Annotated in this window: 55 protein-coding genes and 1 tRNA gene (2 of these 56 running past the window's edge); 50 read left to right on the plus strand and 6 right to left on the minus strand. The window is 58.2% G+C overall.

What is annotated here, in order from left to right:
- From DSCA_RS06565 to DSCA_RS06575, 3 genes are all read left to right on the plus strand, one after another.
- A protein-coding gene (locus DSCA_RS06565; protein WP_155315665.1) for a bifunctional aminoglycoside phosphotransferase/ATP-binding protein crosses the window boundary here: on the plus strand, positions 1-78 show its 3' portion. Its footprint begins 1,512 nt before the window's first position; 78 of the gene's 1,590 nt are visible here — the last part of the coding sequence; the start codon falls outside the window, past its left edge; the stop codon is at positions 76-78.
- Positions 71-1,087, plus strand: a complete 1,017-nt coding sequence (locus tag DSCA_RS06570) for a universal stress protein (protein WP_155315666.1) — start codon at positions 71-73, stop codon at positions 1,085-1,087. Before DSCA_RS06565 ends, DSCA_RS06570 begins: the two co-directional genes overlap by 8 nt.
- 62 nt (positions 1,088-1,149) lie before the next feature.
- The gene (locus tag DSCA_RS06575; protein WP_155315667.1) at positions 1,150-1,317 is read left to right on the plus strand and encodes a desulfoferrodoxin FeS4 iron-binding domain-containing protein; all 168 of its coding nucleotides are present in this window, start codon (positions 1,150-1,152) and stop codon (positions 1,315-1,317) included.
- Positions 1,318-1,421: 104 nt separating this feature from the next.
- On the opposite strand, the gene DSCA_RS06580 is transcribed toward DSCA_RS06575, so the two are convergent.
- The gene (locus tag DSCA_RS06580; protein ID WP_155315668.1) at positions 1,422-2,057 is read right to left on the minus strand and encodes an N-acetyltransferase; all 636 of its coding nucleotides are present in this window, start codon (positions 2,055-2,057) and stop codon (positions 1,422-1,424) included.
- An 83-nt stretch (positions 2,058-2,140) separates the two neighbouring features.
- Positions 2,141-2,695 (minus strand): GNAT family N-acetyltransferase, encoded by a 555-nt coding sequence (locus DSCA_RS06585; RefSeq protein WP_155315669.1) that lies wholly within the window; start codon positions 2,693-2,695, stop codon positions 2,141-2,143.
- Positions 2,696-3,108: 413 nt separating this feature from the next.
- Here DSCA_RS06585 and oah point away from each other — a divergent pair, with 413 nt between their 5' ends.
- The 15 genes from oah to DSCA_RS06660 all read left to right on the plus strand — a co-directional run bounded on the left by oah (position 3,109) and on the right by DSCA_RS06660 (position 22,237).
- Positions 3,109-4,242, plus strand: a complete 1,134-nt coding sequence (gene oah / locus DSCA_RS06590; protein WP_155315670.1) for a 6-oxocyclohex-1-ene-1-carbonyl-CoA hydratase — start codon at positions 3,109-3,111, stop codon at positions 4,240-4,242.
- A gap of 216 nt (positions 4,243-4,458) precedes the next feature.
- Positions 4,459-5,208: an SDR family NAD(P)-dependent oxidoreductase gene (locus DSCA_RS06595; protein WP_155315671.1), complete on the plus strand. Its 750-nt coding sequence runs from the start codon at positions 4,459-4,461 to the stop codon at positions 5,206-5,208.
- Between the two features lie 153 nt (positions 5,209-5,361).
- A complete protein-coding gene (locus tag DSCA_RS06600) occupies positions 5,362-6,531 on the plus strand; it encodes a thiolase C-terminal domain-containing protein (RefSeq protein WP_155315672.1) in 1,170 nt (389 codons plus the stop codon).
- Positions 6,532-6,698: 167 nt separating this feature from the next.
- Positions 6,699-7,130 (plus strand): Zn-ribbon domain-containing OB-fold protein, encoded by a 432-nt coding sequence (locus tag DSCA_RS06605; RefSeq protein ID WP_155315673.1) that lies wholly within the window; start codon positions 6,699-6,701, stop codon positions 7,128-7,130.
- Between the two features lie 65 nt (positions 7,131-7,195).
- The gene (locus DSCA_RS06610; RefSeq protein WP_155315674.1) at positions 7,196-7,966 is read left to right on the plus strand and encodes an enoyl-CoA hydratase/isomerase family protein; all 771 of its coding nucleotides are present in this window, start codon (positions 7,196-7,198) and stop codon (positions 7,964-7,966) included.
- Between the two features lie 164 nt (positions 7,967-8,130).
- Positions 8,131-9,204, plus strand: coding sequence for a 6-hydroxycyclohex-1-ene-1-carbonyl-CoA dehydrogenase (gene had, locus DSCA_RS06615; protein ID WP_155315675.1), 1,074 nt, complete (start codon positions 8,131-8,133; stop codon positions 9,202-9,204).
- 80 nt (positions 9,205-9,284) lie between these two features.
- The gene (gene iorA, locus DSCA_RS06620; protein ID WP_155315676.1) at positions 9,285-11,147 is read left to right on the plus strand and encodes an indolepyruvate ferredoxin oxidoreductase subunit alpha; all 1,863 of its coding nucleotides are present in this window, start codon (positions 9,285-9,287) and stop codon (positions 11,145-11,147) included.
- Positions 11,148-11,254: 107 nt separating this feature from the next.
- Positions 11,255-11,848 carry an indolepyruvate oxidoreductase subunit beta gene (locus DSCA_RS06625; protein WP_155315677.1) on the plus strand — a complete coding sequence of 198 codons (594 nt, stop codon included), beginning with the start codon at positions 11,255-11,257 and terminating at the stop codon, positions 11,846-11,848.
- A 377-nt stretch (positions 11,849-12,225) separates the two neighbouring features.
- Complete coding sequence (locus tag DSCA_RS06630; protein ID WP_155315678.1) at positions 12,226-13,533, plus strand: phenylacetate--CoA ligase family protein; 1,308 nt, start codon at positions 12,226-12,228, stop codon at positions 13,531-13,533.
- Positions 13,534-13,759: 226 nt separating this feature from the next.
- Complete coding sequence (locus DSCA_RS06635) at positions 13,760-14,707, plus strand: ketopantoate reductase family protein (protein ID WP_155315679.1); 948 nt, start codon at positions 13,760-13,762, stop codon at positions 14,705-14,707.
- Positions 14,708-14,737: 30 nt separating this feature from the next.
- The gene (locus DSCA_RS06640) at positions 14,738-15,544 is read left to right on the plus strand and encodes an acyl-CoA dehydratase activase (protein ID WP_155315680.1); all 807 of its coding nucleotides are present in this window, start codon (positions 14,738-14,740) and stop codon (positions 15,542-15,544) included.
- A 97-nt stretch (positions 15,545-15,641) separates the two neighbouring features.
- A complete protein-coding gene (locus DSCA_RS06645) occupies positions 15,642-16,889 on the plus strand; it encodes a 2-hydroxyacyl-CoA dehydratase subunit D (protein ID WP_155315681.1) in 1,248 nt (415 codons plus the stop codon).
- A gap of 126 nt (positions 16,890-17,015) precedes the next feature.
- Complete coding sequence (locus DSCA_RS06650) at positions 17,016-19,088, plus strand: acetate--CoA ligase family protein (protein ID WP_155315682.1); 2,073 nt, start codon at positions 17,016-17,018, stop codon at positions 19,086-19,088.
- Positions 19,089-19,233: 145 nt separating this feature from the next.
- On the plus strand, positions 19,234-20,829 hold the full coding sequence (locus DSCA_RS06655) for a class I adenylate-forming enzyme family protein (protein ID WP_155315683.1): 1,596 nt from the start codon (positions 19,234-19,236) through the stop codon (positions 20,827-20,829).
- A 217-nt stretch (positions 20,830-21,046) separates the two neighbouring features.
- On the plus strand, positions 21,047-22,237 hold the full coding sequence (locus DSCA_RS06660) for a thiolase family protein (protein ID WP_155315684.1): 1,191 nt from the start codon (positions 21,047-21,049) through the stop codon (positions 22,235-22,237).
- 469 nt (positions 22,238-22,706) lie between these two features.
- On the opposite strand, the gene DSCA_RS06665 is transcribed toward DSCA_RS06660, so the two are convergent.
- Positions 22,707-22,991: an EF-hand domain-containing protein gene (locus DSCA_RS06665; protein ID WP_155320337.1), complete on the minus strand. Its 285-nt coding sequence runs from the start codon at positions 22,989-22,991 to the stop codon at positions 22,707-22,709.
- A 639-nt stretch (positions 22,992-23,630) separates the two neighbouring features.
- Between DSCA_RS06665 and DSCA_RS06670 the strand changes: the two genes are divergently transcribed.
- Together DSCA_RS06670 and DSCA_RS06675 are read left to right on the plus strand one after the other, a co-directional pair.
- Entirely contained in the window at positions 23,631-23,861 is a 231-nt protein-coding gene (locus DSCA_RS06670; protein ID WP_155315685.1) for a KH domain-containing protein, read from the plus strand.
- A 55-nt stretch (positions 23,862-23,916) separates the two neighbouring features.
- Positions 23,917-25,356 carry a 1-acyl-sn-glycerol-3-phosphate acyltransferase gene (locus DSCA_RS06675; protein WP_167527639.1) on the plus strand — a complete coding sequence of 480 codons (1,440 nt, stop codon included), beginning with the start codon at positions 23,917-23,919 and terminating at the stop codon, positions 25,354-25,356.
- Positions 25,357-25,552: 196 nt separating this feature from the next.
- Here the strand turns inward: DSCA_RS06675 and DSCA_RS06680 are convergent, their stop codons facing one another.
- The gene (locus DSCA_RS06680) at positions 25,553-28,906 is read right to left on the minus strand and encodes a PAS domain S-box protein (RefSeq protein ID WP_155315687.1); all 3,354 of its coding nucleotides are present in this window, start codon (positions 28,904-28,906) and stop codon (positions 25,553-25,555) included.
- A 429-nt stretch (positions 28,907-29,335) separates the two neighbouring features.
- Between DSCA_RS06680 and DSCA_RS06685 the strand changes: the two genes are divergently transcribed.
- From DSCA_RS06685 to DSCA_RS06705, 5 genes are all read left to right on the plus strand, one after another.
- Entirely contained in the window at positions 29,336-30,259 is a 924-nt protein-coding gene (locus DSCA_RS06685; protein ID WP_155315688.1) for a hypothetical protein, read from the plus strand.
- A gap of 2 nt (positions 30,260-30,261) precedes the next feature.
- The gene (locus DSCA_RS06690) at positions 30,262-30,633 is read left to right on the plus strand and encodes a hypothetical protein (RefSeq protein ID WP_155315689.1); all 372 of its coding nucleotides are present in this window, start codon (positions 30,262-30,264) and stop codon (positions 30,631-30,633) included.
- A gap of 93 nt (positions 30,634-30,726) precedes the next feature.
- On the plus strand, positions 30,727-32,070 hold the full coding sequence (locus DSCA_RS06695; protein WP_155315690.1) for a DEAD/DEAH box helicase: 1,344 nt from the start codon (positions 30,727-30,729) through the stop codon (positions 32,068-32,070).
- A 3-nt stretch (positions 32,071-32,073) separates the two neighbouring features.
- The gene (locus DSCA_RS06700) at positions 32,074-32,781 is read left to right on the plus strand and encodes an alpha/beta hydrolase family protein (protein ID WP_155315691.1); all 708 of its coding nucleotides are present in this window, start codon (positions 32,074-32,076) and stop codon (positions 32,779-32,781) included.
- Positions 32,782-32,949: 168 nt separating this feature from the next.
- Positions 32,950-33,357 carry a threonyl-tRNA synthetase editing domain-containing protein gene (locus DSCA_RS06705; protein ID WP_155315692.1) on the plus strand — a complete coding sequence of 136 codons (408 nt, stop codon included), beginning with the start codon at positions 32,950-32,952 and terminating at the stop codon, positions 33,355-33,357.
- Between the two features lie 19 nt (positions 33,358-33,376).
- Here the strand turns inward: DSCA_RS06705 and DSCA_RS06710 are convergent, their stop codons facing one another.
- On the minus strand, positions 33,377-34,120 hold the full coding sequence (locus DSCA_RS06710) for a CPBP family intramembrane glutamic endopeptidase (protein WP_155315693.1): 744 nt from the start codon (positions 34,118-34,120) through the stop codon (positions 33,377-33,379).
- A gap of 1,037 nt (positions 34,121-35,157) precedes the next feature.
- Between DSCA_RS06710 and DSCA_RS06715 the strand changes: the two genes are divergently transcribed.
- Genes DSCA_RS06715 through DSCA_RS06725 form a run of 3 tightly spaced genes read left to right on the plus strand, consistent with a single transcriptional unit; the run spans position 35,158 to position 35,996 of the window.
- Positions 35,158-35,301, plus strand: coding sequence for a hypothetical protein (locus DSCA_RS06715; protein ID WP_155315694.1), 144 nt, complete (start codon positions 35,158-35,160; stop codon positions 35,299-35,301).
- Between the two features lie 14 nt (positions 35,302-35,315).
- A complete protein-coding gene (locus tag DSCA_RS06720) occupies positions 35,316-35,570 on the plus strand; it encodes a hypothetical protein (protein WP_155315695.1) in 255 nt (84 codons plus the stop codon).
- A gap of 15 nt (positions 35,571-35,585) precedes the next feature.
- Positions 35,586-35,996 (plus strand): hypothetical protein, encoded by a 411-nt coding sequence (locus DSCA_RS06725; RefSeq protein ID WP_155315696.1) that lies wholly within the window; start codon positions 35,586-35,588, stop codon positions 35,994-35,996.
- A 253-nt stretch (positions 35,997-36,249) separates the two neighbouring features.
- Here DSCA_RS06725 and DSCA_RS06730 read toward each other — a convergent pair.
- Positions 36,250-36,336 (minus strand) — tRNA-Leu (locus DSCA_RS06730).
- Between the two features lie 106 nt (positions 36,337-36,442).
- Between DSCA_RS06730 and DSCA_RS06735 the strand changes: the two genes are divergently transcribed.
- From DSCA_RS06735 to DSCA_RS06840, 22 genes are all read left to right on the plus strand, one after another.
- Positions 36,443-37,390, plus strand: a complete 948-nt coding sequence (locus DSCA_RS06735) for a bifunctional riboflavin kinase/FAD synthetase (protein ID WP_155315697.1) — start codon at positions 36,443-36,445, stop codon at positions 37,388-37,390.
- A gap of 391 nt (positions 37,391-37,781) precedes the next feature.
- Positions 37,782-38,318 carry a peptide deformylase gene (def, locus tag DSCA_RS06740; protein ID WP_231716402.1) on the plus strand — a complete coding sequence of 179 codons (537 nt, stop codon included), beginning with the start codon at positions 37,782-37,784 and terminating at the stop codon, positions 38,316-38,318.
- Positions 38,315-39,256 (plus strand): methionyl-tRNA formyltransferase, encoded by a 942-nt coding sequence (gene fmt / locus DSCA_RS06745; RefSeq protein ID WP_231716403.1) that lies wholly within the window; start codon positions 38,315-38,317, stop codon positions 39,254-39,256. Before def ends, fmt begins: the two co-directional genes overlap by 4 nt.
- 45 nt (positions 39,257-39,301) lie before the next feature.
- On the plus strand, positions 39,302-40,678 hold the full coding sequence (rsmB, locus tag DSCA_RS06750) for a 16S rRNA (cytosine(967)-C(5))-methyltransferase RsmB (RefSeq protein WP_155315698.1): 1,377 nt from the start codon (positions 39,302-39,304) through the stop codon (positions 40,676-40,678).
- Between the two features lie 14 nt (positions 40,679-40,692).
- A complete protein-coding gene (gspF, locus tag DSCA_RS06755) occupies positions 40,693-41,919 on the plus strand; it encodes a type II secretion system inner membrane protein GspF (RefSeq protein WP_155315699.1) in 1,227 nt (408 codons plus the stop codon).
- 241 nt (positions 41,920-42,160) lie between these two features.
- The gene (gspG, locus tag DSCA_RS06760; RefSeq protein ID WP_155315700.1) at positions 42,161-42,616 is read left to right on the plus strand and encodes a type II secretion system major pseudopilin GspG; all 456 of its coding nucleotides are present in this window, start codon (positions 42,161-42,163) and stop codon (positions 42,614-42,616) included.
- A gap of 248 nt (positions 42,617-42,864) precedes the next feature.
- Positions 42,865-43,446: a pilus assembly FimT family protein gene (locus DSCA_RS06765; protein WP_167527640.1), complete on the plus strand. Its 582-nt coding sequence runs from the start codon at positions 42,865-42,867 to the stop codon at positions 43,444-43,446.
- 2 nt (positions 43,447-43,448) lie between these two features.
- Positions 43,449-43,877, plus strand: a complete 429-nt coding sequence (locus tag DSCA_RS06770; RefSeq protein WP_155315702.1) for a prepilin-type N-terminal cleavage/methylation domain-containing protein — start codon at positions 43,449-43,451, stop codon at positions 43,875-43,877.
- A complete protein-coding gene (locus tag DSCA_RS06775; RefSeq protein ID WP_155315703.1) occupies positions 43,870-44,574 on the plus strand; it encodes a PulJ/GspJ family protein in 705 nt (234 codons plus the stop codon). Before DSCA_RS06770 ends, DSCA_RS06775 begins: the two co-directional genes overlap by 8 nt.
- Positions 44,549-45,652 (plus strand): type II secretion system minor pseudopilin, encoded by a 1,104-nt coding sequence (locus DSCA_RS06780; protein ID WP_155315704.1) that lies wholly within the window; start codon positions 44,549-44,551, stop codon positions 45,650-45,652. Before DSCA_RS06775 ends, DSCA_RS06780 begins: the two co-directional genes overlap by 26 nt.
- 15 nt (positions 45,653-45,667) lie before the next feature.
- A complete protein-coding gene (gspL, locus tag DSCA_RS06785) occupies positions 45,668-47,110 on the plus strand; it encodes a type II secretion system protein GspL (protein WP_155315705.1) in 1,443 nt (480 codons plus the stop codon).
- 6 nt (positions 47,111-47,116) lie between these two features.
- Entirely contained in the window at positions 47,117-47,644 is a 528-nt protein-coding gene (locus tag DSCA_RS06790; protein WP_155315706.1) for a type II secretion system protein M, read from the plus strand.
- Between the two features lie 8 nt (positions 47,645-47,652).
- A complete protein-coding gene (gene gspN / locus DSCA_RS06795; protein ID WP_155315707.1) occupies positions 47,653-48,522 on the plus strand; it encodes a type II secretion system protein GspN in 870 nt (289 codons plus the stop codon).
- 3 nt (positions 48,523-48,525) lie between these two features.
- Complete coding sequence (gene gspC / locus DSCA_RS06800) at positions 48,526-49,395, plus strand: type II secretion system protein GspC (protein ID WP_155315708.1); 870 nt, start codon at positions 48,526-48,528, stop codon at positions 49,393-49,395.
- Positions 49,396-49,433: 38 nt separating this feature from the next.
- Complete coding sequence (gspD, locus tag DSCA_RS06805; RefSeq protein WP_167527641.1) at positions 49,434-51,794, plus strand: type II secretion system secretin GspD; 2,361 nt, start codon at positions 49,434-49,436, stop codon at positions 51,792-51,794.
- Complete coding sequence (gene gspE, locus DSCA_RS06810; protein WP_155315709.1) at positions 51,791-53,515, plus strand: type II secretion system ATPase GspE; 1,725 nt, start codon at positions 51,791-51,793, stop codon at positions 53,513-53,515. Before gspD ends, gspE begins: the two co-directional genes overlap by 4 nt.
- A 142-nt stretch (positions 53,516-53,657) precedes the next feature.
- On the plus strand, positions 53,658-53,984 hold the full coding sequence (gene yidD / locus DSCA_RS06815) for a membrane protein insertion efficiency factor YidD (protein ID WP_231716404.1): 327 nt from the start codon (positions 53,658-53,660) through the stop codon (positions 53,982-53,984).
- An 18-nt stretch (positions 53,985-54,002) separates the two neighbouring features.
- Positions 54,003-54,935 carry a tetratricopeptide repeat protein gene (locus DSCA_RS06820; RefSeq protein WP_167527642.1) on the plus strand — a complete coding sequence of 311 codons (933 nt, stop codon included), beginning with the start codon at positions 54,003-54,005 and terminating at the stop codon, positions 54,933-54,935.
- A gap of 79 nt (positions 54,936-55,014) precedes the next feature.
- Positions 55,015-55,941, plus strand: coding sequence for a PASTA domain-containing protein (locus DSCA_RS06825; RefSeq protein ID WP_167527643.1), 927 nt, complete (start codon positions 55,015-55,017; stop codon positions 55,939-55,941).
- A 68-nt stretch (positions 55,942-56,009) separates the two neighbouring features.
- The gene (gene rpe / locus DSCA_RS06830; protein ID WP_155315712.1) at positions 56,010-56,660 is read left to right on the plus strand and encodes a ribulose-phosphate 3-epimerase; all 651 of its coding nucleotides are present in this window, start codon (positions 56,010-56,012) and stop codon (positions 56,658-56,660) included.
- Positions 56,661-56,671: 11 nt separating this feature from the next.
- Positions 56,672-57,124, plus strand: a complete 453-nt coding sequence (gene aroQ, locus DSCA_RS06835; RefSeq protein WP_331457150.1) for a type II 3-dehydroquinate dehydratase — start codon at positions 56,672-56,674, stop codon at positions 57,122-57,124.
- Between the two features lie 5 nt (positions 57,125-57,129).
- Positions 57,130-57,671, plus strand: the 5' portion of a protein-coding gene (locus DSCA_RS06840) for a DUF2786 domain-containing protein (RefSeq protein WP_155315714.1). 637 nt of this gene lie beyond the right edge of the window; 542 of the gene's 1,179 nt are visible here — the first part of the coding sequence; the start codon lies at positions 57,130-57,132; the stop codon falls past the right edge of the window.

Raw genomic sequence — 57,671 nt, forward strand, 5'->3', positions numbered from 1 at the left:
GCGGTTTGTCTTGGCCATATACTGATGACCGATTCCCTGATGGACGGTTTCACCCGCAAAGGAGGCGAGCATGTTTAATCGCATTGTAGCCGCAACGGACATTGTCACCACCGGTGATGCGCCGGTGATATCGGCCTCCCGGTTGGCCCGGCTGCAGGGTACCCGCCTGTATCTGCTTCACGTGATGGAGTCCGCCTCGACGAATGATCGCCGGCTGGTCCGTCATTTCAGAACCGGAACGGAAATGCTTGCCGACCCGGACTATGAACGGACCATCGCCCAGACGCTGGAAAAAACCTATATGGCCGACCTGTCGGATATTCCCCATGAAGTCAGGGTCACCGCCGGCTACCCGTGGGAAGAGATCCTTCGGTGGTCGGGGGAGGTCGATACCGATCTCATCGTGCTGGGGCCCCACTCGACCCGCGCGGAAGAAAGGGGGGTGGTAAGAATCGCCGGTCGGGTCGGGTCGACGGTTGAAAACGTCATCACCCGTGAAACCGCTCCGGTAATGGTGGTCAACAGACCCGCGACCAGGGATCAATTGGTGTTCCAGCGGGTCCTGGTTGCAGTCGATTTCTCCCGGTCCTGCGAATGCGCGGTTGTTTTTGCTGCCAGGCTGGCCTCGCATTTCCACAGCCAGTTGGAAGTGTTTCATATGATCCCGGTGCCCCCCGCCCCGAAATACAGTAGAAGCGACTACGCGGCCGATGCGGCGTATGCGAAAAATCGGCTCGGGTCCTTTTATGAAACCTACCTGGAGGGAACCGATCACCGGTACCTGATCCGGGCCGGGGCCATGCCCCACCTGGAAATACTCGACGGCGCAAGAGAAAAAAAGGCCGATTTGATCATCATGGGATCCCACACGAAGGAAAAGTCCGGCAAATGGTATCCGGGCAGCGCGGTGGAACGGGTTGGTTACCGGGCCGCCTGTCCCGTGGTGGTGGTCACCGATTCCGGTGCATTGACCCATTGGGACCAAACCATGGTCGACGACGAGCCGGATGGCAAGGACCGTTCAATCCACGTATTTACCGGAGCCGGGTCCGAAAAACGATCTGGGGGCCGGAACGACGACCCCTGATGCGGATGGCCGCATTGAAATAGGCAGAATAAAGGTCTCATCGATACAAAAGGAGGAACGAAATGACAACCACATCCGAGGTATTCAAATGCAGGGAATGCGGGGCTATCGTCGCAGTCCTCACCGGAGGTAAGGGGGAATTGGTGTGTTGCGATCAAAAAATGGTTGAGGTGACGCCCGACAAGGCTAAAAAACTGATCCACGACATGGCCCGCCCCGGTACACCCTGAAAGGGGCCTGCAGGGGTATTGGATATCGGCTCGCGAAACATGACCGCCCAATAAAATGAGTACGGATATCGAGTGCATGGATTTCGCTCGTTTTCGCAGCACCTTTAAGGAGTGACACCGAACCGAAGCCACTTGAAATCCTTGCGGACCTGATCGGAAACCTCGCGGCCAACGCGGCCCATAAAAAGGTTTTCCGGTTTCAGGCAGATATTGGGTTCGTTGGTCTGCAGCTCGACAAATCCATGGGGGCTGAACAACCGGATGAGCAGGTTGCGATACTGCTGGGCGTTGAGGCCGGACCCATCCAGATCCCAGGTCCACGAGTAACCGACCATGTAGGCAATCATCTGCTCGATCCGCGGATGATCCAACATCAGGCGCACCAGATCACCGGCCAGTTTGAAAGCGCGCAACCTGCGGCTCACTTCCACCGCCCTGATCTCCATCATCATGCCCGGGCCCAGTTCGGTCCACCGCTCATCGGCCGCCGGATGGCTGAACACACCGAAACCAACGATCTGATCACGGGCCCTCAATGCGACCACCACATTGGCGTCCGCTTTTCCGGCATGCTTTTCGAGGGTGTCCCGTCTGGTGTAAATGGATTTATACTGGGCGTGGGTGCCAAACTGACTGTCAAAGCGGTAGGACCGGATCTCTTCGGGGGTGCAGAAGGACCGGAGGGTAATGGTTCCGGCGGGGGTCGACCGGACAATCTCCTTTTGAATGGGATCGCTCAAAGCCGTCTGTCTTCTCCAGGGTGATTGGCCGAAAAGGGCGTCTGGAACTCCGGAAGGCTTGTAAAACCATGCCCTGACGCCCGTTAATAATCACTCCACTCCTTGTGCAGCCGCTTGACCATAATCACCAGATCATGGCGATTGCCGTTGATATCCCTCACATAATCCTTGAGTTGGCCATACTTGAAAAAATCGAATTTCTGGACAGCGTCGATGGCGTTGTCCTCGAGGCCGGCCACCAGATCCGCCCGGAGCATTTCCAGCCCCCGGTCCATGGCCAGTTGGATCAAGTCCAGCAGCAGCCAGGTCCCCAGCCGTTTCTGCCTGAATTCCGGCAGTACCACGATGCGGAATCTGCCGACGTGACTGGTGGCGCCAAAACCGCGCAGGTATAGACTCCCCTGACCGACCACCTGTGCTTCGCAAAGGGCCAGAATGGAGCAGACGCTGCCTTTTTTTACGGCATCGAACCATTTGTCCATGATGGCACAGTCCATGACATCATAGTTCATGAACCATCGATCCGACTCGGGGATTCGCTGGTAGAAGGCGTCCAGCAATGGCCGGTCACCTGTCTCCAGCGGACGGATCACCGCTTCAACACATTCCTTCAGGACACATTCTTTCGGATATCTCACGGTTTCGACCTCCTTCGCCGTTGGCGTCAGCCGGCTCTGGACAGGTATTTATTTACCGGTCCGGAACGGCAGTGTCAAGATTGCCATGCAGATCTCAAGTTGCCCGGGCGGCCCGCCGGCCATTCGTAAAAACGGCTGCGCCAAACAGCGCCCAGAGCCCCTGCGATCAGAGGCATCACTGGTGATGAAAGGGATATCGGCAGGCTTCTTTTTTTTTCTTGACTAACCCCATTAGTAGCTAATATATAGCTAATATGTAACCTTTTAGCAAATGAATTTCATCCATTATTTGATTTTTATTCCTTTTCACATCGGTAACCGTCAAAATCGCGAAAATGAGTCCATGAAAACCGGACCCGATAGACGTCCTGAACCTGCGACCCCGCTTCGGGGCGCCCCGAAGGGAGGAAAACATGAGTGACCTGAGTTGGCTGCCGCGAGAATCCGGAATCAAGAACCACCACCTGTGGGAAGAAGAACATTTTTCCAGCGACGCCCCCGGAATCGTTTTTGAAAAACGCCCCATACTGGACCCGTCGGGGGCACCCGTCGACGGGTTGTTCTCGGCCTGGATCATCCTGAACAACCCCGGGCAGTACAACTCTTACACCACGGAGATGGTCAAGGGGGTGATTGCCGGGTTTCATCGGGCGTCGGCCGACAGTTCGGTGGTGGCCGCGGTTTTTACGGCCATGGGCGACAAGGCATTCTGCACGGGCGGCAACACCAAGGAATACGCCGAGTACTACGCCGGTCGCCCCAACGAATACGGCCTCTACATGGACCTGTTCAACGCCATGGTCGATGCCATCCTGGGATGTAAGAAACCCACGATCTGCCGGGTCAACGGCATGCGCGTCGCCGGCGGCCAGGAGATCGGCATGGCCTGTGACATCACCCTGTCCAGTGACCTGGCCATCTTCGGCCAGGCCGGCCCCAAGCACGGCAGCGCACCGGACGGGGGCAGCACCGATTTCCTGCCCTGGATGCTGCCCCTGGAACTGGCCATGTGGAACTGCGTATCCTGCGAGATGTGGAGTGCCTACAAGATGAAACGACTCGGCCTGATTTCCAAATGCGTGCCGGTAATCAAGGACCCTGACGGCTGGGTCCGCAACCCGGCCATCGAGACGGACCGCTATGTGGCCGATGGCGAAATCGTCTACGGTGAATACAAAACCGGTGATGCGGCCAAAAAAGCCAGGGGGTATGTCAAATCGGCCGCCACCGATTTTGAACTGCTGGACAAGGAGGTCGACAAGATTCTGTGGACCTACACCAACCTCTTTCCCGGCTGCCTGATCAAAAGCGTTGAAGGCGTGCGCATGAAGAAAAAATTCTTCTGGGATCAGGCCAAGGTCGTCAACCGCCACTGGCTGGCGGCCAACATGAACAGCGAAGCCTACCTGGGATTTAACGCCTTCAATACCAAAAAAATCACCGGCCGGGACACCATCGATTTCATCGAGTACCGCCGCCGCCAGGCCGCCGGCGATGCGTTTGACCTGGAATTCATGGCCGCCGTGCTGGGCAGGCCCAGTGCTTAGCTGTTGTAACCTGTCGGTGGTCTACAAACAGCGTCAATAGGCATCTTTATTGCCGACAAGGGTTCAAGGGGCCCGGGGTTCAAGGGTTCGAGTGAAAGGAAGTCAAGCATCAGTTTCAGGATCAAGGAATCTTGGCAACCGATACAACACTCACCCCCTTGAATCCTCGAATCCTGTCATACAAAACCAGACGTTTCAATCGAAGGAGGCACTCACATGCTGCTCGAGGGTAAAAATGCCATCGTCACCGGCGGATCACAGGGTATCGGCACCGCCGCCAGCCTGGAACTGGCCAAAGAGGGCGCCAACGTCTGCCTCACCTACCGCCGCCATGCGGACGAGGCCCAAGACGTGGTCCAACAGATCGAACGCATGGGCCGCAAGGCCATCTGCATGGCCTGCGACATCGCCGTCTTCACCGAAGTTGAATCCGTGGTCCAGGCGACCCTGGAGGCCTTCGGCCGCGTGGACATCCTGGTGAACAACGCCGGCATGAATTGGGACGGCGTATGCTGGAAGATGTCCGAGGAGCAGTGGGACCGGGTGATGGATGTCAACCTGAAAGGCTACTTCAACTTCACCCGGCACACAGCCCCCCTGTTCAAGGGCCAGAAGTACGGAAAAATTGTCAATGTCACGTCCATCAACGGCATGCGGGGCAAGTTCGGGCAGACCAACTACTCTGCTTCCAAGGCAGGCATCATCGGTTACACCAAGGCCGTGGCCAAGGAACTGGGCGCATTCGGCGTCAACGTCAATGCCGTGGCGCCGGGCCTGATCGAAACCGCCATGCTGAAAGAATCCGAGGCCCGGGACAAGATCATCGACCTGGCCATGGCCGAAATCGTTCTTAAACGCGTGGGCCAGCCCGAGGACCTGGCATCCGTCATCGCCTTTCTGGCCTCTGACAAGGCCCGTCACATCACCGGGGAAGTCATCAAAGTGGACGGCGGGCAGTACATATAGGTAGATAGGCAGTAGGAGGTGAGGCTGAAGTGAATACATTTCTTATCCATTATGATCTCTACCTACAGCCTACAGTCTAAAGCCTAAAACCTACAGCCTAAAACCTACAGTCAATAGTCTACAGCCTGAACACCTATATAGAGGAATACCATCATGAATGACGTCGCCATTATCGGCGCAGGACAAAGCACTTTCGTCCGGTTCTATCCGGGATCGGTGCGGGAGCTCGCCTTCGAAGGGTTTTCCGATGCCCTGGGCCATGCCGGCATCACGGCTGCGGAAATCGACGCGTCCGTGGTCTGCTCGGCCCCCGAGTATGACCTGCAGCGATCGCCGGCCGGGGTTTTTGCAGAGTACCTGGGACTTAACCCGGGCCCCACCTTTTATGTGGAGACCCTGTGTTCGTCGGGAAGTACCGGACTGAAACTGGCTTACAGCCTGGTCAAATCGGGCCTGCACGACCTGGTGGCCGTGGTCGGCTTCCAGAAGATGTCCGAGATCTCCTCCGCCGAGACCCAGGAGCGCATGGGGCGGGGTGCGGACATCCAGTGGGAAAGCCCCTTCGGCACCATGATGCCCGCCTACTATGCCATGTACGCCCGCGCTCATATGGACGCTTACGGCACCGGACCCGAAGACCTGGCCGCCATCCGCGTCAAAGCGTCCACCTATGGCCAGCTCAATGATCGTGCCGTCTACCGCAAGGCGGTGGCGGCCGACATGTTCACGGACCCGGAAAACATGATGAGCGCATCCGTGGCCTCCCCCCTGCGGGTGGGAGACTGCTGTGCCAATGCCGACGGCAGTTCCTGTATCATCGTGGCCAGCGCCGAGAAAGCGAAGGCCCTGTGTGACAAACCCGTGTGGATCAGGGGCATCGGCTCGGCATCCGCACCCGTGAACCTGGCCGGCCGGGATCTGTTTACCGGGCTGGACGTGGCCCGCCGGGCAGGCGCCCAGGCCTACCAGATGGCCGGCATCGGGCCCAAGGATATCGACGTGGCGGAAGTTCACGACTGTTTCACCATTGCCGAGATGATGGCCTACGAAGATCTGGGCTTCGCCGGTCCGGGAGAGGGCCGCGACCTGATCGGCGGCAGGGAAACCTATCTGGAGGGAAGCATACCGGTCAACGTCGACGGCGGCCTGCTCTCCAAGGGCCATCCCATCGGCGCCACCGGCGGCAGTCAGATCCGCACCATCGTGCTGCAGCTGCGCGGTGAAGCCGGCGACATCCAGGTCCCCGGTGCAAGCGTGGGCCTGGTGCACAACATCGGCGGTGTGGGTCTTTACGGGAACGTGACCATCCTGGTCAATCAGTAGTATTGGACAAGTGCAAGAGCCTGATTTCGGGAGGTTTTGTAAGAGGTCCGAGATCAAGGCTTGCGAGTCCCGAGGAGCGAGGCGTACATGCAAGTACTCCGCAGTGACGAGGGATGAAGCGTAACGCAGATATCGGACTTCTTACGGAACCGTCAAGGATAAATATCATGGGGAAAAAAGAAAAGGACGAGCGCTTCAGGAAATTCGGAACGGTGAGCTTCACCGGCACCACGCGGGTGAACGACTTCATCGACCATCTGGAACAGGGTCGGGTCACCGGCACCCGGTGTGAATCCTGCGGCAAGGCATTTTTCCCGCCCCGGGCGGACTGCTGCGACTGCCGCTCGTCGACAATGAAATGGTTCGACGTTCAGGGCACCGGCAAACTGGTTACCTACAGTACGCTGGCCTTTGGTCCCAAAGGCTTCGAAGCGGACCTGCCCTATACCATCGCCCTGGTGGATTACGGCGAGGTCAAGCTGTTCGGCAGAATGGCCGGCAACGTCACCGGAGCCGACCTGTCCATCGGCATGGCGTTGTCGGTTGAAGCCAACCCCCTTGCGGACGGTCGGCTCAATTACGTGTTTCACAAGGTTTGAGCATGTTTCCATTCACCCTGCCCTCCCCCGGTTCTGAGGGAGAGCACTATCGTTAAGGAAAAAAGATGTCGCATCTGAAATTCATCAACCACGAAATCGTCGAGGGCGTGGCCACCCTGACCTTCAACCGGCCCAAGCATAACGTGCTCAACATCGAAATGATGAATGAACTCAACGGCCAGTTGGAGATCCTGGCCAGTGACGGATCGCTGAAATGCCTGGTGCTGGCGGCCGACGGCCCCAGCTGGTGCGCCGGCGTGGAGGTGGGCGACCACAAACCGGAAATGGTGGAAGAGATGATCGCCACCTTCAACCGCATCTTCGAACTGGTTCATCGCATGGCGGTGCCGACGATCGCGGCGGTCCACGGCGCCTGCCTGGGCGGGGGCATGGAAGTGGCCATGGCCTGTGACATCATCGTGGCGTCGCCCGGGGCCGTGTTCGGCCAGCCCGAAATCAAACTGGGATTCTTCCCCCCCTACGCGGCCATCCGGCTGCCCCAGCTGGTGGGGCCGGCCCGGGCCGTGGAGATCTGCACCACCGGCCGTCGCTACAAGGCTGCGGAGGCCCATCAGATGGGCCTGGTGGGCCACCTGTCCGGTGAAAGCGATTTTTCGGAAACGGTAGACGGGATGGTGGGTGAGATCAAGAGGTGCAGTCCGCTGATACTCCGGCTGAACAAGCGCGCCGTCAATGCCCATCTGGGGTTGGACTTCAGACGGGCCCTGTCCGGGGTCAGCGACCTGTTTCTCAACACCTTGATGAAAACCGAAGACACCCTCGAAGGCATCAGAAGTTTTGAGGAAAAGCGTCGGCCGGTGTGGAAAAACCGTTAATGGGCCGGCGGTGTCGGTAGAAAGGCCCTTTCGGTTGGAAGGTCCGCTCTATTTTAATTGAGGATTTGACGAATATGGATTATGTTATCGCGTTTTCCAACGCCGTATCCGTCAAGCCACCCCATGAATTCATCATCGACCCTTAACCCATAGGAGAAATAGTGATGGCGTCCATGATATCCTGGCAGATGACGGAACCCGGGAAGCCCCTGGAAAAAGTGGAGGCGCCCATCCCCGAACCCGGCCCCGGAGAAGTGCTGGTCAAGGTAGCCGGGTGCGGCGTGTGCCATACGGACCTGGGATTTTACTACAACGGTGTGAGAACCAAATCCCCTCTGCCCCTGACCCTGGGCCACGAGATCAGCGGCATTGTCACCGCCGCCGGCCCCGACGCCCGCCAGTGGGAGGGCAAAGCGGTGATCATTCCCGCGGTCATGACCTGTGGGGACTGCGATGTCTGCAACCGTGACCTGGGCAACATCTGCAGCCGCCAGAAAATGCCCGGCAATGACATCCAGGGAGGATTCGCCAGCCACATCGTCGTCCCGGCCGCCCAGCTGTGTCAGGTACCGGTAGACGAGGGGTACCGGCCTGTTGGAAAAGCAGATGTTTCCCTTGCCCAGCTGTCCGTTGTGGCCGACGCGCTGACCACGCCGTACCAGGCGGTCGTCGATGCCGGACTGACCGCCGACGATACGGCCATTTTCGTGGGCGTCGGCGGGGTCGGCGGCTTCGGCGCCCAGATCGCCAAGGCGTTTGGTGCCCTGGTGGTGGTCATCGATGTGGACCCGGCCAAGCTCGAGGCCCTGGCGCCATACGTAGACAAGGCCTTCAACGCCGCGGAATGGTCCTTCAAGGATCTGCGCAAGGCGGTTTCCGCATTCGTCAAAGCGCAGGGGAAGCGTCGGACCGAATGGAAGATTTTCGAAACCTCCGGCACTGCCGCCGGCCAGAAAACCGCCTTCGGCCTCATGACCTTCGGGGGTCACCTCTCCGTGGTGGGCTTTACCATGGACACGGTGGACATCCGCCTGTCCAACCTCATGGCCTTTCACGGCACGGCACGCGGCAACTGGGGCTGCCTGACCCGGTATTACCCGCCGGTACGGGACCTGGTATTGTCGGGCAAGGTGAAGATGGCCCCGTTTGTCAAAACGTTTCCGCTGTCGGACATCAATACCGTCTTCGAGATGGTGCACCACAAGAAGATCGTTCAGCGGGCGATCATGGTGCCCTGACGCCGTCGTTGACAACAACCATTGCCGCAGCAGCCGGTAAAAGCCGGATGGATGCGGCGAGACCTTACAGGAAAAAAAAGATGCACAAATTACTCACAGACAGCCCGGGCAAAAAAATGCTGTTCCTGGGCAACGAAGCCATCGCCCGCGGGGCCATCGAGGCCGGCGTGGCCTTTGCCACCACTTACCCGGGTACCCCCTCATCGGAAATCTCCCTGAACCTGTTCCAGGTTTCCCATGAAAGTGATCTCTACTTCGAATACAGCACCAATGAGAAAGTCGCCCTGGAAGTGGCGGCGGCCGCCGCCAACAGCGGCCTGCGAACCTTCTGCATGATGAAGCATGTGGGACTGAACGTCGCGGCCGATCCGCTGATGACCCTTGCCTACGTTGGGGTCAAGGGGGGGCTGGTGATTCTAACGGCAGACGATCCCTTCATGTTCTCCAGCCAGAACGAGCAGGACAACCGCTACTACGGCAAACTCGCCGGCCTGCCCATATTCGAGCCCTCATCGGTGCAGGAGGCCCGGCAGATGACCGTCGACGCCTTTGACCTGTCCGAACAACTGGGTGAGCCGGTGATCCTGCGGACCACCACCCGCGTGAACCATTCCAGCGCCTTCGTGGCGCTGGGGGAACTGACCCCGCGCAACACCAAAGGGGATTTCAAGAAGGACCCGTTCAACTATGTCACGGTGCCGGCCGTCTCCCGCCGCCTGCACGTGAAGCTGCTGGAAAACCTGGACAAGGCCCAGGCGCTGGCGGAAACGTCGGCCTACAACTTTACCGAGGGGGACGGCCCCTGGGGCATCGTCTGCAACGGGGTCAGCTACAACTATGTTTCCGACGCGGTGAAAGAACTGGGCATCGCAGACAAGACCCGTATCCTGCGCCTGGGTTTTTCTCACCCCTTTCCTCAGGACCTGATCAAGACCTTCCTTCAAGGATGCGAGCGGGTGCTGGTGGCCGAAGAGGGAGAGCCCTTCATGGAAGAGGCCGTCAAGGCCTTTGCCCAGGAGGCGGGGCTGACCCTGTCCATTGCCGGCAAGGGTGAGAATCTGTTCTCCCGGCTCTATGAATTCGACCCGGCCCTGGTGCGCGGGGTGATGGCCGGTTACTTCGGCGTTCCTGCCATTGAGAGTCAACCGGTCGACCGGTCCGACGTCCCGGAGATCCCCCAGCGGCCGCCCAACCTGTGCGCCGGTTGCTCCCACCGGGCCACCTACTACGCGGTCAAAATGGCCGCCGAGGGCAAGGAGACGATCTACCCCACGGATATCGGCTGCTACACCCTGGGTTTTCTCCCGCCGCTGGCCATGGGTGACTTTCTCATCTGCATGGGGTCTTCGGTAAGCACCGCCTGCGGTTTCTCCAAGGCCACGGACAAGAAGGTCATCTCTTTTATCGGCGATTCCACCTTTTTTCATTCCGGCCTCACCGGCCTGGTCAACGCGGTATACAACAACCACAACTTCACCCTGGTCATTCTGGATAACGGGACCACCGCCATGACCGGCCACCAGCCCAACCCCGGCGTGGACATGAGCAATCTGAACCTTTCCGGTTACGGCCGCATATCCATCGAAGCGGTGGTGCGGGCCATCGGCGTGGAGCACGTCACGGTCATCAAACCCTACAAGGTCAAAAAGAGCATCGAGGCGGTCAAGGCGGCGCTGGACCACCAGGGGGTGTCGGTGATCATCTCCCAGGAAATGTGCACCCTGTATGCCCGCAGTTTGAAGAAACTGAACGTGCGCGCCTTCAGGGTCACGGACAAGTGCAAGAACCACCGGGACTGTATCGACCAGATCGGCTGCCCGGCTTTTTACCTGGAGGGAGAACGGGTTCAGATCAATGCCAACACCTGCGTCGGCTGTGCGGTCTGTGCCCAGATATGCCCGGGAAATGCCATTACCCCGGTCAAGGGGAAACAGGCAGGCTGAGCACCGGAGCTGAAAGACGCGAACCATGGGCTGCGCCGGGGGATCGTCCGGCGGACGCAATCAACCGGACGATAGTACCGTCAGCCCTTATGAATAGGAAGACGACCATGGAGAAAACAAGACTGATTATTGTTGCGGTGGGCGGACAGGGAAACCTGCTGGCCTCCAAAGTGCTTGGCGAAGCGGCGCTGCTTTCAGGCGTGCCGGTGCGCATGAGTGAAATTCACGGCATGGCCCAGCGTGGCGGTGTCGTCGAATCGGCCATCGTGTTCGGCGATGCGAAAAGCACCATCATTTCCGACGGGGAAGCCAATGTCCTGGTGGGCTTCGAACCCTCCGAAACCCTGCGGGCCCTGAACAAGTGCAATGCAGAAACCACCGTCATTACCAATATGGCACCGCTGCCGCCCTTTACCGTAGCCATCGGCCGGGGCACCTACCCGGATCTGGATCAGGCCCAGCGGCTGATCAGGGCCAAGACCAAACGGCTGATTGCATTCGATGCCGTTGAACTGGCCACGACTGCCGGCAGCGTCATGTCGGTGAACATCGTCCTGCTGGGCGCACTGATTCAGACGGGCATCGTGCCCATTCCGAAGGAGAACCTGGAGGAAGCCATTCGAACCAAGACCAAAAAGGCCTTTGTTGAAGCCAATCTCAGGGCTTTTGACCTGGGGTTCAGTGCCGCCAAAAATGCCTGAATTCAGGACCGGGTTCATCTTTTTTAGAGGCCAAGCCGGCATGAAAGGCCGGTGAAGCAGAGAACACGGTTACAGGAGATTTTTTTAAAACGCCTGAAAATGGGCGATGCATGCAGAAAAAACAGCACCGGAAACGGTTTTTCATATCGGGTCTTATCGTACCATCCATGACCACCAGACCTTTTTAGGATTGTATTCAAGATCACACCGGAGTGGCAACACGAGGCGAGGCAGCCGACACCGGCAGGCGTGAATGCAACCAAAAGTGACCAGCGGGAGTTCGCTTCCGTTAAAGCCTGAGAATAATGGAATGTGCCCCCCCGGGCGGGCCTTGAGTCCCGCCCGGGGGAAATCGACCACTGAGAAGGAGGTAAACGATGCCCTGGAATGAAACGTACGAATGCATGCCGGTGGAAAAAATCCAGCAGTTTCAGCTTGAGAAATTGCTGGAAACCTTTAACTGGGTGGCCAAGCGAGTCCCCTTCTATAAAAAAAAGTTCAAGGAAGCCGGCGTCAAGGCCGCCGACATCAAGGGCATCGAGGACGTGGCCAAGCTTCCCTTCACCGTTAAAAACGATCTGAGAGACAACTATCCCTTCGGCCTGTGTGCCGTTCCCTTAAAAGATGTGGTTCGCGTGCACGCCTCCTCCGGGACCACCGGCAAGCCCATCACCGGCCCCTATACCGCCGAGGACCTGGACCAGTGGGGCGAGTGCATGGCCAGAAATTTTTATGCAGCGGGTGTCCGTCCCGACCATGTGGTCCAGAATGCCTACGGCCACGGGCTGTTCACGGGCGGTCTGGGATTTCATCAGGGTGCCACCGTCATGGGATGCACCGTCGTGCCCACCAGCGCCGGCCTGACGGAACGCCAGATCACCCTGATGAAAGACTTCGGCGCCCATGTGCTGTGCTGCACCCCCTCCTACGCCCTGACCATTGCCGAGCGGGCCGAGGAACTCAAGGTGGACCTGAAAAGCCTGCCCCTGTCCATCGGCATTTTCGGTGCCGAACCGTGGACGACCGGAATGCGTGAGGAGATCGAGGCGCGCATGGGTATCAAGGCCATGGAGGCCTACGGGCTCACCGAACTGGGCGGTCCCGGCGTGGGCTTTGACTGCGACGCCCAAAGCGGCATCCATATCAATGAAGACTACTACCTTGCCGAGGTGGTCGACCCCATCACCCTTGACCCGGTCCCCCTGGGTGAAAAAGGGGAACTGGTCTTTACGTCCCTGCAGCGGCGGGCCATGCCCATGATCCGCTACCGCACCAAAGACATCACCCGCCTGTACCGCGAACGCTGCGTTTGCGGCCGGACGTTCGTCAAGATGGATAAAATATTCGGTCGGACCGACGACATGCTGATCATCAGCGGCGTCAATGTCTTCCCGTCACAAATCGAATCTCTGCTGCTGGATATCGAAGAGGTCGAACCTCAGTACCGCCTGCTGGTCCGCAAAAAGGGATACCTGGATCAACTCGTGGTGCAGGTGGAGGGCAAGCAGGAAATTTATGCCGCCGGCGACCGCAAGAAATTTGAAGTGGAAGCCAAAATCATGGCGCACATCCGCGGCAACATGGGCATCAGCGTGGAAGTCAATCTCGTGGAGCCCAAATTCATCGCCCGAAGCGAGGGCAAGGCCCTTCGCGTGGTTGACGAACGTCCCAAACAGTTCCGTTGATCCGGCACCCGGGATCCTGAACAGACGAGACATGAGGCGGCCCGGCCCCGAGTCTGCAGCGGCCGGGTTGCCCCGTTAAGCTGAAAAGCGTTCAACTGGTAAAACCATTTCATTTTTTGGCCTTCTGTCACGAACGCATGTTCAAAGGCAGGTCATCCGCAACCCGACGGCCCATTGCGCGGACAACGACGCCGAAACAACCACCAGAACGATGGGAGGTGTAACCATGACAGACAAACAATCCTTTGTCCCCAAAACCTTTGCCGTCATCGGTGCCGGTCCCGTGGGCTGTATCGTTTCCGCATTCCTTGCCAAAGGAGGCCATGAGGTGGTCCTGTGCGATGTCGTCCCCGACCTTCTCGAACCGGCCACCAAGCGGGGGATCATCATTGAAGGCGCGGAGAACATGACCCAGACCGTCAGCCACACCTGCACCAGCATCGATGCCCTGCCCGGCTACAACCCCGACGTCATTTTCGTCACGGTCAAGGCCAATGCCCTGCCGCTGATCGCATCGGCCATCGAGGGGTTCCACAACAAGGGCCTCTATGTGGTCAGCTGGCAAAACGGCATCGACACCGAACTGGTCCTGGCCAACAGCCTGGGCAGGGAGGCGGTGATGCGGGCGGTGGTCAACTATGGCTGCGGCCTGGCCGGCCCCGCCCACGTCAAAATCCCCTTTCACCATCCCCCCCACTACATCCAGGAACTCAACCCGGAATCCGCAGGGGCTGCCAGAGGGATTGCCCAGGCACTCACCGATTGCGGTCTGACGACCCGGCACACGGACAACATCATCGCCATGGTATGGCGCAAAGGGGTGCTCAATGCCTGCATGAACCCGGTATGTGCCGTCACGGGGTTGACCATGTCCCAGGCCATGAACGACCCGATCATTTTCAACATCGTGGATGCCCTGGTCAAAGAGTGTGTCAAGGTGGCCCGGGCCAATGAAATCCTGCTGGGCTGGGAATACTACCCCAACGCCATCGAATATATGCGCAACGCCGGCAACCATAAACCGTCCATGCTCATGGACATCGAAAACGGACGGCGGACCGAAATCGACTACATCAACGGCAAATTCGTTGAATACGGCCGGCGATCGGGCATTGAGACGCCCTATAACATCACCCTGCAGAGCCTGGTAAAGGGATTGGAGTCCCGGCTGTAAACGGCAAGGGATTAAGGAATTGAGGAATTAATGGCGCAACGGACTTTTCAAAATGACAGGGCACCTTTTTTTGCCGGGGCCGACGTGGGGGCATCCCGGACCAAGGTGGTGGTGATCGATACCGACGGCCATATCGCCGGTTACGGGGTCGCCCGGTCGGGAACGGATTTTAGGGCCACCGCCGACGGCTGCCTGACCGACGCGCTGGCCATGGCAGAAATTGGAAAGGAACGGATTACCCGTACCGTCTCCACGGGATACGGCCGCAAGAATGTTTCTTATGCCCAGGATCAACGCACTGAAATCAGCTGCCACGGAAAGGGATGCTTCCACTATTTCCCCTTTGCCATCACCATTATCGATATCGGCGGGCAGGACAATAAAATCATCAAACTGGATGACAGCGGCCGGCGGACCTCCTTTAAAATGAACCGCAAGTGCGCCGCCGGCACGGGTGCCTTCCTTGAGGAAATGTCTCCCCGGCTGGACATCCCCCTGTCGGAAATGAACGGCCTGGCCGCAGCGTCCACGGACATGGTCAGGCTGGGAAGTTTCTGCACGGTGTTTTCCGCCACCGAAGTATTGGAGAATATCCGCCGCGGCAAGCAGGTGGAAGACATTGTCAAAGGCTTGTTCTTCTCCGTCATTTCAAGGATCACGGAAATGGACGCCTTCACCGACAACGTGGTGATGACCGGCGGTGTCGTGGCCCACAACCCCTACCTGGTGGAGATGACCCGGGAACTGATCGACCGCCCCATCCTGGTGCCGGAACTGCCTCAGTTCACCGGCGCCCTGGGAGCGGCCCTGTATGCAAAAGAAACGTATGAGGATTGAGGAATCGAAGGATTTTGGGATTGAGGGATTATTCTTTTAATCCGGCGAGTCCTGAAACCTCATCCCAATTCCCCATTCATTCACCGGAGGTGAATCTATGCCTGAAGAGAAAAAAATCAAGCTGAAAAGACTGGAATCGTCCAAGGTCCTGGGCAAGTTCATGGCCGACTACTACTACGAGCTGGACAATGCCGCCAAAACCGGCGACCGGAAAATCGCCTGGTGCACCAGCGTGGGGCCGGCCGAGATCCTGCGGGCCATGGGATTTCTGGTCTATTTTCCCGAGACCCACTCGGCCATGCTGGGTTCGTCGCGAATGGCAACCGATTTGATTCCCAAAGCCAATGCCATTGGCTACTCGCCGGATATCTGCTCATACCTGACCGCCGACGTAGGGGCCTATCTGGAAAAGGTCTCTCCCCTGTCCAAGGTGTTCAAGGGCATCGAGGGGCCGCCCAGACCCGATGTGCTGGTATTCAACACCAATCAGTGCCGCGATGTCCAGGACTGGTTTAATTTTTACGGCGAGGAGTACGACGTTCCCGTAGTTGGGGTACACTCCTACGTAGGCGTTCAGGAAGTAGAGGAATCCCATGTCAAGTCCATCGCCAGGCAGATGGAGGAAATGATTCCCGCGCTCGAACGCGTCAGCGGCGGCAAATTTGATCTGGAACGCCTGAAGGACGCCGTGCGGCTGTCGAGGGAGTGTTCTGACCTGTGGAAAGAGGTGCTGGACACCGCCGCCGCCCGTCCCTCCCCCCTCACCTTCTTCGACGGTACGACACTCATGGGCGCGGCTGTGGTTGGACGGGGTACCCAGGAGGCCAACGACTGCTACCGCACCCTGCTGGCAGAGCTGAACCAGCGAATCGCCGACAAGGAAGGCGCCATCGAGAATGAACGGTTCCGGATCTACTGGGACGGAATGCCCGTGTGGGGGCGATTGTCCGCCCACGCCAAGCTGTTCGCCTCCCTGGGCACCAACGTGCTGGCATCGACCTACTGCAACTCCTGGATTTTTTCCGCTCTGGACCCGGACGATCCCTTCAATTCCATGGCCCGGGCCTATACGGAGCTGTTCATCGTCCGTGCCGACGCGCCCAAGGAGGCCTACATCCGGGATATGCTGGACTTTTTCAAGGTGGACGGCATCATCTACCATGACGCCAAGACCTGCCCCAACAACTCCAACTGCCGCTACGGCATGCCCCAGCGCATCGAACGGCAGACCGGCATCCCCAGCCTGACCATCAACGGCGATCTGAACGACCTGCGGCTGATCTCCGACGAACAGACCAAAACCAATGTGGAGGCCTTTGTCGAGCAGCTGGCCGAGAACAAATAAAACTAAAATTGCCAATTGAGGGATTGGGGAACTGGATTCCTTTGATTCCTAAATTCCTTAATCCCCCAATCCCATAATCCGTCACTCGAATCTTCATAAGCAAGTAAACAAGAAGGAGTAGCAATTATGCTTGATAGCCTATTCAATCCCGCCGGTGTAGCGGTCATCGGCGCATCCGGGAAAGCGCTTCACATCGGCAACCGGGTGATCAAGAACCTGCTGGATTTCGGATACCAGGGGGGCATCTACCCCATCAACCCCAAGGCCGACGAAATTCGCGGCGTCAAGGCATACAAATCGATCCTGGATGTTCCCGGCCAGGTGGATGTGGCCCACATGGTGATCCCTGCCAAGTTCGTGCCCATGGCCGTTGAGGATTGCGGCAAGAAGGGCGTCAAGCACATCATCATCAACTCCGGGGGATTTTCCGAAACCGGTCCCCAGGGCGCCGAGATCGAAAAGGCCTTTCTGGAAAAGGCCAGAGAATACGGCATCCGCATCTTCGGCCCCAACTGCCAGGGGATCATCAACGCCGATCCGGCCGTGAAAGCCTATTGCAATTTCACCTTCACCTTTCCCGAGGCGGGGCACATCTCCATCGTGGCCCTGTCCGGCGGCGTGGCCGAGGTGATCCACCAGGGATTCTCCGCCATGGATGTGGGCACCCGAATTTACGCCTCCAACGGCAATGCCTGCGACATTTCCATCCCGGAAATCATCCGGTACCTGGCCGACGACGACGGCACCCGGGTGATTGTCACCTACGTGGAGGGGCTTAAAGATCCCATGGGTTTCTTCGAGGCGGCCCGGGAAGCCACGGCCAAAAAACCCGTGCTGGCCATGAAGGCCGGCCGAACACTGGAAGGCGCCCAGGCGGCCGCCTCCCACACCGGCGGCCTGGCCAGGGAGGACCTGGCCACGGACCTGATCTTCAAAAAGGCGGGCATCGTCGATTTCCGGGACGAGGGCCACCTGATCAACGCCGCCGTGGCCTTTGGTTCCCAGCCGATCCCGGCGGGCAACCGGGTGGGCATCATCACCAATACCGGCGGCCCGGCGGTAATCGCTACGGACGTCCTGGTGGATGCCGGCCTGACCCTGCCCCCGCTGTCAGAAAATACCAAAGCCCTGCTGACGGAGAAACTCTACCCGGAAGCGTCGGTAAGCAACCCGGTGGATGTGCTTGCCACGGGCACTGCCGAGCACTACCTGGCCTGCCTGGAGGCCATGATGGCCGACGACAGCTTCGACTGCATCCTGGTCAATTTTGTCACCCCCTTCTTCGTGAACACCGAGGACATCGCTGCCGCCATCGCCCGGGTGAATATGCAGCAGATCAAGCCCATGGTCTGCAACCTGATGACCGACCGGCGCCAGTGGGCCGAGACCGAAGCCATCCTCAAAGCAGGGGGCGTCCCCTGTTTCGCCCTGCCCAGCGACGCGGCCCGGGCCCTGGGCGCCCTGGTGCGCTATCGCCGCATCCTGGACCGCCCGTCCGGACGGATTCGATCCTTTGCCGACGTGGATACCGAGGGCGCCCGGGCAATCTTCAACCAGGCCCGCGGTGGCGGATTGCTGGCTGCCGATCAGGTGTACGGGATTCTCGAAGCCTACGGCATCGATGTCCCCCAATGGCAGATGGCCGACGGCATGGACGGCGTCATCGCTGCCGCCGACCGCATCGGCTATCCGGTCGTGGTCAAAGCCGATGCCGCCTCCGTGGTTCACAAAAGCGACATGGGCGGCGTGGCCGTGAACCTGCCCGACGCCCAGGCGGTCCATAAAGCCGTCACCACGATGAAAGAGGCGATCGACGCCGCAGACCTGCGTTTTTTCGTCCAGCAGTTTGTTCCCGGCGGGCGGGAGGTGATCCTCGGAGCCAAGGCCGAACCCGGTATGGGGCACCTGATCATGTTCGGCCTCGGCGGCATCTTCGTTGAAGTCCTCAAAGATGTGGTTTTCAATCTCACGCCGGTCACCGACGCCGACGCCCGGGAAATGGTGAACGGCATCCGGGGCGCCGCCCTGCTCTCCGGCGTGCGGGGCGAAAAACCGGTGGACAAAACCGCGCTGATCGATCTGATCCAGCGGTTGTCCAGGCTGACCACCGATTTCCCGCAGATCAGGGAACTGGACCTCAACCCGGTCATGGCCTTCGAAAACGGTGCCGTGGCCGTGGATGCCCGCATTGCCCTGTGAGTGTGTTTGTTGGATTTATTGAGTTTATTGGGTTGGTTGAGTTGGCTGATTTTCCCCTTGAGCCCTCGCCCCCTGGAATCCTTGACCCCTTGAACGCTCAAACCCTCGAACCTAAAGTCTATCCACCTATTTCAGGAGTGAAACCATGGCCCACTGGATGAACCTGGGACAGCAGCTCAAGATGAACGCCAAGAAGTATCCGCATACCGTGGCCCTGTGTGATGCCTGCCGGCGGTTCACCTACCCCGAAGTCAATCGCCGGGTCAACCGCCTGGCGCACCGCCTCATGGAAATGGGCCTTGCTAAAGGCGACAAGCTGGCCGTGCTCATGGAAAACAGTATCGAAATCATCGAGTTTTACCTGGCGGCAGCCAAAACCGGCATCGTCATCGTCCCGGTGAATTTCCGTCTGGTGGGGCATGAGGTGGCCTATATCGTAGACGATGCCGATGCCCGTGCCATGGCTGTGCATCACGAATTCACCCCCTGTGTGGACGCCATCCGGGATCAGCTCGTCCAGATTCCGCCGGAGAACTACATTGTGGTGGATCGTGCCAAAATCGGTTACCGCGAATACGAATCGCTGATAGAAGGGGCTCCGGACAACGATCCGGACGTTGCGGTGGCCCCTTCGGACACGTGGATTCTCATCTACACCTCCGGCACCACCGGAAAGCCCAAGGGGGTGGTACGCTCCCATGAATCCCATATCGCCTTCTACCTGATCAATGCCGTTGACTTCGGGTTCGACCAGCATGACGTGTGCATGAACGTCATGCCCCTGTGCCACATCAATTCCACTTTTTTTACCTTCACTTTCACTTACATCGGCGCCACGGTCTATATTCACCCGGCCCGCTCCTTCCGGCCCGAAGAAATCCTGGAAATTGTGGAACGGGAGAAAATCACCTTCATCTCCCTGATCCCCACCCACTACAACCTGATCCTGAATGTCTCCGAAGACGGCCGGAACCGGGACACCGGCTCCATCAGAAAGCTGCTCTGCAGCAGTGCCCCCGTGAGAAAAACCATGAAAACGGCCATCATGGCGTTCTTTCCCGGCGTCCAGCTGTACGAGGGGTATGGCTCCACAGAAGCCGGCATTGTCACCGTACTTCGACCCGAGGACCAGATGCGCAAGCTCGGTTCCATCGGAATGGAAAGCCTGGGCACCGAACGGGTCAGGATCCTGGATACGGAAGGCAACGACGTACCGCCCTGCGAAGTGGGTGAGCTCTACTCCAAGGGCCCCATGCTGTTCGACGAATATTACAAGCTGCCGGAAAAAACCGAGGCCGCCTTCAGGGACGGCTGGTTTTCCGCCGGCGACATGGCCCGTATGGACGAGGACGGCTTCTACCAGATCGTGGACCGCAAGGACAATATGATCATCACCGGCGGCGAGCACGTCTACCCGAGCGAGGTGGAGGAGGTCATCGGCAGCCACCCCGATGTGTTCGACGTGGCGGCCATCAGTCTTCCCGACGACAAGTGGGGGGAGAAGGTGGCGGCGGTGGTGGTCCCCATGGAGGGACAGGATCTGACCGAATCGGCTGTTTTCAATTGGTGCAGGGACCGCATGGCCGGGTATAAACGCCCCAAGCAGGTCATCTTCATCAGTCCGGACCAGATGCCCCGTACCGCCACGGGAAAGATCCTTCACCGCATCCTGCGGGAAACCTTTGCCGAAGGCGAACCGGTGTTCCCGGAAACCGACAGCTGCCCGGCGCCGGAAAAATAAAATTGATATAAGGATTGTGGGATTCAGGAATTTTACAGAAATGAACTGTGTTTGTTCTGAAATGGTAGATCGGGGTCCGGATCAAGGCCGCAGCTTTATTGGAACCGCAGGCGCAGCGGCGCTGCGCCGAGGATTTCAATAAGGCGAGAACGCCGATAGGGGCCTGGCCTCACGGTGCCGTTTCAGAGTAGACACCCAAAATGAGGAGGACTTCAACATGCTGAGCAAAGCCTTCATCCCTTACAGGGGCTACTATTCCACCCCCTTCTGCCGCTGGCAGGGGGCCATGGCCAACGAGAATGCCATCGTGCTGGGCGCCGCAACCGCCGCCCGCTGGATGGCCGACAAGGGATGGGAGCCCGAAATTTTCGATTACCTGGTTTTCGGAAACACCATCAGCCAGCTGCACCAGTTCTACAGCGCCCCTTGGGCGGCCTCACTCATGGGCTGCGGCGGCATTCCCGGCATCGCCGTCAGCCAGGCCTGCACCACCGGCACCACCTGCATCTTCCAGGCGGCCATGGGCATTGAAACGGGTATGGTTGGCAACGCGTTTGTGCTCACCACGGACCGCACGTCAAACGGTCCACACACCATCTGGCCCAATCCCAAGGGCCCCGGCGGCGAAGTGATCAGCGAGAACTGGCTCATGGACAACTTCAATGCCGATCCCAATGTGGGCCTGCGCATGGTGGAAACGGCGGAAAACGTCGCCAAGGAAGAAGGCATCTCCAAAGAGGAATGCGACCGCCTGGCCCTGCGACGCTACGAGCAGTACCAGATGGCCCTGGCGGACGACCGGGCATTCCAGAAACGCTACATGTTCGCCGCCGAAATTCAGATCTCGCGCAAAAAAAGGATTCTCGTCGAAGCGGACGAGGGCATCATGCCCACCACCGCCGAGGGCCTGACCAAACTCAAACCCCTGGTACCCGGCGGCGTCCTCAGCTTTGGCGCCCAGACCCACCCGGCCGACGGCAACGCCTCGATGGTGGTCACCACCAGAGAGCAAGCCGACCGGTTGAGCGCCGATGCCGCGATCCCGATCCAGGTGATCGCCTACGGCTATGCCCGGGAAAAGAAAGGCTATATGGCGGCCGCACCGGTACCTGCCGCCCGCATGGCCCTGGACAAGGCCGGCCTGTCGATCGGGGACATCAAAATCATCAAAACCCACAACCCGTTTGTGGTCAACGACATCAATTTTGCCCGCAAGATGGAAATCGATGCCGACGGGTTCAACAACTATGGATCGTCGGTCATTTACGGCCATCCCCAGGGATCCACGGCCACGCGGCTGATCATCGAAGGCATCGAAGAAACGGTGATGGAAGGGGGCGGCTATCTGCTGTGGACAGGCTGCGCCGCCGGAGATTGCGGCGCATCGCTGATCCTGAAAATCGGTTAAGGGGTCGAAGTAAAGAAAGTTCCCGGAACCGGGCGTCGAGGCGCCCGCCCGGCAAGGCGTGAAAACCTGAGGCATGGTTGGCCTATTCCGAGGTTTTCACAACGCCGCCGGGCGGGATGAATCACGGTCGGAAATGTGAACTTATTTTTGCGCGAGCCCTGAACGTCCCATACTGCCATGGGGCCATACGAAAGCGGACCGGGCGCCGATACGCCGGGTCCGCTTTTTACCTGGCAACCCGCTGAACGAACGGGGACTGAAATATCACAACAGGGCGACGGGACCCCATTTGCCAGGTACGCGCCAGGGTCGGTCATCCGTTGCCCGAATCACTGGACGACGACCGATTTCGGCGCTCCTGCCTGCGCCGCCGCGCCCGCAAAAAGAACATCCCGCCGGCACCAAACATCAGCCCCGCCGCAACCATCACACAGGCTCAATAAAGCCGTCCCGCACCATCCGGGGTCACTTATGTTTCGGCACCGTGGGCCTCCTTGAACGTATGCCACTCGTCATGATCGATAAAGCCGTCGCCATCCTGGTCGACCGCCTTGAAAACGTCCTTGGTGGAATCGGGAAAGCGTTGTTTGAATTCCTCCCAGGTCACCGTGTCATCGCCATCGGCATCCAGTTCGTAAAAATGGATCATATACGGTCCCGGATCGGGCATGTCCCCATGATGAAATGTATTGTGGCCGCAACCGACGAACAAAACCGGCAGCGCCAGAAAAACAAGCGTGATGGATTTTATCATTTCGCGATTTCCTTCCCGGCTATCTCAGCCATCTAACCAACAGGTTGTTTGTTCTTCAGTGGTTCAGATACATCAAGTTAAGACCTAATGGGCCAACTGCAAACCGGATAACACCGAGCCCGTGCCTCGGATAATAGAATATCAGGCCGCCATCCCGTTCGGTGCTGAAACCGTCCACCGCCATGGTTGCCATTAAATCTGTATTTGCATTGGCTTCACACTTGCGTTACAATTATGAATTAAGTAATATCCAGCGACCATCCACAAACGATTTTGTAGCCCGATATCCGCATTGCGCTTAGTTTTAATTTTCCGGCACATCACCCTTATGCCGGTGCAAAAACGTTTTGAACCGAGTCCCCTTCGCCGCGGAAGCGTCGGGATCGGACCTGTCAGGCATAGACTTTTCCAGTGTTCACAGCACGGGTTGATCATGGAAAGGCAGCATCAACGGGCTGGCAAATTACCTTCGGTAGGCCGCCCCGGCGTGTCAGAAGGTCTGCACCCTTTTTTTACGAGTACTTGACGTGTCGACGATTGGGACCAACGCTGGACCCAGCACCTGCGTGTTCTAACCTGTCAACCTGAAGAGCAGTGGAAACCGCGATAGCGCTATAATCAAATCCAGGGAGAGGCACCATGAAGGATCTGGTCGAGAAAATTGCAAGGGCCCTAGTGGACGTTCCGGAACAGGTATCGGTAAACGAGATAGAAAGCCAGCAGAGCATCGTCGTGGAACTGGCGGTGGCCAAACAGGACCTTGGAAAAATCATTGGAAGAAAGGGCCAGAATGTGCAGGCCATTCGCACCATCCTGAATGCCGCTTCCGGAAAGACCAAAAAACGAATCATCCTCGAGCTGCTGGAATAGCGGATGGACGTTCGGTGACAGCGAGACTGGATTGCGTTCACAGGAGCAGTACCCATTGACCGGTGACATCACCATCTCCATCTGGCTTTTCGTCGTGCTGATCGCCGTGGCGGTAATCGCTGTACTTGACCGGGTGCTGATTCCCAGCAGCCGGTGGTTTGTGCGCCGGCGCATCAACCGGGTGATCGAAGAGATCGGCACCCGGCTGGATATCGAAATCCGCCCCTTCCAGCTCACCAAGCGACAGGTACTGGTGGACCGGCTGGTTTACGATCCCATCGTGATTGAAGCGGTGAGAAGTTACGCCCGCGAACATGACATGCCCCTCGAAGTCGTCCAGGACAAGGTGGCGGTCTACGCCCGCGAAATCGTGCCCTCCTTCAATGCCTATTTTTACTTCCGGATCGGCTACTGGATCGCCAAGAAAATCGCCCGCATGCTCTACCGGGTTCGGGTGGGGCTGCTGGAAGACGAGCAGTACCGGTCCATCGATCCGGCCTCTACGGTAGTGTTCGTCATGAACCACCGCTCCAATATGGATTATGTATTGGTAGCCTTTCTGGCCGCCGAACGGACCACCCTCTCCTACGCCGTGGGCGAATGGGCCAAAATCTGGCCCCTTCATATGCTGTTCCGGTTCATGGGGGCGTTCTTTGTCCGCCGGAATTCCGGGAACCCGCTCTACCGCCGGATTCTGGAACGGTACATCCACATGGCCACCCGGGAAGGGGTATGCCAGGCCGTATTTCTGGAAGGCGCCCTGAGCCGTGACGGCCGCCTGGGAAGGCCCAAACTCGGATTGATGGACTACATGCTTCGCCAGTTCGACCCGCAACAGGACCGTGATATCGTCTTCATACCGGTGGGAATCAACTACGACCGCACCATCGAGGACCGCAGCCTGTTGCGCCGGCTGAATCCCGGCATCCGGCGACGCAGCCTGTGGTTCGTCTTCCGAACGACCACCGGCTTCATCCTGCGCAATCTCGTACTGATGGTTCTCAGCCGCTGGCGGCGCTACGGTTACGCGTGCGTCAATTTCGGCGCCCCGTTGTCGATCAAGGATTACTGCCGGGAAACAGGAACGGTTTTCAGCCGGTTGCAGCGCAAGGACCGTTTCCCTGAAATTGAAGCCCTCTGCCGGCGGCTCATGGGGGCCATTGCCGACGTGGTACCCGTATTGCCGGTCTCACTGGTTTCGGCCGTCTTCCTCGAGGCGCCGGCCCCAGGCCTGGACCTTCTTGCGGTCGAGCATCGGGCCAGTCTTCTGGTGGACGAACTTCAGAAAAACCAGGCTCCGGTTCTCGAATCACCGCGCAGTACCCGTATGGCCGCCATTGCCGATGCCATCGACCTGATGCGGTTGCGCGGATTGATCACCCACACCGGCGGCAGATACATGGCCGTCGCTGCAGAAGCCCCGGTCCTGCGTTACTACGCCAATGCCATCGTCCACTGGCTGCCGGGTCGCCAGTGGGATGCATCAGACTCCTGATCCAACCAGGCATCCCACCCCGCACAAGCCCCGCCGCTGTGCGGCGTGAAGTGAAACCATGGACAACTTCATGAATGAAGGTTGACCCCTCACGCAATAACACCCGAAGGAGGGGAGGAAACGAGAAAACACAGGGGAATGGGATGTCCACGAAACCCTTTCCGTAAGCTTTCTGAGGCGCCGATCGATCTGCACGTCACCGGAGCGCATCGCGTATTTTCCGGGCCAGGTCGTTGAAACTGAAGGGCTTCTGGATGAAATGAACCCCTTCATCGAGCACGCCGTGGTGAACGATCACGTTGGCCGTGTATCCGGACATGAACAGGGTCTTGAGTTCGGGGCGGGCCGCGGCTGCCCGGTCGCGCAATTCCTTCCCGTTCATTCCCGGCATGATCACATCGGTCATCAGGAGATCCACGGACGCCTCGCCACCTTCCATAATTGCCAGCGCTTCCTCCGGGGTCCCCACAACCCGGACGGTGTAGCCGATCCGCTCGAGCATCGCCCGGGTCATGTTTCGCACCATTTCGTCATCCTCCACCAACAGCATCGTTTCTGTACCGGTGGCCAGCGACGATTCCTCGGCAGGGGCATCCACCTCTCCCCGGTCTTCCAGCCTGGGCAGGTATATTTTGAAAGTGGTCCCCTGCCCCGGTTCACTGTAGGCATTGATGAATCCGCCCCCCTGCTTGACGATGCCGAAGATGGTCGCCAGTCCGAGACCGGTTCCCTTACCCACCTCCTTGGTGGTGAAAAAAGGCTCGAAGACATGGGAAAGCGTTTCGGAATCCATTCCGAAACCGTTGTCGCTTACCGACAATTGTACATAATCGCCCGGAATGAATCCCAAAAGGTCACGGCAATAGGCGTCGTCCATGTGCGTATTGACTGTTTCGACGATCAACTGGCCGCCGTCCGGCATGGCATCACGGGCATTGACCGCCAGGTTGATGAGGATCTGCTCAAACTGCGTTGGATCGAATTTGACGGCCCAGAGTCCGTCTCCCGGGAAAAACTGAAGATCCACGTCCTCGCCGATCATCCGGGCCAGGGTGCTTTTGACCTCGCGGATCCGGTCGTTCAGGTCCAGCCGTCTGGGTGCAACCACCTGTTTTCGGGAAAAGGCCAGCAGTTGCGTCGTGATGTCCCTGGAGTGCACGGCCGCTTTTTCGATTTCGATGAGATTATTAAGAAGTGGATCACCGGGAGTCATGTCGGCTTTCATCAGGTCCGCATATCCCAGAATGACACCCAGCATATTGTTGAAGTCGTGGGCCACGCCGCCGGCCAGCCGGCCGATGGATTCCATTTTCTGGGACTGGAAGAGCTGGGATTCGAGTTTTGATTTCTCCGCTTCGGCCTGTTTGCGCTCTGAAATATCCCGAACGAAGGCGACATGGAGTTCCTTGTCGCCGAAGTGGATACGGTTGGTTGAGACTTCCACGGGAAAGTCCGTTCCGTCCCTGCGCCGATGGGTGGTCTCGAAGGTTCGGTTTCCGACCGCCTTCATCTCCTGCCATTTCGTGGACCATACGTCTTGCGGAAAACCGGGATCCACGTCCCAAAGCCGCATACCCAACAGCTCCTCCCGGGAGTAGCCGAGGGAACGGCAGGCCTGGTCGTTCACATAGGGAAAATTGCCCTCACGGTCCAGCCAGAAGACCGCATCCGAGGCCCGGTCGATGGAGAACTGGAACAGGCGCAGCGCTTCTTCCGCGCGTTTGCTTTCGGTGATGTCCCTGGCAAACAGGCAGCCGTACTCGTTGCCGCCGAATTCGACAAAATTGGCCGTTATTTCGACGGGAAACAGGGTTCCGTCCTTGCGTTGATGGCTGGTCTCAAAAGTGACAACCCGTTCCAGACGAATGCGATTCCAGCAATTGCGGCACAATTCGGCCGTAAACCCGGGGTCGATATCGTATCCACATTTCTGAAGCAGTTCTTCACGGGAATATCCCAGGGAACGGCAAGCCTGGTCGTTGACGTAGAAAAAATGACCGTCCGGGTCCATCCAGAAGCAGGCCAGAGAGGCCCGGTCGATGGCGAACTGGGTCAGCTCCAAAACCTGTTCAATCTGCTTTCGTTCCGAAATATCGGTGATGAAGGCACAGCTGTATGCCTGCCCGCCGAATTCAACGTAATTGGCAACGATCTCGACGGGAAAGGTCCGCCCGTCCTTTCGCCGATGAGTGGACTCGAAGGTGCGGACCCTGTCCCGAATCAGAAGGTTCCAGTAATTGGACCAGGCAGCGGCGTCGAACTCGGGATCGATATCCGGGACAGACATCTTCAGGAGTTCCTGTCGGTCGTATCCCAGAGACCGGCAAGCCTGATCATTGACGTAGAAAAAACGGCCGTCCTGCCGGATCCAGGTGCAGCCGATCGAGGCCCGATCAACGGTGAACTGGGTCAGCTCCAGATCCTTTTCGTACCGTTTTCGATCGGAGATATCCCGGGCGAACGCCACGTGCAGTTCCCTGTCGCCGACCCAGATATGCTTGGCTGAGATATCGACGGGAAAAAGACTGCCATCCTTTCGCCGGTGCAGGGTTTCAAGGTGCCGGGTGCCGATCTGGCCGTGCTGGTAGGCTTCCCACTCCGCATCCCAGCTTTCACGTGGAAAAACCGGATCGATGTCCCACAGGCGAAGGGTGAGCATTTCTTCCCGGGTGTAACCGAGGGCCCGGCAGGTCTGATGGTTGACGTAGGAAAAACCGCCATCCCCGTTGATCCAGAATATGGCGTCTGCCGCATGTTCGATGGTAAACTGAAACATCTGCAGGGCGACTTCGGCCTTTTTCCTCTCTGTGATGTCCCGTATGGCAGTGATGCGGGTTTCCTGATCGTCGATCCGGGCATAACGGGCCCGAATCTCAACGGGAAAAACGGTGCCGTCCTTCCGTAACGCCAAATGCTCATAAGGATTCCCCTTGCCGTTGGCCATGAATTCGGCAACACGCTCACGGTGCTCCGCAGCCACACAGTTCGCTACCGCTTTACCCAGCAATTCGTCGCGGGAATACCCCATCATTCGGGCCAGCTGATCGTTGAAATCGACGAATACGCCGCCCCGCGTCAGGGCAATGCCTTCAAAAGCGGCGTCGGCCAGGATCCGGGACCGGTGTTCGCCGGCACCGGCGGGTGCCATGGTATCGCCGTCATCAACACGATCAAGAAGGCTGAGGAGAATCTGCAGCGGCGCCTCACCCTGCGTATCGATCCGGCAGGCGCGGAAGCAGCGCTCCTTGTGGCCGGGAAGTGTGAATGTGACCGAAGGCGTTTCACCACGCGGTTCGGCATCGGCCTCCAAAAGCGGAGCGAGCATGTCCTTCAGCGTCGATGCCGCCGTCGGCCGTGCGACCAACTCACCAAGCATACGCCCTTCGGCTTCCTGCGGGGAGCAACCCCAGGCACGGCAAAAGGAATGCGCGGCCCTGAGGATCCGAAGGTTCGCGTCTACAACCGCGGCAGGTTCCTGCATCGCATCGAGAATGCCGGCCGGCAGCGTCTGTTGCCGCTCCGGAGCTCCTCTTCTTCCCTGTTTGCGCATTGCCAACTCCAAAAACGTGTTCCTGAAATCAAAAAACGGCAGTTGGGGGGCAGGCTTCTCACTTAGAATGAGGCCAAAAAAGGATCTGGTAAGTCAGAGACAGTTTAAGAATAACATATAGTTAACGAATATGCAATGTTACGCCGCCTTGACCTGCACCCGACACGCCCGGCGTCTTCCGTTTTGCAATAGCGTCGGCGGTTTGAAGGATTGGATCAAAAGCATGCCGGGATGCCATTCGGCAATGGCCTCTTGCATTCTCCACCACCGCGGCGGTATAAAACCGATAGTCGGCCGGACGGCAACCTGGGGCCCTTTCAGGCAACAGGCTCTCCAATACCCATCCAGTGCCCGCCCGGCATTGGCAGATCAATGGGAAACTGATGGCGCATCTACCGTGTCTGAACGACAAGTCAGAACGATCGCGACATGACACATGAAAAAAAACAAAAATTAATAAAATCATCCATCGGCGTTTTGATTTCGATTCTGCTTTTCTTTACTTCGGGACTGACGCTTCCGGTTATTGACGCGACGACGGATGATTACTTTCATGAATCCATCACTAAAGTCGGGGTCGCTTATGCGACCGTCAGGGTTCTCAACGCGTCCGTCTCCATTGTAAAAGAATCGAGCCTGCAGCTGGAACCGGCGGGGGTTGGGGTATCATTGGCCGTGGGACAGGCCCTGGATCCGATTGATGATATGACGGAGCGGTTGTCCGGCGTGCTGGTTACGGCGATTACATCGCTGGGGGTTCAGAAACTGGCCTATGAAATCAGTGTATCGCTGGCGCCTCCCGTTCTTTCGGTTTGCCTGCTGGCCCTGTCTGTCCTGATCTGGTTTGACAATGGGAAGTTGGCATCCCTTCAGAATTTGACGATGCGGATTCTGTTTTTAATTCTGATTGTTCGTTTTTGCCTGCCACTGTCGTCGGTGGCAAACGGGTTTGTGCATCAACATTACTTCGTTGATCAAATCTCAGCCGCGAATAATGAACTGGCAGTCGGCTCCGTTGAACTTGACAAATTAAAAGATTTCTCGCTCCCGGAAATCGATGGCGTTATCGGAACCATCGAGAATAGCGCCTCGTTTCTGAATCGAAAATCAATCGCGCTCAAGAATGCCCTTGTGGATACCGTCAGCAATATGGGAGCGACCATCGAGAACCTCCTGACGCTTACCTTTCTTTACGTTGGGTTTTTTCTGATTCAGATTGTTATTTTGCCATTGCTCTCATTCTGGTTGCTTGTAAAAACGGTCAATGCGCTGTTTGCCGTGAACGCGCCCGTCATTCTGAACAGTTCCCGGCCATCAGGCAAAGCCTCGCAGCAAAGCGTCAACGCCAAATGAGCATGATCGATAGATTACACGGCATCGCCAGGGCGGTCCGGATGCTTCGCCTGCCGTCAATCGTTGTCGGATGGCTCAGCCTGGCATCATTGGTCGTCACCATCTTTATTCTGGCGCCGCACCAGGGAGACCGATTCATTATCCCCGGCCTTGTCGGACTGCTCTGGGCGGTGAGCACCTATGCCTTCATCGTGACATTTGCAACGGTTCCCGCTAAACCCGGCAGGGCACCGGGAATCTTCAGCCGGCTGAAGCAAAAAATCCAACGCGGCTGGTATTGGCTCATCAGCGTTATTTTTCTGATCACGACAGTGATTGTCATCGGTTTAACGGTTCGAATGGTTTCCATCTGGCTGAGAGAATACGGCGGGTAGCCGGCCAGTGCGGCAGCATCGCGTCGGGAAACCCGCCACCGGCCACCGTTGCAGGCAGAAATTTGAACGTTAACCCTCCTTATGGAAATGGGTATGTCATTCGATCATCTTGGCCTGCGGAGTGAACTGCTCGAGGCAGTGAAAGCAAAAGGGTACACCGCCCCCACCCCCATTCAGTCCCGGGCCGTTCCCGTCATTCTCGGCGGACGGGACATCCTGGCACGCGCCCAGACCGGAACGGGAAAAACAGACGCATTCGCCCTCCCACTGGTCGAAATCCTGAGCCGTGAAAACATTAGCGCGCGGCACCCCCGCGCACTGGTCCTGGCCCCCACGCGGGAACTGGCGCTTCAGGTGGGGGAGACCATCAAGGATTATGCAAGGCGCGTTTCCATGAGATGCACGGTGGTTCACGGGGGGGGTCGCATCAATCCGCAGATCGATCGACTCAGGCGCGGCATCGATATCCTGGTGGCCACACCGGGCCGCCTGCTGGACCTGTCCGGCCAGCGGCATCTCGATCTCTCCCGGATCGGTTTTCTGGTTTTTGACGAAGCGGACCGAATGCTGGATCTGGGCTTCAGCGAAGCGATCGCCGAAATTCTCGATCTCGTCCCCATTCGACGCCGGACCATGCTCTTTTCCGCCACCTACACCCCATCGATTAGGAATCTGGCCGCAGTCATGCTCAAGGAACCTCAGGAAATAGAGGCAACGCCCAGCCTGACAGCAGCAGAATCGGTGGTCCAGAAGGTTCACCTGGTGAACCGCGCCAACAAGTGCGCGCTGCTGGTCCACCTGCTCACGAAAGGCAACTGGGACCGCATCCTGGTCTTCACCCGTACCCGCCATGGCGCCAACAAACTCACCGAGAAGCTGTCCGCGCAGGGAATCGTTGCGGCGGCAATGCACGGCGACAAGAGCCAGTCTTCCCGGACACGGACCCTCCAGCAGTTCAAAGAGGGCCGGATCCGGGTTCTCGTGGCAACGGATGTGGCCGCGCGGGGTCTGGATATCAGCAACCTGCCCCATGTGGTCAATTACGATATGCCGGGCACTCCCGAGGATTATGTTCACCGCATCGGCCGCACCGGCCGTGCCGGGGTCAGGGGCATTGCCGTTTCCCTGGTCAGCCCCGATGAAAAACGACATCTTCAGGCCATCGAAAAACTGCTGGAGCAGAAAATTCCTGTGGAAACGGTGGACGGCTATACCGAGGACAGCGATGTTCCGGATTACGTTCTCTTTCGCCCTGGCAGTCTGGCCAGTCATAAAAAGGCCGACAGGGACCTAAAGGAGATGGTCCTCAAGAGAAATGCGAGAAAACAGGAATCCAAATCCAGGACCGCAGGCAAAAAAAGGAAGTCCTTAAAAAAACCGGCCCGGCCAGGATTCCCGCGACCACCGAAACCAGGCAAACCCAAAAGGAGAAAATAGGAAATGGCTGAAGACAGGCAGACTATCGCTTCAGAAAAAGCAGCCATCGACATTGGCGGGCGGGACCAGGTGTCGGCAATTCTGTCGGGACCCGAACGTGCGTCCGAAATGAATCCAACCGGAGTCATCGTTGCCCATGGTGCCGGCAACGACATGCACAACCCGCTGATCGTTGCCGTCGCCGAGGGCCTTGCCGCTGCCGGCTCCGCCACCCTGAGGTTCAACTTTCCCTACAAGGAGAAGGGCAGAAAATCGCCTGATTCACAAAACAAACTGATCCATACCTGGCAATGTGTCTGCGAGTACTTTATGGGGAATCCAACATTTCCTGTCCGCCGGGTCATCGCCGCGGGAAAATCCATGGGCGGCCGGGTGGCATCGCAGATGGTGGCTGGCGCGCAGATGGACGCGGCGGCCCTGATATTTCTCGGCTATCCCCTGCACGCCCCGGGCAAGAAAAATCAGCTGCGCGATGCCCACCTCTATCAGATTAAAAAACCCATGCTGTTCTTTGCGGGGACAAAGGACCCCCTGTGCGATGTGGAAAAACTGAACAGCGTGCTGGCCAGATTGACATGCGACCATGACCTGGATATCATCGACGGCGGCAATCATTCACTCAAGCTGCCCAAATCATCGCCGCGTTCCGAGGCCGACGTACACCGGCAGGTCGTGGAGAAATGCGTGGGGTGGGTTGAACAGTTGGGATAATCCAGCCACGTTATCGGTGGGTCCAGCGCCGTTTATAATTTCTCATCACAAAAATGAAGAGATAATTTTGAATGTTGAATTTCTAATTTTGAATTAAGGCATTACAATCGTTTATAATTTTCAAACCTGAAGTAAACGTCGGGGATAAAATGATCGGCGAGGAGAAAAATGCGCGTCCTTTTCTGGTACTGTGACACGTTTGCATGGAATCCGGCCATGAAAACACTTGATGACGCCCCGGATGCGCCACCCAGTAGCCATGAGCAGGCCGTGGTCGCCTTCATCCATGTGGAACCCGGGGATGTGGAAAACGGCAGTTCAGCGGAGACCAAACTGGTGAAAAATGCCAAATGGCTGGCCCGGAAATGGGAAACGAAGCAAATCGTCCTGCACTCGTTCACCCACCTGGGTGAGGAAAAAGCCGACCCGGCCGAGGCCAAACTGCTGATTGACCGCGTACAGGCGAGGCTGGAAAAAGCGGATTACGGCCCAGTTCAGACACCATACGGCTATTTCAACGATCTGTCGATCCAGGCCCCGGGGCATCCGTTGGCCAGGATCTTTAAAGAATTTTGACGGATTCGTAAGCGGGTTGCTACCACAGCCAGCCCATCCCGGCATATCTCACCATCAGGGCAATGGCCAGATTGGTCAGGCCGTGAATCAGAATGCAGACCCACATGCTGCCGCTTTTGTGGTACAGCCAGGTGGTAAACAGAAAATAGAAAATCGCGGACGGATACTCGTATGCCTGGTGGCCGGCGGCAAAAACGAGGGTGGTCCCGGCCACGGCAAAGGTGCTCAGGGGCAGTGCCGCTGCCGGGGCAGGATGCTGCTCCAGCGTATCCAGGATCGACCCCACCAGCCCTTTATCCTGTCGCTGCGCCCCGGCCTGGTGCAGCCACCCCATCACGTACACCCGCATGAGCAGCTCTTCGAAGATCGCCACCAGAACCACCGAGTTGACCAGTTTCATGCAAAAATAGAAAGTTGAAAAGGCCTCCCGGTCACCGGCAGCCATGACATCGGTCATGCCGGCTGCCGCCAGCAGATAAAACGGTCCCACCCAGCACAGCAGGGCCACCGGAAGGGCCAGCAGGGCGATGAAGCCATGGATGGCGTTGAGGGGTCCGAATCGGTAGTGTTTGCCAAACCAGAGCAAAACGGCGCCTGTGGCCAGAAACTTGAATCCCTGAGCCACATCCATCGATAGCATCGTTTCGGGTATGCTGGAAAAGGCGACGTAGACCGCATAGGGGGACAGATAAAGCAGCAGCAGTGCTTGAAAGCGCTTGTGTTCAGGTAACAGCTGATAGGCGCCTGTTGAATTTACAGCCATGGGTATGGATGGTTTCCTGTTTATGAGAAAAGACAGCAAAACTATGATAAAAATGTCATCCGATCAACCGTTTTTCCCTGAGGCGCTTATGTTATCATTCACGAAAAAGCGGGATCCCACATTGACATTCATCCGTCTGTGGACGGCAACGGTCGCATGGGGCGGCTCTGGCAAACCCGCTTGCTGATGGAATATCATCCCATCTTTGAATTTCTGCCGGTGGAGGATTTTGAATCAAAGAACAGTTGTCAAAGAGCAAATACAACGATTTATAGAAAATCTTGGTTTGGTTTTTCTCAAAACGAGTCAAGCCGTCGATAATTACCTGAAAATGGCAGCGTAAGTTTTTACGGGTCCATCAAATTTAAATAGTTTTCTTTAAATATTTGTTTTCCTATTTGATTATAATCTTTCCGTATAAAAATTGGTAGAATTACATATTCTTCCCGTTTAATATTTTCGGGGTTCGAAATTTTCCCACAAAATTGTGTATCAACTGTCTGCTTTTCGTCACCTTGGATTTCCTTTTATAGTTATTCGGCCCAAGCAATCAATTTTCCCGGAGTTTCGCAAATTGCATCAATGGCATGGGTATAAGGAGGGCGCCGGCAGCCTTCTTTTGGTCCTCGGCGCCGTAGAAAATATCGCCACCATCGGAATCGCTTATCGGGTCAACGCACGGATGAAGTTAGTTGAGGAAGTCCCTTTCCCGATGGTCTGTCATAGCCTTTTCCATAAGCCGGTTTTCATCATGCGCCTCAAATTTAACGGAATATGTTTTATACTTTTTCTCCGGAAATATTAACTTTTTTACCGTTCCAAACAAGTTTTTTTTTGCGATCACATTACCTTCATTTTTTGGCATTTATTTTGCTTTTTACCTATCGCGAAACCAAAATACAGAGGACTGGATTAGCCGTTTTATTAAAATCTCCAATCCTATGAAAAAGCTCATCTTTCTTAGAAAGAAATGAATTGCCAGAATTTATTTTAAATTACAAGAATTATGGTTCTTAACCAGCATGAAAGGAGAAAAAATGCGTCGAAAAGCAATAATTTTAAAATATAAAAAGCTGGATGGAGAAAAAAATAAAACTATGCTTTTTACCAACTTTAACGATCCAACGGTCAGGTGGATCGGTATGATAAACGCAAAAATTTGCAATGCCACCAATTTCTAGTAAAGGAATACACCATGATTAATGGATTTTCTATTAAACCCGTTTATATGTCCAACGCCATCCACAATGCCAAAACGACGGCAAATCCCGATATTGCAAAGCCCACCGGCCAAAGAGAATCTATACCCAACGCCCCGCCTCCGGTTAATAAAAGCACTATCCCGAGCGGCCCTGCAACGTTTATGACCGACAACAAAATCAATGCTCGTGGAACTTCGGCTTCAGGAAATTGCGCTAATAACGGGAACATTATCGACATTCATATATAGATAAAAAGGGAAGCCATGAAACTACAAGATCTTTGGGATATCTATCAATCTTACACGAAGGAAATGACCAAACAGTTGCGATATTTATCTGTCGCCGGCATTGCCATCTGCTGGGCCTTTAGAGCGCAGGATGCTTTCAACACTTCAGGGCAATTAGACCTTCCGACACTTGTCGCTTTTGCAATGTTAATGTTTATAGTCTTTTTTCTTCTCGACATTACACAATATTTTACTGGTGCATTACTTCACCGTTTTTGGATATTTAAAGTCGAAGAATATAAATACCAGAACAATGAATGCCAGAATGACGAGTGTACGAAACCGCGCTGGCTGGACTATCCGGCGTACACACTTTTTCTATTAAAAACGGCAACGGCACTGATTGCCTTTTCTTTGGTGGCACGCTATTTTTATACGCTACTTTAATTACAATTTACATTTTTAAAATTCGTAATAAAATATATGAGATGTTCCCGGACCGGCAACAGGGGACGACTGTCCGCCTGCTATCTTAAAGATACCTTCCTTGCATTATTTAGTGTCGATCCAAAAATAACGGTTTTTCAATACCCTTACCTCCGGTTCTGTGTAACCGATTTGTGTAAGTCGATACGACGAGCCCCAAAACAAAAAACCCACCGGCATCTTTAGGAAGAAAACCGATGGGTTATTGTTTGTGTGGTGCCGAAGGGGAGACTCGAACTCCCACCAGGGAACCCTGACTAGACCCTGAACCTAGCGCGTCTACCAATTCCGCCACTTCGGCACGTTTCAGCCTGATTTCAAAAAGGTTGATTTCAAACTGAAGATGCACTAACTATAGTTTTTTGTTTTTCGTGTCAAGCTCATTTTTTACGGTTAGCTGAAAGATCATGAAAATAATACAAGACATCGAAACCATAAAAGAACCATTTAAATCCGCCGTAATTACCATCGGCAACTTCGACGGCGTTCACCTCGGCCACCAGGCCCTTTTTCACGAGGTGATCGAAATGGCCGACAGCATGGACGGCACGGCCATTGCCATGACCTTCGAGCCCCACCCCATCCGGGTCATCACGCAAAACGGACACCCCCCCCTGATCACGCTGGTCGAACAGAAAACGGAGCTGATCGGAAAGGCCGGCCTTGACGTGCTGATCTGCGTCCCCTTTACCATGGCGTTCGCCGCCTTGTCGGCGCGAACCTTTGTCGAGGACATCCTGGTCAAACGGATCGGCATGAAGGCCATCATCGTCGGGCAGGATTATACCTTCGGCCACAAACGGGAAGGCAATGTGGCCCTGCTGCAGCAGTATGCCGATGAACTGGGCTTCAAAGTTGTCGTCGCGGACTGGATCCAGCCGCCCAAAGGAAACAACAACCGGATCAGCAGCACGGCCATCCGGAAGCTGGTCATGGACGGCCGGATGAAAAAAGCCGGCAAGATGCTGGGCCGCAACTACCAGATCCGCGGCACCGTGGCCCACGGCCGGGACCGGGGAGGAAAACTGCTGGGCATTCCCACGGCCAACATCAACCTTCACGATGAATTGTGCCCCAAGGTCGGCGTCTATGCCGTGATCGTCCATTACAACGGCAAACGCTACCAGGGGGTGGCCAACATCGGCTACAGTCCCACCTTCGACGACCATATATTTACGGTGGAGGCCCATATCCTCGATTTCAAGGAGGATATTTACGGCCAGAAGATCATGGTCAACTTTGTCGAGCGGTTGAGGGACGAAAAAAAGTTTTCCGGCATCCATGAACTGATCGAACAGATCGACCTGGACATAGCCGATGCCCGCAAGATTCTGGCCCCCCACTTTGCATCCTGATTCCAGCCCACCCGATCGAGCCTGAATACCCGTTCAAGTCCGGCGTGACAAAATGGTGAGTTTTCTTTTCACCGTCGGACCTGCAGTTATCCGGCATCGCCATCTTTTTAATTAGGATTTGATACCCTCGCAGAAGTCTTAATTCTGACGAATTCGTTAAAAAGCCGAGATCACCCGCCAACCACCAGACGGGACAGGAAGGCTTACCAAGACCGAGGAAGGGCTTACTGACGGTACGTCGCAAGGATGAGGGATGACGCGCAACCCAGATATCGGATTTTTTAAGGATCCGTCAGGAGGTCAACCGCGTTGCCCGTCCGACGGCCCTGAAAAAGATTCCGATCATTTGTTTGAAATTCGGCAACAATGCTTTATTATAAGTGGTTGAACAATGACCACAATGAAAGAGGTTGAACCCGTGACGGTGTTAGACATACTTACCTATCCGGACAAGTTCCTGAAAAAGCAGACCGCAGCCGTCGAAAATATCGATGGCGCCCTGCAGACCGTTTTCGACAACATGGCCGCCACCATGTACCAGGCCCCTGGTATTGGCCTGGCTGCGCCCCAGGTGGGCATCGGCCAGAGTTTCGTCATTTACGACATCGCGCCCAGAGAGGAGGGGCACGACCTCCAGGTGCTGGTCAACCCGAAGATCATCACCAGCGAAGGTGAAATCATTTCGGAAAACGAAGGCTGCCTGAGCGTCCCTGAATTCCGGGCGGACGTCAAACGGGCCGAACGCATCCTCGTGGAAGGGGTGGATCGGGACGGCAACCCCCTGAGATTCGAGGCCGACGGGATGCTGGCCATCGTTATTCAGCACGAGCTCGACCACCTCGACGGCACCCTTTTTATTGATCATATCAGCGCCTTGAAGCGGCAGATGTACAAACGTCGGGTAAAAAAGGAGATGAAGCAGCGGTGATCCGGCCATTGAAAATCGTTTTCATGGGCACGCCCGATTTTGCCGTGCCGCCGCTACAGGCCCTGCATGACAGCCCCCATGAGGTGCTGGCGGTGGTCACCCAACCCGACCGCCCCAAAGGCAGGGGCCGCAAGCTGACCCCGCCGCCGGTCAAACAGACGGCCCTGGCCTGCGGCTATCCGGTGCTGCAGCCGGAAACCGTGCGAACGGAGGCGTTTCACCGGCAATTGGCCGAGCTGGCACCGGACCTTTTCGTCGTGGTGGCCTTCGGGCAGATTCTGCCCCAGCGTCTGCTGGACATCCCCCCACAGGGCGCCATCAACGTGCACGCCTCCCTGCTGCCCCGCTACCGCGGCGCGGCCCCCATCCAGTGGGCCATCATCAACGGGGACCGGGAAACCGGCGTGACCACCATGATGATGGACAAGGGCATGGATACCGGTGATATCCTGCTGGTGGAAAAGACCGCCATCGGGCCCGACGACACCGCCGCCGATCTTCACGACCGGCTCAGCGACATGGGCGCACGAACGCTGGTGCGGACCCTGGAAAAACTGCAGGACGGCAGTTTGGAGCGGACCGCACAAGATCACGCCAGGGCGACCCATGCCCCCATGCTGAAAAAAAAGGACGGCGAGATCGACTGGTCCATGCCGGCTGAACGGATCGAGTGCCTGATCCGGGGCATGACCCCCTGGCCGGGGGCCTTCACCTTCAGCGACGGCATGCGCCTGAAAATCTTCAAGGCCTGCGTTCTGGAACGCGATATCAGCGTTCCGCCGGGCACCATCCTCGAATGCTTTCCCGGAGAGCTCCGGGTGGCCACCGGCCATTCGGCACTGGCCGTCCAGGAAATCCAGGGGGCCTCGGGCAAGCGCCTGCCCATCGACGATTTTCTGTGCGGCTGCCGGCTGCCCGACGGGGCCTGCCTGGGCTGATCCTGACCACGACGGTTTACGAGTTTATCCACCTTGCATACAATCATGGCCAAAACCGACCGAGCCCTCACCGATCCCCGGGCCGCAGCCCTTATGGTACTCGACCGGCTGGACCGGCGCCCGTCGCCCCTGGACGCCGCGCTCGACGAAACCGCACCCCTGACGGCGGGCCTCTCCCGCCGTGACCGGGCCCTGTTCAACCAGCTGGTATACGGGACGCTGCGCTGGCGGCTGCGGCTGGATGCCGTGGTTGCCGCCTATGCCGACCGCCCCCTGAAAAAGATTTCCCCGTCGATCCTCAACATCCTGCGGATCGGCCTCTACCAGATCCTGTTCATGGACCGGATCCCGGCATCGGCGGCCGTCAACACGGCGGTCAACCTGGCGCGCAGCGGCAGGGCGGCCAAGGCGGCCGGTTTCGTCAACGCCCTGCTCAGGAATGCCCTGCGGTCACCCGGGCGGTTTGCCCTTCCCGACGCCGGGGCCGCGCCGGTGGATCATGCCGCCATCGCCAAATCGTTTCCCCGCTGGCTGATCCGCCGCTGGATCGACCGGATGGGTCCTGCCGGCACCGACCGTCTGTGTGATGCCATGAACGACATCCCGCCCATCACCCTGCGCTGCAATGCCCTTAAAAACAGCCTGCCGGAACTGGTCGAGGCGCTGGCCGACCAGGCAGAGGGCGTCGCGGCGGTGGACGATGTGCCCGGTGCGCTAAACCTGGTCCGGCCCCGATGCCCCATCCCGGAGATGGCGGCCTTTGTGGACGGCCGGTTTGCGGTCCAGGACGCCGCCGCCCAGCTGGTTTCGCTGCTGCTGGCGCCCAGGCCGGGAGAGACCGTGCTGGACGCCTGTGCCGGACTGGGGGGCAAGACCACCCATCTGGCCCAGCTGATGACCAACCGGGGCGCCATCCTTGCCATGGATCACGCCGATTCCAAGCTGGTCCGCCTTGAGGAAGAGGTCCGGCGGCTGGGCGTGTCAATCGCGGGCACCCGCCACGCCGACCTGAACCGGCCGCTGGATCCCCGGTCGTTTCCCCGCTTCGACCGGGTTCTTCTGGATGCCCCCTGCTCGGGCCTGGGCGTACTGCGCCGCAACCCCGACGCCAAATGGTCATCCCAGAAAAAGGATGTGGCCCGCTTTGCCACCCGGCAGGCGCGGTTTCTCGACCACCTCGCCCCGCTGGTCAGGAAAAGGGGGCTGCTGGTGTATGCCGTCTGCAGTATGGAGCCCGAAGAAAATACAGGCGCGGTCAGGACCTTTTTGAAAAACCATCCAAATTTTGTTATAAGCGATCCCCAAACCATAGAGGAGAAAACCGTGCATCCGTTTCTGGACCAGGACGGATTTCTCAGGACCTTTCCCCATGTCCATCACATGGACGGCTTTTTCGCAGCACGATTCAGACGCATCTACTGACAGGAGAAGACGCCATGCCCGTTTACGATTACCAGGCTCTGGACCCCAAGGGGAAAACCGTCACCGGCATCATCGACGCCGACGGTGCGCAGGCCGCCCGCCATAAAATCCGTGCCCTGGGCAGTTTTCCCGTGCGGGTCAAAGAGGTCACGGGGAGCGAAAGCAGCAAGGAGACCCGCGGCGTCTCCGTCAAGGGCCTGTTCAGCCGGGTCACACCGGCCCAGGTCAGCCTGTGGACCCGCCAGCTGGCGACCCTGACCGGAGCCGGGTTCCCGCTGGTGTCCGCCCTGACCACCCTGGTTTCCCAGGCCAAGACCCAGGGGTTCACCAAGATTGCCGCCCGTATCAAGGACTCCATTGTGGAGGGCAACAGCTTTGCGTCGGCCCTGACCCTCTACCCGTCCGTTTTTTCCCAGATTTACATCAACATGGTACGCGCCGGTGAGACCTCGGGGACCCTGGAAATCGTCCTCCAGCGGCTGGCGGACATCATGGAAAAACAGCAGGAACTCAAATCCCGGATCCAGACCGCCATGGCCTATCCGATCCTCATGACCGTGATCGGCACCCTGGTGCTCTTTTTCCTGATGACCTTCGTGGTCCCCAATATCACCACCATTTTCGAGGACATGAACCAGGCCCTGCCGGCCCCGACCCGGTTTCTGATTGCCGCCAGCGAAATCTTCAAAGACTACTGGTGGCTGATGGTGGTCGCCATGGTCGCCGCCCTGGTGGCGTTGAAGATGTTCAGGAAAACGGAACGCGGGCAGGCCACCACCGACCGGTTGATGCTCCGGGTTCCCATCGTGGGCTCCATGCTGAGAAGAATTGCCGTCGCCCGGTTTTCCCGGACCCTGGCATCGCTGCTTGAAAACGGCGTGACCATGCTGCCGGCCCTGGAAATCGTCAGAAACGTCACCGGCAATGTGGTCATCTCCAGCCTCATCGAAAATGCATCCGGCGACGTCGAACGGGGCCAGGGTCTGGGGCAGTCACTGGCGGCCGACGCGGTCTTTCCCGACCTGGCCGTTCAGATGGTGCAGGTGGGAGAGCAAAGCGGCGAGCTGGAATCCATGCTCTACAAAATTGCCGAGGTTTATGAAAACGAGGTCGAGTCATCGATCATGAGCATGATGGCCATGCTCGAGCCGGTGATGATCCTGGTCATGGCCGTGGTGGTGCTCTTTATCGTGCTTTCCATCTGCCTGCCCATATTTGAAATGAATCAGCTGGTGGGATAGCTAAAAATTCTCTGGTTTCGGGTTGGTGGTTTCGGGCTGGCCGGACGGGTCATGGAGAGCAAACGCAATTCGGCGTCGGCGGTCGACCGCCCCCCGGACCACTGATACGGCAGGCCGATGATTACCATTTGGTAACCATCCCGCCGCTTGATTGTTATTACGCATTGCGCTAATATCCGCTGGTAAACAATGATCGACAGACGGCGCCCCCCGGACGCCACCATGGAGGCATGGAGAGATTATGAAGCGCGCGTTACCGCATGCTGTGCAAAAAGACAGCGGTTTTACCCTGATCGAGCTGATGGTGGTCATTGTTATTCTCGGCATTCTGGCCGGCCTGATCGTTCCCCGCATCATGGGCCGCCCGGAGCAGGCCAAACAGCTCAAGGCCAGGATGCAGATCGAAAGCATTTCAACGGCCCTGAAGCTGTATAAGCTGGACAACGGCATGTACCCCACAACCGAACAGGGGCTGCAGGCGCTGGTGGAGCAGCCCTCTTCCGGAAACGCCCCCACCAAATGGCGCAAAGGCGGATACCTTGAAAAGGGCAAGGTTCCCAAAGATCCCTGGGGCAATGATTTTATCTACCTGAGCCCCGGTATCCATGATGATTTCGACATCATCGCCTACGGCGCCGACGGGGCGGCCGGCGGAGAAGACAAATACGCGGATATCAACAGCTGGGAATCCGAATAGCCCGGGGCCCATCCGCCGCCCGATCGGTTTTCCGGGACGGTTCGTAAAAAAGCCGGGATCTCCCGCGAAACACCAGACGGCACAGGAAGGCGTGCGATTCCCGAAAATACCGCTGTCGCGGGCACCGCAGCCAGCGCACGCAGGTTACGCCGTAGTGACGGGGAATGAAGCCCGACGCAGATATCGGCTCTCATACGAACCCGTCAATCTTGCCGCCGATACCCGATTCAGGATCACCCGACGCGCCCATGACCGACCCCACATGCCAAGACAGGACATCGAGCCCGCCCGCCGTTCACCCGCAGGCATCCGCAGACGACCCGTCGAAAATTAAGTGTCCGGGAGACCGGGCCTTCACCCTGGTGGAAATGATCGTCGTGACCGCCCTGATCAGCATCATGCTGGTGGTGGCCATCCCCCGCCTGGATGGCGGCCTTTTTTCCGACGGCGGCGACGAAACCGCCCGCTGGATCATCGCCAATGTCCGCCGCCTCAAGGAAACGGCCATCGTGGATCAGAAAGTCTACCAGCTCAACGTGTCGCCCGATGTCCGACGGCTCTGGGTCACCGAAGCCGGCATGCCCGATGATGACGCCGAGGCCGCCCGCGAGGACGGCTACCTGCTGCCCCGCGGGGTGACCATCGACCACGTCGCCTTTTCACAGACCGAACGGTTTACCAGCGGCACCATCCCCATCGGCTTTTATCCAAGGGGCTTCAGCGACAAAGCCGTCATCCGCATCAGAACCGGCGACGGGGACCGGCTGGCCTTTTTCATCGAACCGTTCCTGCCCGGCGCCCGCATGGTCATGGGCAGCGAGGGGTGGTAACCATGGCCCCGGCCCGCCATCGACGTCGTCGTTTCGGTGTATCCGGCAACCAGCGACCGGACAGGGGGTTCACCCTCATGGAAGTCATGGTGGCCCTGGCGGTGGTGGCCATCGCGCTGACCGCGGTTTATCGCATGCACAGCCAGACCCTGTTCATGGATGCCAGGGGCCGTTTCGACACGGTGGCGGCCATGCTGGCCCGCCAGCAGCTGGCCGTCGTGGACACATCAGACATCAACGACCTTACCAGTGACAGCGGCGATTTCGGCAGCGACCATCCCGGTTACACCTGGCGGATGGAAACCGAGGAGGTGCTGTCCGACCTGCTGGTCGAGGATGGGCCGACACTCAAACGGATCACCATTACCGTCAGCTTCAACCAGGGGGAGTCCAATTTCGGCCTGACCACCTACAGGCACCTGTATGAATAGCCGACAGCCGCATACACCGACGGTGCCGGGTTCCGCCAGCGGGTTCACCCTGATGGAAATCCTGGTGGCCATCTTTATCTTCGCCCTGCTGATCACGACGATATTCGGGTCTTTCAGGGCTGTTTTTTCCAGCGCCGATGCCGTCGGCGGAGACGTGGCCGTCTTTGCCTCGGCCCGGACCTGCCTGGGACGCATGGCCACTGACCTGTCGGGCCTGTATATCTCTGACTACCCGCGCTACGCCAAACCTGAGTTCAACGAACCGGAAGATCCCTATCGATTCGTGGGGGATGTCTCCGACCTGGCCGGCAGCAGTTTCGGCCTCCTGCAGTTCGCCTCCCTGGCCCACCTGCCGATCAACCGGGACTATCGCCAGGGCGTCGGCCGGATCGTTTACTATGTGGTCCAGCAGCCCGACGAGTCACTGGTGCTGAGGCGCGCGGACCACCTGTACCCGTTTCCCGAATTCGAACCCAGCGAGGACGATCCCATCCTGTGCGACCGCCTGCTGGCCCTGGAATTCGAATACATGGATGCCGACGGCGAATCCAGCGACCGCTGGGATTCGGAATCGGCCGACACCGAATACGCCACGCCACGGTCCGTCGCCGTTCGCCTGACCGTGGGCCAGCCGTCCAGGCCGACGACCTTTTCCACACGGATACCCCTTCATGTCTATCGAAAAGCAGCCGAATAGCCCGGCCGGGCATCGCCTCTGGGGCAACCGCCGGGGGGTGGCCATCCTGGTAGCCATCGCCGTGGTGGCCGTGCTGCTCACCGCCGGCCTGGAATTGAATCGACGGATCCGCGGCGCCGTGACCCAGGCCGTGCATGCCAGCGACCGGGTGGTGCTGTCCGAAATGGCCGTGTCCGGGGTTCATGCCGCCATGGTCATGTTGATCAACGACCGCCGGGAAAACGACACCGACACCCTTCAGGAGGACTGGGCCAACCCGGAGAAAGTGGCCGAAATGGTTGCCCTGATCCCTTTTGACGACGGCAGCGTCGACGTCAGCATCAGCGATGAGCGGGGCAAGATCCAGGTGAACGCCCTGGTGAAGTTTCCCGAGGGCCAGCAGTTTTCCGCCAGCCAGCGATTCCTCTGGGAACGACTGCTCGACCAGGTGTTCTCCCTGTTCGAAGAGGTGCCGGACAGCGACCCCAACATGATCATCAATTCGCTGAAAGACTGGCTGGACGACGGTGACGACGAGGCCATTACCGGTTTGAGCGGCGCGGAATCGGATTATTACGAAGGACTGGAACCGCCGTACGGCTGCAAAAACGGCCCCTTCGATCACCTGGGGGAAGTCGCCCTGGTTCAGGGGGTGACGCCGGAACTCTTCTCCGGTGCCGGCGGTGCCGCCGGCCTTTCATCCCTGCTGAGCGTCCACGGTGTGTCCGCAGCCGGGGACAACCGGTTCACCTTCGACGGCAAAATCAACATCTCGACCGCCGACGTGGCCGTGCTTGCCGCCCTGCTGCCGGCCGACAATTCGGATCTGGCTGAAGCCCTGGCCGACTACCGGGTGGCCAAAGCGGATGAGACCTATACCAACCCGATCAACAGTGCCGGGTGGTATAAAAATGTCCCCGGCGTCGGAGACGTCACCATCAAGGAAGACCTGATCACCGTGTCCAGCGATCTGTTCCGGATTGTATCCACCGCCACGCGCAACCGGCAAAGCACCACCATGGATGTGGTGGTCCGGCGGGAAAAAGAGGAAAACACCGGCAGATGGATCTGTAAAACCTTGATTTGGCAGGTAGATTAAGTTATATAGGCAAACATGAGTCGCAGAGTCCTCGGTCTTGAAATCAGAGAAGAAGCCATTGCCGCCGTGCTGATCGACAGCGGGTTTAAAGGCAGCGTACTGGAGACGCAGGGCTATTTTCCCATCCCGGCGGAAAAAACAGGGGACGAAGGGATCAAAGAGGCCCTCGAATCCCTGGTGAAGACGTTTAAACCGGCCGGTTGCGCCTGCGTGCTGGGCATCCCCTCAACCGTCGTTTCCTTCAGGAATCTTTCCGTTCCCTTTCACGACGTCAAGAAGATCCGGCAGATTCTCCCCTTCGAACTGGAGCCGTCGCTGCCGATTCCCGTAGACGAGCTGATCTTTGATTTCGAGGCCGTGAAAAACGACGGGCAGCAGGACCTGTTGACCTTCGCCGTTCCCAAGAACGATATCAGGCGCTATCTCGACTGTCTCGAAGCGGTCGAATTGAGGCCCGTGGCCATCATGCCCGGCGCCTATGCCGCGGCCCGCTTCATCTCGACGATGACGGACGACAACGACGATGTTCTCTTTGTCGACACCGGAGAGGGCAGCCACACCGTCTATGCGGTCTGTTCGGGCGTCGTTCGCATGGTTCGCACGCTGCCGGTGGCCGGCAGCGGCAACCCGGTCCTCCGGAACCTGGAGACCACCGTGGGGCGGACGTTCACCGCCCTGAAAGAGAGCATGGGTATCACGGTCACCCCCACCGCGGTGTTTTCCACGGGCCCACAGGCCCAGCTGCTCGCCGACGAAAACGAGGCGGCCACATTGCTGGGCGTACCGGTCAACCCCATCGACGGCATGCGCACCTTCCCCCGGCTGAAGGGATCATTGGATACACCGGAATGGCAATCCGGACGGATGGACATCGCCCTGGCGCTGGCCCTGATGGAAACCGAGGCCATCGGCGGGGTCAACTTCTCCACCGAGCGCTCGACGATCCAGCACTTCTGGAGTGAATTCCGCGGGCAGATCATCCTGACATCCGTATTTATCGCAATCGCCCTGGTGACGCTGCTGGCCGGGCAGATCCTGTCGGCCAATGCCAAAAAAAACCAGCTGGCGGAGCTGGACAGGCAGATCGAAACGGTTTTCAAAAGCACCTTTCCAGCGGTAACCCGCGTCGTGAACCCCCTCCAGCAGATGCAGATCAAAATCAAGGAAGCCGGCGACGGCGCCATCGGCCCCGAACTCCCCGGCGCCCGTGTGCGGGTGATCGACATACTGGACGCCCTGAGCCGGCAGATCCCTGCATCGACCGACGTGAATGTCATCCGCATGGTCGTGGGCACCGACAATGTGGTGCTGTCCGGCAATACGGACACCTTCAACACCGTGGACGACATCAAGGGCCGCCTGGACAGCGACGACATTTTTACCAACGTGACCATCAGTTCGGCCGACCTCGAAAAATCGGGAAAACGGGTCAGATTCAAACTGAAGCTGGATTTTTAGGGCGCCATGGCGATCAAACTCAACAAACGGGAAAAAATCAGCGTTGCGGCTGCCGCAGCGGCCATCGTCATCTTTGTCGTGCTGCAGTTCCTGGTGTTCCCCCTGTTCGAAAACAACGCCAGGCTGTCACAAACGATTGCCACCCGGCAGCAGGAGTTGGAACAGATCCGGCTCCTGCAGGCAGAGTATCGCCAGACGGCCCAGAAGGCCGACCAGGCCAAACGGCACCTGAGAACACGCAAACGCGGGTTCACCCTATTTTCTTTTCTGGAAGCCCTGGCCGGGAAAACAGGCGTCAAAAGCCGGATTTCATACATGAAGCCCAGCACCACCGCCCAGAAGGACAGCCCCTACCGGCTCTCCATGGTGGAGATGAAGCTCAGCGAAATCACCATGCCGCAGCTTCTGGCGTACCTGCACGGCATTGAGACATCCCGTGACATGATCGCCATCAAGCGGCTGTCCATTTCCAAGGGTGAGAAGCAGGCCGATTTGATCAATACGGTATTTCAAGTTCAGACATTGGAGAAATAGCGGTCGCCATGGTTTCTGTTAAAACCATTTTTGCCTATCTGTTTTACCTGCTGGCGGCCGTCGCCCTGTTTCTGTACCTGCTGTTTCCCGACCAGGCGGTGAAAGCCTATATGAACGCCCGACTGGCCGCCATCGACCCCATGCTGGGCATGACGGCCCAAAGCATAAGGCCGACCCTGCCGCCGGGCCTCAAAATGAGCGGGGTCGATCTGAACCGCGACAGCGCGCGCCTGGTCCGGATTACCGATGCCCGGATGACGCCCGACCTGCTGACCCTGTTCAAGGACAAAATACAGTCGCGGTTTCAGGCAAACCTGGCTGACGGGACCCTTCAGGGCCGGGCATCCATGACGGGTGCCGGTCCCACCGAACGGCTTCAGATCGAAGCGGACCTGTCCCGGATCCGAATCGAGCAGATCGATGCCGTCAATATAAACGACCGGTTCTCCCTCTCCGGCATCCTCGATGGGCGTGTGGCCCACACGGGCGGCCGTTCACCGGCGGGTGCAACCAGCGGACTGCTGACCGTTTCGGGTCTGCGCATCGCCCTGAAAACCGCTTTTTTCGGCATCAACGAACTCGTGATGGATGGCACGGATCTGGATTTTTCTTCCAATGGCCGCAGCCTCCGGATCAAGGCCCTGACGTTCAACGGCCCCATGGTCGAAGGTAAAATTACCGGAACCATTGCCCTGAGGCATCCCCTCGGACAAAGCCGACTGAACCTGTCCGGAAACGCCAAACCCCGGCCGGAGCTTGTCGCCCGGCTCCAGGAGACACTCCCCGAGGGGATCGTCAACAGCCGCACACTGGGATCACGGGGAATGAACTTCAGGGTCAGCGGTTCCATCAATAAACCCGATGTGTCCATGAGATAGGCGATGATACCCAAAGCCATATTCATTTTCGTCAATCTGGTCTGTATCGCCGCATCCGCATACGTTGCCGTGGACGGATTTTACGGCACCGTCACCGCACGGCTGGCCGTCAAGCCCGTGTCGGCGAAGCAGGATGTCTACCGGGTCGGCGAAACCGATATGGCGACGCGGCCCTTGTCCGCATACAAAGCCGTGCTGGACCGGAACCTGTTCAACACCCGTTCCGCCAGCGCCCCTTCGACCGGGAAAGTGGACGTCGCGTCCCTGGAAGAGACCAAACTGAACCTCAAGCTGTGGGGGACGGTTTCCGGCGCCGACGGCGGCGACTATGCCGTTATCGAAGATGTCAAGGCACGCGAACAGAACCTGTACCGCACCGGCGACGCCATCCAGACCGCCACGGTCAAGGAGATATTCAGGGAAAAAGTCGTCCTGACCGTCAACGGGAAGGATGAGATTCTGCAGATGCAGGAGCTGACATCCGGGAAATCCATATCCCGCCCGGGTGGCCTTCCCGCACGTGCAGGGACGGCCTCATCCAGCAAGGTCCGCGCCCAGCGGATCTCCTTGAGGCGGTCGTACATCGAGCAGTCCATGACGGACATGGCGACGCTGATGACCCAGGTTCAGATCTCGCCCCACATGGAAAACGGCGTGCCAGCCGGCCTGGCCCTTTCCAGCATCAAGCCCAATTCCATCTTCCGGCGAATGGGTTTGAGAAACGGGGACATCATCACCGGCGTGGACGGCGCTGAAATCTCATCGGTGGACGACGCCTTGAAACTGGTCGACAATCTCAAATCTTCATCGAACCTCTCCGTGCAGTTGAAGCGCAGGGGGCGGGAAAAGAACATCGAATACAGAATCAGATAGCCGGTCGGGCGGCCCCCGGGCCCGCTGCCGGAGGAGACATGAAAAACATGGCCATTGAGCACACGACGAACGTGAACGGAAAGCGTACGGCCTGCACCCTGTTCCTGGTGCTGGCCCTGTTGTGCCTGCCTTTCGGCGCACCGGCCCAGGACCAGCCGGCCGGCGCAGCCGCCGGGTCGAACGGATCGCAGCGCTTTGTCTCCATTGATTTCAACAATGTGGACATCAGCGTGTTCATCAAGTTCATCAGCGAACTGACCGGTAAAAATTTCGTCATCGACCAGCGGGTCAAGGGCAAGGTCACCATCATCTCGCCGTCAAAAATTTCCGTCGAAGAGGCCTACAAGGTGTTCGAATCGGTCCTCGACGTTCACGGTTTCGCCACCGTGGAGACGGGCAGGCTGATCAAAATCATCCCCTCGCCGGACGCCCGCACCAAAAATATCGAAACCCGCACCCGGGCCAAGGGCGATCCGCAAAACGACCAGGTCGTCACCCAGCTGATGCCCCTGCGGTTTGCCGACCCGGACGAAGTCAAACGGCTGTTCACCCCCATGGTCTCCAAGAGCAGCGTGATCCTCTCGTACGCCCCCACCAACACCCTGATCATCACCGACAACTACTCCAATATCGCCCGCTTGATGAAAATCCTGAAAACCATCGACATTCCCGGCGTTGGCCGCGAAATCACCGTCTTTCCCATCCACAACGCCGATGCGTCCAAACTGGTGTCCCTGCTGGAGACGGTGTTCAAAACCACCGGCAGGTCGGCCCCGACCAAGAAAGGGGTCGCCGCGCCGGATCGCGGCGCCGCCTTCGTGGCCGACGAACGCACCAACAGCATCATCATGGTGGCCAGCGAAGATTACACCAACCGGATCCGCAGCCTGATCGACACCCTTGACCAGGAAACGCCCAAGGGCAAGGAGAAGATTCACGTCTACTACCTGGAATATGCGGCGGCGGAGGAAATTGTCGCGGTCCTCAAGGACCTGCCCAAAGAGGAAAAGACCAAGGCCGCCGGCGCCAAGGAAGCGCCGGTGGTCTCCGACAAGGTCACCATTACGGCGGACAAGGCCACCAACAGCCTGATCATCACCGCCGACCGTGACGACTACGCCACCCTGGTGGAAATCATCCGCCAGATCGACATTCCCCGGTCCATGGTTTACATCGAAGCCCTGATCATGGAGGTCAATGCCGACAAAAGCTTCGACCTGGGAACAGAATGGGTGGTGGGCGACGATGTCTCCCTGAACCAGGACCGCCGGGGAATTGTCGGCGGTGGCTTTACCACGGAGGATTCCAACCTGCAATTCGGCAGTGACGGCAGTCTGATTCCCGCATTAGCATCCGGTTTCTCTTTGGGCCTGTTCGGCGAAGCAGTAAAAATTGGAGACATCTCCTTTCCCAGCATCGCCGCCATCGTGCAGGCCTACAAAAAAGACCGGGATGTCAACATCCTCTCCACGCCCCAGCTGCTGACCACCGACAACCAGGAGGCCAGCATCACGGTGGGCAAGAACATCCCCTTCCAGACGACCACATCGACCACCAACAACGATACCTACAACTCCTTCGAATACCGGGACGTGGGCAAAACCCTTAAAATCACGCCCCAGATCAACAAGGACCGCATGGTGCGCCTGAATCTCTCCCTGGAAGTCTCCGCCCTGGAAAGCACGACGGAGTTCAGGCCCACGACCCTCAAACGCACCGTGGAAACCACGGTGATGGTCAAGGACAGCAGCACGGTGGTCATCGGCGGGCTCATCGACGACAACTTCTCCCAGACGGAGTACAAGGTCCCCTGCCTGGGAGACATCCCCGGGCTGGGCTGGCTCTTCAAGACACGGTCCAAGGGCAACGAGAAGTCCAACCTGTTCATCTTCATCACCCCCAAGGTGATCCAGAATCCCGCGGAGGCATCAACCATCCTCGAGTCCAAGAAAACCAAAATGGACCAGATGCGCGAGATGCAGATCAAGCTCTACCAGGGCGGAGAAGACCCAGCGGTCGTGCCGCCGGTTGAATCGGGCCCGGCAGCCGATCCCGCATCGAACGCCCCCACGGGTGAAACGGAGCCAGGCGGAACCGGAAGCGGTGACGGCGTCACGCAGATCCCGCCCGCCGCCATCGAATCGGCCGGCAGCCGGACGGACGGCGCCTACCTGGTGCAGGTGCAGTCTTTTGCCGACGAAAGATCTGCCATCCGGTCGGTGACGCGCCTGAAGCAGATGGGCCACCAGGCCCACATTGCAGAAACGGATGTGGACGGCAAGATCTGGTACCGGGTGCAGATCGGCCATTATCCCGACCGCGCCACGGCCCAGACGGCCCGGGACACCTTGTCCGGACAGGGCATGACGGACACGCTAATCATCAAAAACGGCCAATGAACCAATCTCTGGAAGACATATTAAAGGGCAGATACGGCGTCTCCGACGACGATTATGCGGACGCGACCCGGCTTCGCGGTGAAAAGGGGGGCAGCGTTGCCGACGTGCTGCTGCGCCGGAAAGTGATCACGGAGACCCAACTGCTGGACGCCTTGAGCGAGCAGTATGAAATCCCCTTCTGGCCCGATCTGCCCCTGGAAAGCTTCGGGGAGGACCGCACCCGCAGCGCCCCCATCGGCTTTCTCAAGCGCCATGCCATGGTGCCCCTGGTGCTGAAGAATATCCCGGCGACCGGGGACAGCAGTCTGCCGGAGGAGATGGTCAATATTATCGCCGTCAACGATCCCTCGGCATTTCAGCCCCTGGACGACCTGGCACGGATGATCGGGTTTTCGGCCTACAATCTGGTGCTCTCCACCAAAAGCGCCATTTTTGCCGCCATCAACCTGCTCTTCGATATGAGTCAGGGCACCGCCGAGCAGCTGGTCCAGCACATGGAGGAGGACGGCAGCACGATCATCAGCGAGATCGAGGACACGGCCGATCTGCTCGAGGACACCAGTGACGCCCCCATCATCAAGCTGGTCAACCACATCATCTCCCAATCGATCAAAGCCCGTGCCAGCGATATCCACATCGAGCCCTACCAGGACAGTTTCAAGGTGCGCTACCGGGTGGACGGGATCCTCTACGACCTGCTGACCCCGCCCAAATGGATCCAGCCGTCGCTGATCTCACGAATCAAAGTCATGGCCAAACTCAATATCGCCGAAAAGCGGCTGCCCCAGGACGGCCGCCTGGAGGTCAAGATCGGCAGCCAGAATGTGGATGTGCGCGTCTCCACATTGCCCACGACCTTCGGCGAACGGGTGGTCATGCGGTTGCTGAACAAGTCGGAAGAGGTCCTGAACCTCCAGGAACTCGGACTGGACGACCAGGATCATCGACTGTTCAACCGGCTGGTGACCCAGCCCAACGGCATCATCCTGGTCACCGGTCCCACGGGAAGCGGCAAGACCACCACCCTTTACTCCGTGCTGGCCAGCATCATCAAACCGGACATCAACATCATCACCATCGAAGATCCGGTGGAATACCAGCTCAAGGGCATCAGCCAGATCCAGGTGAATCCGAAAATCGACCTCACCTTTGCCCGCGGCCTGCGATCCATCGTCCGCCAGGACCCGGACGTGATCCTCATCGGCGAGATCCGGGACAAGGAAACCGCCACCATTGCGGTCCAGTCGGCCCTGACCGGCCATCTGGTGTTCTCCACGCTGCACACCAACGATTCGGCCGGCGCCATTACCCGACTGGTGGATATCGGTGTCGAGCCGTTTCTGATCTCCTCCTCCGTGGTGGCGGTCATCGCCCAGCGGCTGGTGCGGGTGCTCTGTGATCACTGCAAGGAGGCCACCACCCCGGGGGCCATTCTGGAGAGCATCGGCATTCCCCGTGAGCAGTTGGAAAACCATACCATCTACCGGGCCAACGGCTGCGAAAAATGCTTCAACACCGGCTACCGGGGCCGGGTTGGCATATTCGAAATCATGCACATGGACGATGGATTGAAAAATCTGATCCTGAAGACCTACGATGCCTCGCAGATCAAACAATATGCCCTTCAGAACCGCATGAGAACCCTGCGCCAGAGCGGCATCGACAAGGTGCTGGCCGGTACGACCACCATCGAGGAGGTCCTGCGGGTCACCCAGCAATAGGGGGTGAAGGTGGAAGGTGGAAGGTGGAAGGTGGAAAACAATTAACATCCCACCGCGAATGGCCAGCGACGAATCTGGAAATTTTTAATTTATCTAAAACATACGCCTTATGAAATACTTCTGCCTGACATTCATTATATTCTTGACAGTCGGCACCGCCCTTGCCGGGCCGCCGGCATCGCCCCCGCCGGTCAGGGAAGAAACCATCCCGGTAATGGCCGCGCCCGTCCGTTTTTTTCAGAAATACCTTTCCGGAGCGGACGGCCATCGCTGCCCCATGACCCCGTCGTGCTCCAGCTATGCCCTGCAGGCCATGCAGCGCCACGGTGCCATCAAAGGATGGATCATGGCCTGCGACCGGCTGATGCGTTGCGGCCATGACGAACTGAGGCTAAGTCCGCCAACACTGACCCGCCACGGCGTTCGCTGCCAGGACCCGGTTCAGAACAACGACTTCTGGCTGCACTGACATCCGATGGGATGCCCCATGGTATTTCAACCGCCCCTCCGCTTCCTGATGGTGGTCACTGCTGCCGCCCTGGTGCTGTGTGCCGCCGCCGGTCAGGGTGAGGCACAGTTGACCATCGATGCGGACAGCCAATACGACTATGCCCAATCCCGCCTCGACGCCGACGCCTATGATGAGGCCGTCGTCGAATTCAACCGGTTTGTCCATTTTTTCCCTTCCGATCCCAGGGTCCCCCGGGCCCGCTTCCAGACGGCAATGGCCCACTTCGGCGCCGGCCGCTACCAGGCGGCCGCCACCCTTTTCAACATGCTGATCGCCGACTATGCGGATTCCCACCCGGACAACGAGGCCTACTTCATGCTCAGCCGCTGTCATGCGCGCCAGGGCATGGTCGAACAGGCCATGGTGGACCTGCACAACCTCATGGCCCTGTCCGGTCGACCGGACGTGATCGACCGGGCGCGCTACGAACTGGGATGGCTGCATGTGGACCAGGGCCGCTGGAAGGATGCCGGCCAGGTCTTTGAACGAATCACCCCCGGCAACCGGGACCGCTTCCAGGTGGCCGGGTTGACCCGGGACCTGGCCCTGAGCGACGCGATCCCGGTGAAAAACCCCACAACCGCCGGCGTGCTCTCGATCATCCCCGGCGGCGGGCAATTGTACTGCAACCGATACCAGGATGCCCTGACCGCCTTCCTGATCAACGCCGGCCTGATCTGGGCGGCCTGGGAGGCTTTTGACGACGAGCAATACGCCCTTGGCAGCGTGATCAGTTTCGTGGAGTTCGGCTTTTATACCGGCAACATATACGGGGCCGTCTCCAGCGCGCACAAGTACAATCGAGACCGGATCGCCGAATTTCGTGAGCGCCTGAGCCGCCGCCAGGTCTCCTTTTCCCTGGCACCGGCACCCGACGGTGCCGCCGCGTGCCTGACCGTCGACTTTTAATCCCATGCCCGCACCCGATTCATCCTCGAAAGACCTGACCCAAAAAATACTGCGGCTTGTGCTGCTGACAGGGCTTTTCATGGCTATGGCCGGTATCGGGGCCTACCTGGCCCTGACCCTGATCATCAAGGGCGCGGACACCGTGGTCGTCCCCGACCTGGTGGGCAAGGATGTGCTTTACGGGCTCGAAATCCTTTCGGACCTGGGGCTCAATACCCGCGTCAAAGGAACGGCCTACCATGACCAGGTGCCCAAAAACCATGTGATCGACCAGGATCCGGATCCCGGTGCCGCCATCAAACGGGGGCGTGACGTCAGGATACGGGTTTCCCGCGGTCCCCAGACCATCGTCATGCCCAATCTGACCGGCCTTTCCCGCCAGCAGGGCGAAATCCTGCTGGCCGAAAACGGCCTGTGCCAGGGGGCGGTCGCCGTCATGGCCAGCTTCCGGCACACCGCCGGCCGGGTGATCTCCCAAACCCCGCAGCCCGGTACAACCGTTTCCCGCCACACCTGCGCCGACCTGATGGTCAGCCGGGGACCGCCCTCCCCGGCTTTTCCCATGGTGGACCTGGCCGGTTTTACCCTGGAGGCAGCCATTCGCCGACTGGAACAACTGCAGCTGACGGTGGGTAAAATCCTGGCTGTCCGCAGGGCCGGCCCGCAGTTGGATACGGTCGTGGACCAGCTGCCGCTTGCCGGATATCGCGTCATCCCGGGCAGTCCGGTGGACCTGACGGTCAACCGGTCCGTCGACGGCAGGCATTCCGGCGATCCGGGAAAAGCCGATCAGGTGGAACTGTTCCGGTTCTCCCTGGAAAACGGATTTTTAAAAAAACGCGTGCGGGTCAAAATGATCCAGGCCCGGTATTCGCTGGACCTGCTGGATGATTTTATGTCGCCGGGCCAAGAAATCTGGCTTTTGGTTCCCAAAAATGGTAATCCCACGGTACTTGTCTATGTGGATGACCAGTTGATGGAAACCCGGATAATGAGCGCCCGCTGAACGACCCGGGTTACACCGGAATACATTCCGAGCCCCTCGGATTTCCTGAACATGAAAATGAGGTAAAAATGAAAGCTATTGCACCGTCGATTTTATCGGCAGACTTTTCCAGGCTGGGAGACGAAATTCAGGCCGTGGAAGCCGCCGGCGCCGACTGGATCCATGTGGATGTCATGGACGGCCGCTTCGTTCCCAATATCACCATGGGACCGCTGGTGGTCGAGGCGGTTCGACGATCCACCCGTCTGACCATCGACATCCACCTGATGATCGAATCTCCGGAAAACTATATCGCAGCGTTTGCCGATGCCGGTGCCGACTATATCGCCGTCCACCAGGAGGCCTGCACCCACCTGCACCGCACGGTCCAGCTGATCCGCGAACGCGGCGCCAGGCCCGGTGTGGCCCTGAACCCCGCGACGCCCGTGGAAAGCCTGGAGTGGGTATTGGAAGACCTCGATTTTGTCCTGGTCATGAGCGTCAACCCCGGTTTCGGTGGCCAGCAATTCATTCCCTCGGCCCTGGACAAGATCGCCCGCCTCAAATCGATGATCCGTGAACGGGGACTGCCCACCCTGATCCAGATCGACGGCGGCGTAAATGCCGGCACCATCGGCCGTATCTCGCAATCCGGCGTGGATGTGTTCGTGGCCGGCAGCGCCATATTCGGCAGTGACGACTACGCCGGCACCATTTCCGAACTCAAAGCCAAATGGTAACGGAGGCAATCGTGGCTGACAGCCGGCAGAACCGACATATTTTCGTGGTCCACGGCCCCAACCTGAACATGCTGGGCCAGCGCGAACCCGACCATTACGGTCACCGGACCCTGGCCGACATCGACCGTGCCATCGCGTCGAAAGCCACCGAACTGGCCCTTCAGGTGTCGACGTTTCAGTCCAACCACGAGGGAGAAATCGTCGACGCCCTCCAGGGCGCCGTCGGCCGGGCGCAGGGGCTGATCATCAATCCTGCCGCTTACACCCACACCAGCGTGGCCATCCGGGATGCGGTCCTGATGCTGGATGTCCCCACGATCGAGGTGCATCTGTCCAACATTCACAAACGGGAATCGTTCCGGCACCGGTCCTTCATCGCCGACATCGCCACCGGACAGATCACCGGCCTGGGGGCATCGGGATACCTGTTTGCCCTGGAGGCCCTGGCCCGGATGATCGCCTGACCCCCATGGCCGCTGATTTTAAACAACAATCGTTGTGGGACGATGCCCCCCCTGCCGCAAAGAATGCGTTTGAGCTGCAATCGTCGCTTGAGCGGCGGATCCTTCGCGGCCTGATGGCCGAATGGGAAAATGCGCGATGGCTGCTGCCCGATGCGCTTCGGCAGGCGGTCACCAAACCGGTTCTTGCCATTCGGGATATGCCGGGCCGGTTGGGCTGCTGGAATCCTGCCAAACGGGAAATCACCCTGGGCCGGGAAATCGTCAGCGGGGGTCGCTGGGATGATCTCAAGGAGGTGCTGCTCCACGAAATGGCCCACCAGGTGGCCCATGAAGGGCTGGGGGCCGCATCCGAGACCGACCATGGGGACGGATTTCGGAAGGCCTGCGCCCTGCTGCGGGCCAATCCGGCTGCCTCCGGCACATACCGGTCCCTGCGTGAACGCCTGCACCACGGTGAGGACATGGAGGACCGGGATCGCATCGTGGTCAGGATTCACAAGCTCATGGCCCTGGCGGAAAGCAGCAACCCCAACGAGGCGCATGCCGC

The sequence above is a fragment of the Desulfosarcina alkanivorans genome, assembly GCF_009688945.1.
GTDB lineage: Bacteria > Desulfobacterota > Desulfobacteria > Desulfobacterales > Desulfosarcinaceae > Desulfosarcina > Desulfosarcina alkanivorans.

What these genes read in the sequence shown, in the direction of transcription:
- DSCA_RS06770 (WP_155315702.1), top strand. Translation starts at nt 43,449, where the DNA reads ATGGCCCCGGCCCGCCATCGACGTCGTCGTTTCGGTGTATCCGGCAAC.
- DSCA_RS06775 (WP_155315703.1), top strand. Translation starts at nt 43,870, where the DNA reads ATGAATAGCCGACAGCCGCATACACCGACGGTGCCGGGTTCCGCCAGC.
- rsmB (WP_155315698.1), top strand. Translation starts at nt 39,302, where the DNA reads ATGGCCAAAACCGACCGAGCCCTCACCGATCCCCGGGCCGCAGCCCTT.
- DSCA_RS06660 (WP_155315684.1), top strand. Translation starts at nt 21,047, where the DNA reads ATGCTGAGCAAAGCCTTCATCCCTTACAGGGGCTACTATTCCACCCCC.
- DSCA_RS06645 (WP_155315681.1), top strand. Translation starts at nt 15,642, where the DNA reads ATGCCTGAAGAGAAAAAAATCAAGCTGAAAAGACTGGAATCGTCCAAG.
- DSCA_RS06790 (WP_155315706.1), top strand. Translation starts at nt 47,117, where the DNA reads ATGGCGATCAAACTCAACAAACGGGAAAAAATCAGCGTTGCGGCTGCC.
- gspF (WP_155315699.1), top strand. Translation starts at nt 40,693, where the DNA reads ATGCCCGTTTACGATTACCAGGCTCTGGACCCCAAGGGGAAAACCGTC.
- DSCA_RS06735 (WP_155315697.1), top strand. Translation starts at nt 36,443, where the DNA reads ATGAAAATAATACAAGACATCGAAACCATAAAAGAACCATTTAAATCC.
- gspN (WP_155315707.1), top strand. Translation starts at nt 47,653, where the DNA reads ATGGTTTCTGTTAAAACCATTTTTGCCTATCTGTTTTACCTGCTGGCG.
- DSCA_RS06575 (WP_155315667.1), top strand. Translation starts at nt 1,150, where the DNA reads ATGACAACCACATCCGAGGTATTCAAATGCAGGGAATGCGGGGCTATC.
- DSCA_RS06570 (WP_155315666.1), top strand. Translation starts at nt 71, where the DNA reads ATGTTTAATCGCATTGTAGCCGCAACGGACATTGTCACCACCGGTGAT.
- DSCA_RS06690 (WP_155315689.1), top strand. Translation starts at nt 30,262, where the DNA reads ATGATCGATAGATTACACGGCATCGCCAGGGCGGTCCGGATGCTTCGC.
- DSCA_RS06820 (WP_167527642.1), top strand. Translation starts at nt 54,003, where the DNA reads ATGGTATTTCAACCGCCCCTCCGCTTCCTGATGGTGGTCACTGCTGCC.
- iorA (WP_155315676.1), top strand. Translation starts at nt 9,285, where the DNA reads ATGCACAAATTACTCACAGACAGCCCGGGCAAAAAAATGCTGTTCCTG.
- DSCA_RS06700 (WP_155315691.1), top strand. Translation starts at nt 32,074, where the DNA reads ATGGCTGAAGACAGGCAGACTATCGCTTCAGAAAAAGCAGCCATCGAC.
- DSCA_RS06715 (WP_155315694.1), top strand. Translation starts at nt 35,158, where the DNA reads ATGCGTCGAAAAGCAATAATTTTAAAATATAAAAAGCTGGATGGAGAA.
- DSCA_RS06780 (WP_155315704.1), top strand. Translation starts at nt 44,549, where the DNA reads ATGTCTATCGAAAAGCAGCCGAATAGCCCGGCCGGGCATCGCCTCTGG.
- DSCA_RS06610 (WP_155315674.1), top strand. Translation starts at nt 7,196, where the DNA reads ATGTCGCATCTGAAATTCATCAACCACGAAATCGTCGAGGGCGTGGCC.
- gspL (WP_155315705.1), top strand. Translation starts at nt 45,668, where the DNA reads ATGAGTCGCAGAGTCCTCGGTCTTGAAATCAGAGAAGAAGCCATTGCC.
- had (WP_155315675.1), top strand. Translation starts at nt 8,131, where the DNA reads ATGGCGTCCATGATATCCTGGCAGATGACGGAACCCGGGAAGCCCCTG.
- DSCA_RS06600 (WP_155315672.1), top strand. Translation starts at nt 5,362, where the DNA reads ATGAATGACGTCGCCATTATCGGCGCAGGACAAAGCACTTTCGTCCGG.
- DSCA_RS06705 (WP_155315692.1), top strand. Translation starts at nt 32,950, where the DNA reads ATGCGCGTCCTTTTCTGGTACTGTGACACGTTTGCATGGAATCCGGCC.
- gspC (WP_155315708.1), top strand. Translation starts at nt 48,526, where the DNA reads ATGATACCCAAAGCCATATTCATTTTCGTCAATCTGGTCTGTATCGCC.
- DSCA_RS06825 (WP_167527643.1), top strand. Translation starts at nt 55,015, where the DNA reads ATGGCTATGGCCGGTATCGGGGCCTACCTGGCCCTGACCCTGATCATC.
- DSCA_RS06650 (WP_155315682.1), top strand. Translation starts at nt 17,016, where the DNA reads ATGCTTGATAGCCTATTCAATCCCGCCGGTGTAGCGGTCATCGGCGCA.
- DSCA_RS06640 (WP_155315680.1), top strand. Translation starts at nt 14,738, where the DNA reads ATGGCGCAACGGACTTTTCAAAATGACAGGGCACCTTTTTTTGCCGGG.
- DSCA_RS06670 (WP_155315685.1), top strand. Translation starts at nt 23,631, where the DNA reads ATGAAGGATCTGGTCGAGAAAATTGCAAGGGCCCTAGTGGACGTTCCG.
- gspE (WP_155315709.1), top strand. Translation starts at nt 51,791, where the DNA reads ATGAACCAATCTCTGGAAGACATATTAAAGGGCAGATACGGCGTCTCC.
- DSCA_RS06665 (WP_155320337.1), bottom strand. Translation starts at nt 22,991, where the DNA reads ATGATAAAATCCATCACGCTTGTTTTTCTGGCGCTGCCGGTTTTGTTC.
- DSCA_RS06685 (WP_155315688.1), top strand. Translation starts at nt 29,336, where the DNA reads ATGACACATGAAAAAAAACAAAAATTAATAAAATCATCCATCGGCGTT.
- def (WP_231716402.1), top strand. Translation starts at nt 37,782, where the DNA reads ATGACCACAATGAAAGAGGTTGAACCCGTGACGGTGTTAGACATACTT.
- gspD (WP_167527641.1), top strand. Translation starts at nt 49,434, where the DNA reads ATGAAAAACATGGCCATTGAGCACACGACGAACGTGAACGGAAAGCGT.
- DSCA_RS06695 (WP_155315690.1), top strand. Translation starts at nt 30,727, where the DNA reads ATGTCATTCGATCATCTTGGCCTGCGGAGTGAACTGCTCGAGGCAGTG.
- DSCA_RS06680 (WP_155315687.1), bottom strand. Translation starts at nt 28,906, where the DNA reads ATGCGCAAACAGGGAAGAAGAGGAGCTCCGGAGCGGCAACAGACGCTG.
- DSCA_RS06765 (WP_167527640.1), top strand. Translation starts at nt 42,865, where the DNA reads ATGACCGACCCCACATGCCAAGACAGGACATCGAGCCCGCCCGCCGTT.
- rpe (WP_155315712.1), top strand. Translation starts at nt 56,010, where the DNA reads ATGAAAGCTATTGCACCGTCGATTTTATCGGCAGACTTTTCCAGGCTG.
- gspG (WP_155315700.1), top strand. Translation starts at nt 42,161, where the DNA reads ATGAAGCGCGCGTTACCGCATGCTGTGCAAAAAGACAGCGGTTTTACC.
- DSCA_RS06605 (WP_155315673.1), top strand. Translation starts at nt 6,699, where the DNA reads ATGGGGAAAAAAGAAAAGGACGAGCGCTTCAGGAAATTCGGAACGGTG.
- DSCA_RS06720 (WP_155315695.1), top strand. Translation starts at nt 35,316, where the DNA reads ATGATTAATGGATTTTCTATTAAACCCGTTTATATGTCCAACGCCATC.
- DSCA_RS06630 (WP_155315678.1), top strand. Translation starts at nt 12,226, where the DNA reads ATGCCCTGGAATGAAACGTACGAATGCATGCCGGTGGAAAAAATCCAG.
- DSCA_RS06655 (WP_155315683.1), top strand. Translation starts at nt 19,234, where the DNA reads ATGGCCCACTGGATGAACCTGGGACAGCAGCTCAAGATGAACGCCAAG.
- DSCA_RS06625 (WP_155315677.1), top strand. Translation starts at nt 11,255, where the DNA reads ATGGAGAAAACAAGACTGATTATTGTTGCGGTGGGCGGACAGGGAAAC.
- DSCA_RS06595 (WP_155315671.1), top strand. Translation starts at nt 4,459, where the DNA reads ATGCTGCTCGAGGGTAAAAATGCCATCGTCACCGGCGGATCACAGGGT.
- DSCA_RS06725 (WP_155315696.1), top strand. Translation starts at nt 35,586, where the DNA reads ATGAAACTACAAGATCTTTGGGATATCTATCAATCTTACACGAAGGAA.
- DSCA_RS06710 (WP_155315693.1), bottom strand. Translation starts at nt 34,120, where the DNA reads ATGGCTGTAAATTCAACAGGCGCCTATCAGCTGTTACCTGAACACAAG.
- DSCA_RS06635 (WP_155315679.1), top strand. Translation starts at nt 13,760, where the DNA reads ATGACAGACAAACAATCCTTTGTCCCCAAAACCTTTGCCGTCATCGGT.
- oah (WP_155315670.1), top strand. Translation starts at nt 3,109, where the DNA reads ATGAGTGACCTGAGTTGGCTGCCGCGAGAATCCGGAATCAAGAACCAC.